The sequence below is a fragment of the Actinoplanes sp. NPDC048967 genome, from assembly GCF_040649415.1.
Taxonomy (GTDB): Bacteria; Actinomycetota; Actinomycetes; order Mycobacteriales; family Micromonosporaceae; genus Actinoplanes.
This window is the reverse complement of sequence record NZ_JBEZFL010000005.1, coordinates 1-57,671: the sequence shown is the minus strand read 5'-3', so window position 1 is coordinate 57,671 and position 57,671 is coordinate 1. Positions and strand designations below refer to the sequence as shown.

Annotated in this window: 48 protein-coding genes, 1 tRNA gene and 1 pseudogene (1 of these 50 running past the window's edge); 23 read left to right on the top strand and 27 right to left on the bottom strand. The window is 69.5% G+C overall.

Annotation, left to right across the window (positions count from 1 at the left end; translation table 11 throughout):
• A protein-coding gene (locus AB0C12_RS21985; protein WP_360550697.1) for a DUF4407 domain-containing protein crosses the window boundary here: on the top strand, window positions 1-1,330 show its 3' portion. 50 nt of this gene lie to the left of the window's left edge; 1,330 of the gene's 1,380 nt are visible here — the last part of the coding sequence; its start codon lies off the left edge, out of view; its stop codon occupies window positions 1,328-1,330.
• Window positions 1,331-1,338: 8 nt separating this feature from the next.
• Here AB0C12_RS21985 and AB0C12_RS21980 read toward each other — a convergent pair whose 3' ends face one another.
• The 7 genes and pseudogenes from AB0C12_RS21980 to AB0C12_RS21950 form a co-directional block, all read right to left on the bottom strand.
• Window positions 1,339-2,403: a hypothetical protein gene (locus AB0C12_RS21980; RefSeq protein WP_360550695.1), complete on the bottom strand. Its 1,065-nt coding sequence runs from the start codon at window positions 2,401-2,403 to the stop codon at window positions 1,339-1,341.
• A complete protein-coding gene (locus AB0C12_RS21975; RefSeq protein WP_360550693.1) occupies window positions 2,396-4,402 on the bottom strand; it encodes a glycoside hydrolase domain-containing protein in 2,007 nt (668 codons plus the stop codon). The genes AB0C12_RS21980 and AB0C12_RS21975 overlap by 8 nt, the downstream gene beginning before the upstream one ends.
• 166 nt (window positions 4,403-4,568) lie before the next feature.
• Window positions 4,569-4,685: pseudogene (locus AB0C12_RS21970) on the bottom strand (HipA N-terminal domain-containing protein); the annotation flags it as partial.
• 50 nt (window positions 4,686-4,735) lie between these two features.
• Window positions 4,736-5,011: a helix-turn-helix domain-containing protein gene (locus AB0C12_RS21965; protein ID WP_360550691.1), complete on the bottom strand. Its 276-nt coding sequence runs from the start codon at window positions 5,009-5,011 to the stop codon at window positions 4,736-4,738.
• Between the two features lie 231 nt (window positions 5,012-5,242).
• Window positions 5,243-6,463 carry a pectate lyase gene (locus tag AB0C12_RS21960; protein WP_360550689.1) on the bottom strand — a complete coding sequence of 407 codons (1,221 nt, stop codon included), beginning with the start codon at window positions 6,461-6,463 and terminating at the stop codon, window positions 5,243-5,245.
• Between the two features lie 169 nt (window positions 6,464-6,632).
• Window positions 6,633-7,544, bottom strand: a complete 912-nt coding sequence (locus tag AB0C12_RS21955; RefSeq protein ID WP_360550687.1) for a hypothetical protein — start codon at window positions 7,542-7,544, stop codon at window positions 6,633-6,635.
• On the bottom strand, window positions 7,541-7,930 hold the full coding sequence (locus AB0C12_RS21950) for a hypothetical protein (protein ID WP_360550685.1): 390 nt from the start codon (window positions 7,928-7,930) through the stop codon (window positions 7,541-7,543). The genes AB0C12_RS21955 and AB0C12_RS21950 overlap by 4 nt, the downstream gene beginning before the upstream one ends.
• Window positions 7,931-7,974: 44 nt before the next feature.
• Between AB0C12_RS21950 and AB0C12_RS21945 the strand changes: the two genes are divergently transcribed.
• The 4 genes from AB0C12_RS21945 to AB0C12_RS21930 all read left to right on the top strand — a co-directional run bounded on the left by AB0C12_RS21945 (window position 7,975) and on the right by AB0C12_RS21930 (window position 15,775).
• Entirely contained in the window at window positions 7,975-11,055 is a 3,081-nt protein-coding gene (locus AB0C12_RS21945; protein WP_360551915.1) for a CHAT domain-containing protein, read from the top strand.
• A gap of 117 nt (window positions 11,056-11,172) precedes the next feature.
• Entirely contained in the window at window positions 11,173-11,772 is a 600-nt protein-coding gene (locus AB0C12_RS21940) for a dihydrofolate reductase family protein (RefSeq protein ID WP_360550683.1), read from the top strand.
• Window positions 11,773-12,020: 248 nt separating this feature from the next.
• A complete protein-coding gene (locus AB0C12_RS21935; protein ID WP_360550681.1) occupies window positions 12,021-14,246 on the top strand; it encodes an alpha/beta hydrolase-fold protein in 2,226 nt (741 codons plus the stop codon).
• Window positions 14,247-15,223: 977 nt separating this feature from the next.
• The gene (locus AB0C12_RS21930; RefSeq protein ID WP_360550679.1) at window positions 15,224-15,775 is read left to right on the top strand and encodes a hypothetical protein; all 552 of its coding nucleotides are present in this window, start codon (window positions 15,224-15,226) and stop codon (window positions 15,773-15,775) included.
• A 103-nt stretch (window positions 15,776-15,878) separates the two neighbouring features.
• On the opposite strand, the gene AB0C12_RS21925 is transcribed toward AB0C12_RS21930, so the two are convergent.
• The 6 genes from AB0C12_RS21925 to AB0C12_RS21900 all read right to left on the bottom strand — a co-directional run bounded on the left by AB0C12_RS21925 (window position 15,879) and on the right by AB0C12_RS21900 (window position 21,183).
• Window positions 15,879-19,253 carry an NACHT domain-containing protein gene (locus AB0C12_RS21925; RefSeq protein ID WP_360550677.1) on the bottom strand — a complete coding sequence of 1,125 codons (3,375 nt, stop codon included), beginning with the start codon at window positions 19,251-19,253 and terminating at the stop codon, window positions 15,879-15,881.
• Window positions 19,254-19,376: 123 nt separating this feature from the next.
• Window positions 19,377-19,448 (bottom strand) — tRNA-Lys (locus AB0C12_RS21920).
• A gap of 211 nt (window positions 19,449-19,659) precedes the next feature.
• Window positions 19,660-19,827 (bottom strand): hypothetical protein, encoded by a 168-nt coding sequence (locus tag AB0C12_RS21915; RefSeq protein ID WP_360550675.1) that lies wholly within the window; start codon window positions 19,825-19,827, stop codon window positions 19,660-19,662.
• A 158-nt stretch (window positions 19,828-19,985) separates the two neighbouring features.
• On the bottom strand, window positions 19,986-20,339 hold the full coding sequence (locus AB0C12_RS21910) for a DUF6086 family protein (protein WP_360550673.1): 354 nt from the start codon (window positions 20,337-20,339) through the stop codon (window positions 19,986-19,988).
• A 21-nt stretch (window positions 20,340-20,360) separates the two neighbouring features.
• The gene (locus AB0C12_RS21905; RefSeq protein WP_360550671.1) at window positions 20,361-20,594 is read right to left on the bottom strand and encodes a hypothetical protein; all 234 of its coding nucleotides are present in this window, start codon (window positions 20,592-20,594) and stop codon (window positions 20,361-20,363) included.
• A gap of 346 nt (window positions 20,595-20,940) precedes the next feature.
• Window positions 20,941-21,183: a hypothetical protein gene (locus AB0C12_RS21900; protein ID WP_360550669.1), complete on the bottom strand. Its 243-nt coding sequence runs from the start codon at window positions 21,181-21,183 to the stop codon at window positions 20,941-20,943.
• 517 nt (window positions 21,184-21,700) lie between these two features.
• Here AB0C12_RS21900 and AB0C12_RS21895 point away from each other — a divergent pair.
• Window positions 21,701-22,354, top strand: a complete 654-nt coding sequence (locus AB0C12_RS21895) for a hypothetical protein (RefSeq protein ID WP_360550667.1) — start codon at window positions 21,701-21,703, stop codon at window positions 22,352-22,354.
• Between the two features lie 100 nt (window positions 22,355-22,454).
• Here the strand turns inward: AB0C12_RS21895 and AB0C12_RS21890 are convergent, their stop codons facing one another.
• On the bottom strand, window positions 22,455-23,138 hold the full coding sequence (locus AB0C12_RS21890; RefSeq protein ID WP_360550665.1) for a glycoside hydrolase family 16 protein: 684 nt from the start codon (window positions 23,136-23,138) through the stop codon (window positions 22,455-22,457).
• Window positions 23,139-23,695: 557 nt separating this feature from the next.
• On the opposite strand from AB0C12_RS21890, the gene AB0C12_RS21885 reads away from it, so the two are divergent.
• Genes AB0C12_RS21885 through AB0C12_RS21870 form a run of 4 tightly spaced genes read left to right on the top strand, consistent with a single transcriptional unit; the run spans window position 23,696 to window position 27,836 of the window.
• The gene (locus AB0C12_RS21885) at window positions 23,696-24,829 is read left to right on the top strand and encodes a polysaccharide biosynthesis protein (RefSeq protein WP_360550663.1); all 1,134 of its coding nucleotides are present in this window, start codon (window positions 23,696-23,698) and stop codon (window positions 24,827-24,829) included.
• Window positions 24,826-26,016, top strand: a complete 1,191-nt coding sequence (locus AB0C12_RS21880; protein WP_360550661.1) for a glycosyltransferase family 2 protein — start codon at window positions 24,826-24,828, stop codon at window positions 26,014-26,016. Before AB0C12_RS21885 ends, AB0C12_RS21880 begins: the two co-directional genes overlap by 4 nt.
• Before the next feature lie 54 nt (window positions 26,017-26,070).
• On the top strand, window positions 26,071-27,315 hold the full coding sequence (locus AB0C12_RS21875; RefSeq protein WP_360550659.1) for an NAD(P)/FAD-dependent oxidoreductase: 1,245 nt from the start codon (window positions 26,071-26,073) through the stop codon (window positions 27,313-27,315).
• A gap of 8 nt (window positions 27,316-27,323) precedes the next feature.
• Complete coding sequence (locus AB0C12_RS21870) at window positions 27,324-27,836, top strand: MarR family transcriptional regulator (protein WP_360550657.1); 513 nt, start codon at window positions 27,324-27,326, stop codon at window positions 27,834-27,836.
• A gap of 209 nt (window positions 27,837-28,045) precedes the next feature.
• Here AB0C12_RS21870 and AB0C12_RS21865 read toward each other — a convergent pair whose 3' ends face one another.
• Together AB0C12_RS21865 and AB0C12_RS21860 are read right to left on the bottom strand one after the other, a co-directional pair.
• Window positions 28,046-28,297, bottom strand: a complete 252-nt coding sequence (locus tag AB0C12_RS21865) for a hypothetical protein (protein ID WP_360550655.1) — start codon at window positions 28,295-28,297, stop codon at window positions 28,046-28,048.
• A 284-nt stretch (window positions 28,298-28,581) separates the two neighbouring features.
• Complete coding sequence (locus AB0C12_RS21860) at window positions 28,582-28,992, bottom strand: hypothetical protein (protein WP_360550653.1); 411 nt, start codon at window positions 28,990-28,992, stop codon at window positions 28,582-28,584.
• A 135-nt stretch (window positions 28,993-29,127) separates the two neighbouring features.
• On the opposite strand from AB0C12_RS21860, the gene AB0C12_RS21855 reads away from it, so the two are divergent.
• Window positions 29,128-30,285, top strand: coding sequence for a histidine kinase (locus AB0C12_RS21855; RefSeq protein ID WP_360550651.1), 1,158 nt, complete (start codon window positions 29,128-29,130; stop codon window positions 30,283-30,285).
• Window positions 30,282-30,923 carry a response regulator transcription factor gene (locus AB0C12_RS21850; protein WP_360550649.1) on the top strand — a complete coding sequence of 214 codons (642 nt, stop codon included), beginning with the start codon at window positions 30,282-30,284 and terminating at the stop codon, window positions 30,921-30,923. The genes AB0C12_RS21855 and AB0C12_RS21850 overlap by 4 nt, the downstream gene beginning before the upstream one ends.
• Window positions 30,924-30,927: 4 nt before the next feature.
• Here the strand turns inward: AB0C12_RS21850 and AB0C12_RS21845 are convergent, their stop codons facing one another.
• On the bottom strand, window positions 30,928-32,442 hold the full coding sequence (locus AB0C12_RS21845; protein ID WP_360550647.1) for an MFS transporter: 1,515 nt from the start codon (window positions 32,440-32,442) through the stop codon (window positions 30,928-30,930).
• Between the two features lie 104 nt (window positions 32,443-32,546).
• On the opposite strand from AB0C12_RS21845, the gene AB0C12_RS21840 reads away from it, so the two are divergent.
• Together AB0C12_RS21840 and AB0C12_RS21835 are read left to right on the top strand one after the other, a co-directional pair.
• Complete coding sequence (locus AB0C12_RS21840; protein WP_360550645.1) at window positions 32,547-33,299, top strand: TetR/AcrR family transcriptional regulator C-terminal domain-containing protein; 753 nt, start codon at window positions 32,547-32,549, stop codon at window positions 33,297-33,299.
• A gap of 97 nt (window positions 33,300-33,396) precedes the next feature.
• Window positions 33,397-33,999 carry a hypothetical protein gene (locus AB0C12_RS21835; RefSeq protein WP_360550643.1) on the top strand — a complete coding sequence of 201 codons (603 nt, stop codon included), beginning with the start codon at window positions 33,397-33,399 and terminating at the stop codon, window positions 33,997-33,999.
• An 11-nt stretch (window positions 34,000-34,010) separates the two neighbouring features.
• Here the strand turns inward: AB0C12_RS21835 and AB0C12_RS21830 are convergent, their stop codons facing one another.
• The 4 genes from AB0C12_RS21830 to AB0C12_RS21815 form a co-directional block, all read right to left on the bottom strand.
• Window positions 34,011-35,576 carry a hypothetical protein gene (locus tag AB0C12_RS21830; RefSeq protein ID WP_360550641.1) on the bottom strand — a complete coding sequence of 522 codons (1,566 nt, stop codon included), beginning with the start codon at window positions 35,574-35,576 and terminating at the stop codon, window positions 34,011-34,013.
• A 1,061-nt stretch (window positions 35,577-36,637) separates the two neighbouring features.
• Window positions 36,638-37,426, bottom strand: a complete 789-nt coding sequence (locus AB0C12_RS21825) for an SAM-dependent methyltransferase (RefSeq protein WP_360550639.1) — start codon at window positions 37,424-37,426, stop codon at window positions 36,638-36,640.
• The gene (locus tag AB0C12_RS21820; RefSeq protein WP_360550637.1) at window positions 37,423-38,316 is read right to left on the bottom strand and encodes a helix-turn-helix transcriptional regulator; all 894 of its coding nucleotides are present in this window, start codon (window positions 38,314-38,316) and stop codon (window positions 37,423-37,425) included. Before AB0C12_RS21820 ends, AB0C12_RS21825 begins: the two co-directional genes overlap by 4 nt.
• A 149-nt stretch (window positions 38,317-38,465) precedes the next feature.
• Window positions 38,466-38,630 (bottom strand): hypothetical protein, encoded by a 165-nt coding sequence (locus AB0C12_RS21815; RefSeq protein WP_360550635.1) that lies wholly within the window; start codon window positions 38,628-38,630, stop codon window positions 38,466-38,468.
• A 212-nt stretch (window positions 38,631-38,842) separates the two neighbouring features.
• On the opposite strand from AB0C12_RS21815, the gene AB0C12_RS21810 reads away from it, so the two are divergent.
• Both AB0C12_RS21810 and AB0C12_RS21805 read left to right on the top strand, forming a co-directional pair.
• Window positions 38,843-39,454: a sigma-70 family RNA polymerase sigma factor gene (locus tag AB0C12_RS21810; protein ID WP_360550633.1), complete on the top strand. Its 612-nt coding sequence runs from the start codon at window positions 38,843-38,845 to the stop codon at window positions 39,452-39,454.
• Window positions 39,451-40,134 (top strand): hypothetical protein, encoded by a 684-nt coding sequence (locus tag AB0C12_RS21805; RefSeq protein WP_360550631.1) that lies wholly within the window; start codon window positions 39,451-39,453, stop codon window positions 40,132-40,134. The genes AB0C12_RS21810 and AB0C12_RS21805 overlap by 4 nt, the downstream gene beginning before the upstream one ends.
• A 109-nt stretch (window positions 40,135-40,243) precedes the next feature.
• Here the strand turns inward: AB0C12_RS21805 and AB0C12_RS21800 are convergent, their stop codons facing one another.
• Window positions 40,244-41,392 (bottom strand): calcium-binding protein, encoded by a 1,149-nt coding sequence (locus AB0C12_RS21800; protein WP_360550629.1) that lies wholly within the window; start codon window positions 41,390-41,392, stop codon window positions 40,244-40,246.
• Window positions 41,393-41,638: 246 nt separating this feature from the next.
• Here AB0C12_RS21800 and AB0C12_RS21795 point away from each other — a divergent pair, with 246 nt between their 5' ends.
• Window positions 41,639-46,450 carry an ExeM/NucH family extracellular endonuclease gene (locus AB0C12_RS21795; protein WP_360550627.1) on the top strand — a complete coding sequence of 1,604 codons (4,812 nt, stop codon included), beginning with the start codon at window positions 41,639-41,641 and terminating at the stop codon, window positions 46,448-46,450.
• Window positions 46,451-46,590: 140 nt separating this feature from the next.
• Here AB0C12_RS21795 and AB0C12_RS21790 read toward each other — a convergent pair whose 3' ends face one another.
• Window positions 46,591-47,004, bottom strand: a complete 414-nt coding sequence (locus tag AB0C12_RS21790) for a hypothetical protein (RefSeq protein WP_360550625.1) — start codon at window positions 47,002-47,004, stop codon at window positions 46,591-46,593.
• 388 nt (window positions 47,005-47,392) lie between these two features.
• On the opposite strand from AB0C12_RS21790, the gene AB0C12_RS21785 reads away from it, so the two are divergent.
• Together AB0C12_RS21785 and AB0C12_RS21780 are read left to right on the top strand one after the other, a co-directional pair.
• Window positions 47,393-48,151 carry a TIM barrel protein gene (locus AB0C12_RS21785; RefSeq protein ID WP_360550623.1) on the top strand — a complete coding sequence of 253 codons (759 nt, stop codon included), beginning with the start codon at window positions 47,393-47,395 and terminating at the stop codon, window positions 48,149-48,151.
• Window positions 48,148-49,248, top strand: coding sequence for a Gfo/Idh/MocA family oxidoreductase (locus tag AB0C12_RS21780; protein WP_360550621.1), 1,101 nt, complete (start codon window positions 48,148-48,150; stop codon window positions 49,246-49,248). The genes AB0C12_RS21785 and AB0C12_RS21780 overlap by 4 nt, the downstream gene beginning before the upstream one ends.
• Here AB0C12_RS21780 and AB0C12_RS21775 read toward each other — a convergent pair.
• On the bottom strand, window positions 49,245-49,835 hold the full coding sequence (locus tag AB0C12_RS21775) for a TetR/AcrR family transcriptional regulator (protein ID WP_360550619.1): 591 nt from the start codon (window positions 49,833-49,835) through the stop codon (window positions 49,245-49,247). The genes AB0C12_RS21780 and AB0C12_RS21775 overlap by 4 nt on opposite strands.
• Before the next feature lie 97 nt (window positions 49,836-49,932).
• Between AB0C12_RS21775 and AB0C12_RS21770 the strand changes: the two genes are divergently transcribed.
• Window positions 49,933-51,120, top strand: a complete 1,188-nt coding sequence (locus tag AB0C12_RS21770) for a phytase (protein ID WP_360550617.1) — start codon at window positions 49,933-49,935, stop codon at window positions 51,118-51,120.
• On the opposite strand, the gene AB0C12_RS21765 is transcribed toward AB0C12_RS21770, so the two are convergent.
• Window positions 51,083-52,204, bottom strand: a complete 1,122-nt coding sequence (locus AB0C12_RS21765; RefSeq protein ID WP_360550615.1) for a glycosyltransferase — start codon at window positions 52,202-52,204, stop codon at window positions 51,083-51,085. The two genes, AB0C12_RS21770 and AB0C12_RS21765, sit on opposite strands and share 38 nt — an antisense overlap.
• Window positions 52,201-53,340 carry a glycosyltransferase family 1 protein gene (locus tag AB0C12_RS21760; protein WP_360550614.1) on the bottom strand — a complete coding sequence of 380 codons (1,140 nt, stop codon included), beginning with the start codon at window positions 53,338-53,340 and terminating at the stop codon, window positions 52,201-52,203. The genes AB0C12_RS21765 and AB0C12_RS21760 overlap by 4 nt, the downstream gene beginning before the upstream one ends.
• Before the next feature lie 200 nt (window positions 53,341-53,540).
• On the opposite strand from AB0C12_RS21760, the gene AB0C12_RS21755 reads away from it, so the two are divergent.
• The 3 genes from AB0C12_RS21755 (at window position 53,541) to AB0C12_RS21745 (ending at window position 56,202) form a co-directional block, all read left to right on the top strand.
• The gene (locus AB0C12_RS21755; protein WP_360550612.1) at window positions 53,541-54,350 is read left to right on the top strand and encodes an alpha/beta hydrolase; all 810 of its coding nucleotides are present in this window, start codon (window positions 53,541-53,543) and stop codon (window positions 54,348-54,350) included.
• Window positions 54,347-55,744, top strand: a complete 1,398-nt coding sequence (locus AB0C12_RS21750) for an FAD-linked oxidase C-terminal domain-containing protein (protein WP_360550610.1) — start codon at window positions 54,347-54,349, stop codon at window positions 55,742-55,744. The genes AB0C12_RS21755 and AB0C12_RS21750 overlap by 4 nt, the downstream gene beginning before the upstream one ends.
• Before the next feature lie 119 nt (window positions 55,745-55,863).
• Complete coding sequence (locus tag AB0C12_RS21745) at window positions 55,864-56,202, top strand: STAS domain-containing protein (protein WP_360550608.1); 339 nt, start codon at window positions 55,864-55,866, stop codon at window positions 56,200-56,202.
• 132 nt (window positions 56,203-56,334) lie between these two features.
• On the opposite strand, the gene AB0C12_RS21740 is transcribed toward AB0C12_RS21745, so the two are convergent.
• Complete coding sequence (locus AB0C12_RS21740) at window positions 56,335-57,174, bottom strand: hypothetical protein (RefSeq protein ID WP_360550607.1); 840 nt, start codon at window positions 57,172-57,174, stop codon at window positions 56,335-56,337.
• Window positions 57,175-57,671: the final 497 nt, after the last annotated feature.

Here is a 57,671-nt window from a genome sequence, read left to right as displayed (position 1 = left end):
GAGCTGCCCGTACGGTGAGCGCGTCAAGTACCTCGGCCTCGGCGGCGCCGTGCTCACCACCTCGATGCTGGGCGCGCTGTCCTGCGGTTTCGCCCTGCACATGGCGATGCGGCTGCCGCTGGTCGTCTGCGTGGTGCTCGCTCTGGCCTGGGGCGTGGCGATCATGAACCTGGACCGCTGGCTCATCTCGGGCACCCAGCGCCGCGCGACCATCGGGCAGAACCTGATGCTCGCCGCGCCGCGGGTGCTGCTCGGCGTCCTGATCGGCCTGGTCGTGTCGACCCCGCTGACGCTGCGCATCTTCCAGGACGAGATCAACGCCGAACTCCAGGTCATGCAGCGTGAGGCCCAGGACACCTTCGCCCGCAAGCTGGCCACCGACGAGCGGTTCGCCCGCATCCCCCAGCTCACCGAGTCGGTGGCGGCCATGCAGGCCGACCTGGACAAGGGCGGCGACGTCAGCGGCAACCCGGCCGTCGCCAAGGCCCGCGCCGACTACGCCGCGGCCGACCAGGCGTACCAGAAAGCAGTGGACCAGGTCATCTGCGAGAACGACGGCAAGTGCGGCACCGGCAAGGCCGGACAGGGCAAGTCGTACCAGCTCAAGAAGGCCAACCGGGACCGGCTCAAGCGGGAACGGGCGGCCCAGGCCGAGGTGGTCGCGCAGGCTGAGGCGGCCGCCCGCGGTACGCGTACCGGAAGCCTCGGTCAGGTCCGCACGGACCTGGAGGCCACCCGGGCCGAGCTCGCGAGGTCCATCGAGGCGCGCGACGCCGCCCAGGCGGAGTTCGCCGCTTCCGAGCGCAACAACGAGGGCCTGCTGGCCCGGATGACCGCGATGAGCCGGCTGACCGACGCGAACGCGACGCTGGGCACGGCCCACCTGGTGCTGATTCTGTTCCTGACCGCCTTCGAGGTGCTGCCGGTCCTGTTCAAGATCCTGCTGAGCATCGGCAGCCCGAGCGTCTACGACCGGCTGCGCGAGCGCAAGGACGAGGCCTTCCACGACGTTGCCGCCGACGACCTGCAGGGCGGCCAGGACCTGGCCCTGTACGAGAACCAGGCCCGCCGCACCGCGGAGACCGCCTCGATCGACGCCTTCGTGCAGGAGATCGTGGACGTGCAACGCGAGGTCGCCCAGACGGTTCTGCAGGAGTGGCGCCACCAGCAGCTCAAGGCCGCCCACCAGAACCCGATGCAGTTCGTGATGCCGGCCGATGACGACGACACCCTGGTGCTCGGCGCGGGCCAGAGCGGGCCGTTCGTCAACCCGGCCCCCGCCCCGGCCCCCCGCTCGCCGAACGGCTATTCGGTGCCGACCATCCCGTAGCGAACACGTCACTGCCAGACCGAATCCGCCCTGGTGAGAGTGCTCTTGCCGGTCGATCGCCGAGCGCCGGCGTCGTCCGCCGAGAGCAGGCTCACGACCGGATGCTTGATCGTGGGCAGCGCTCCGGGCGGGGTCAGCCGGGTTGCCGTCAGCGTCACGTCCAGCACGTCGCCGGGCGCCAGCCGGACCGGAACCCGCCAGCGGGTCTGATACAGCGAGCCGGTCCGCCGCGTGGCGGTCAGGTCCGCGCCGCCCCGGTACGGCTTGCGGTTCAGCTCGACGGCGGTGATCCGGACACTGGTGATCAGCTGCGGGTCGAGGGAGACCGCGAACGCCGACGTGGCCCGGGCTTTGCCCGGTCCCACGCTCCGCAAGGTCACGCGGATGGGGTGGTAGTAGCCGAACTGCGCCCGGTCACCCCAGCTGTGCCGGCTCCACGCGCCATCGAGCTCGATGCCCCACGGGGTCGCCGGCCCGCCGAACGCCGACGGGCGACCCGGCTGCAGGCGCCGTTCGGCCGGGGCGCTCTTCGCGGTCCGGCCGAGCTGGGCGGTCGGCACCGACGGCTGCCGGACGAGATCGTACGGGTAGAGCAACGGGTGCGCGGTGCCGACGATCAGCAGCAGCTCCCCTGTGGACGGCACGGCCGATTCCAGCGTGACGGTGCTGGTGTGCAGGCCGGTCGTGGCACTGGTGACGACAGCACTGGCGGCGGTGACGATCCGGCCGTTGCGGGTGATGACCGGTGCGCTGAGGGGTGCGTAGAGGCGCGGGTCGAACGTCACGCTCAGCTGGGCGCCGGCGGGCAGCTCGACGCCGCGCAGCACCTTCACCGCGAGCTGCCGCGGGCAGACAGCGGGGGCGGCCCCGTCACCGGAGAGCACGGCGACGGGCTGGTCGGCGACCGGCTCCAGCGTCACCTCGCTGCTCGGCGCGGCCGACGCGGGCGATCCCGGCCCGGCCAGGTCGACGACGCCGACCCCCAGCGCGACCCCGGCGACTGTCAGAATCTGGCGGCGCGATACGCAGGGCATCATCAGGTGGCTTCCTTCCTTGTCAGGCATGTCACGCACGGGCGTACCGGACGACGAGATCCGCGAAGGCCCGCGCGACGCCCTCACGCGCCTCGGCCGGCAGGTACACCGGGGTCGGGTGCAGGACGTCGCCGAACTGCTTCAGCCAGAACACGTCGCGGATCCAGACGGTCGCCGAGTCCCCCGGCTCGTAGCACATGCTGTTCGCGGCGGCCTTGGCGAGGTCGGCGTCGGAGTTGAAGCGGCGGGCGAAGAAGCTCGCGTACCGGCTGCTCGCGGTGGCCGAGGACGCGTACGCCTGCTTGAAGAGCGTCGACAGCGGAACGTCGGGATCGGCCCGGCTCTGCTGACCCAGGACCCACGCGTCGACGTCGGCGATGTAGTCGCCGAGCGAGAGGTAGGAGTTGTCCGCCCGGGTGGCGAGGCGGTCGGCGGCGAACGCGTACGCCTGCGAGGCCGGCAGGCCGCTCTGGTACCACTGGCCCAGCACGCTCAGCGCGTCGCCGCCCCAGGTCCCGAAGTCGGCCAGGTTGACCTGACTGCGGTCGCCGGCGATGTCGTGGTTCAGCACGGCGCCGAACGACGCGCCGAAGTGGTCGAGGTCGGAGTCCCAGAGATGCCGGGGATCGCGCAGCGGCCGGTCGTCGGGCCGGCCGGCGTAGCCCCGCACGAAGTCGATGAAGCCGGAATCGAGCTCCCCGAACACGGTGTCCGACCCGGTGAAGCCGAAAGTGTTGGACCGCATCCGCAGCCACTGCGCGACGAGCTCCGGCGCGGATCGCTCGCCGTGCTGCTCGCGCCACTGCCCGGCGCGCGCCTCCAGCCAGATGAGCATGGTGTAGAAGCCGTCGTTCGGGTCCCGCGGCCGGGTGACGCTGTTGACCCCGAGGTCGCGTCCCGAGGCGATGTCGTTGTCGATCTCCAGCTCGCCGGGCGTACCGGCGGCCAGCGTCAGGTTCTTGATCTGGTCGAAGGCCCAGTTCTGCGGCAGCGGAAAGCCGAGGTTGCCGCTGAAGCCGGTGGACATGCCGCTGACGAAGCTACGGCTGGCCAGGCCCGCGGCCTGCAACCGGATGCAGACGTTGCGGCAGCCGTACACGCCGACCGAGTAGTGGTCACCGTCGGCGGCCACGGCGTCCCGTACGCCCTGGAAGTGCGGAATCACCGAGCTGGTGATCTCACCGTCCTGGGCGTCGAAGTCGACCGAGAAGTAGATGACCGTTCCGTACGGGATGCCGAAACCGCGGGCGGCCGCACAGGCCGCGGCGCCGGCGCTGCGGCCCTGGCTGTAGGTGAAGTGCTCGACCCCATCGCCGAACTCCTGGTAGATCGGGAAGAACGACAGCCCGCCCTCGGTGATGAGCGCGATCTCGGAATGCGTCAGCACCTTGTTGGTGCCCCCGGTCAGGTACCGCCCGACGATGGTGTGCCCGCGGTCCTTGACCGTCTTGAGCCGGGCGCTGTTGAACGGCATCATGCAGTCGATCGCATTGCCGAACCGTTCCGGGTCACCGGTCGAGACCAGCAACGACATCCACGTCTGGTAGTCGCCGGCACCGGTCTCGGCCAGCATGCAGAACCGCTGGAAGACCTTGACGATGCGTTCCATCTCGGCGTTGAACGTGCCGCCCCCGTCGCCCCAGCGGTTGCCGTAGTTGTTGAACGCCAGCGCGCACTGGAACAAGCGGACCCACCCGGTCGGCCCGTTGTCCTGGGAGCCGTTCCGCACGCCGGCCTGCGCTTGCAGACCGGCCCGCGTGCCCGGCCCGATGGCCCCGGTGACCTGGCTGTCGGTCATCCCCAGCTGGTACTGGATCGCGTACACCAGGGCGGTCTGCACGTTGCGGGAGAAGTGCCCGTCGCAAGGACCGACGAAGAACTCCCCGCGTCCGATGTAGGACGCGTTGAGCCAGCGCTGACAGGTCTGCACGGCCTCGCTGCCGTCCTCGCCGGTGAGCACGTACGCGTCCATGTTCAGCAACGCCTTGAACACCTTCGGCGTGACGTCGCTGACGATGGTGGTGATCGGCAGGCCCATGTCCCGCACGATCGCCGTCAGCCCGGTCTGCGTGTCCGTCCAGTCCGGCGACCGCGGGCTTGAGGATGTCGGTCGTCGGTGCCGCACCCCACGGCTCGCCCCACCGGTCGGTCTCCGGATCGAGAAGCACCGCCTCAACCCGCTCCGGCATGACGAACTGGGCCGCCCCCGCACCGTCCTCGCCGACATGCAGTAGCAGTGCGAACGGGTTGCCCGCCGAGACCTGGTAGGTCCGCGCCCACCGCTCGATCACGCGTTCGTTGTCAGGCAGTAGGCCCCACAGGCCCCACCTGCTTGCCGGCCATGAGGACCGCCAAGCGCTTCCCGGCCTGCTCAGCCACGCCCGCTCCCGGTGTCCCCGAGGAGGGCATCAAGGTCGATGCCACCGGGCGCGGGCTCGACGGGCAACGCGTCGAGGCCGATTCCGAGCGCGTCGAGCGTGCGCAGAATCAGACCGAACTCAGCGGTCGCCTTGCCCGCCTCCAGGTCGGAAAGCCAGCGGCGGCTCACTCCGGCCGCAGCGGCAAGCTCCGCCTGGGTCTGGCCACGGTCCTGCCTGCCCTGACGGACCGCCAAGCCGAGGTCCCGCGCGCTGGCTATCCGCATCATGCGCCTCCGTGTGTGCACGTTCGTACACACCATAACTGATGTGCACGTTCGTGCACCGCACGCTGTCAGTGCACGAACGTGCACATCCTCTGGGCGCCACTAAGGGTGTACCAGCCGCTGGGCTCGGACCTGTACAACCTTGCCGTGCGGGCCGGGCGAAGCCCCGCCGACCTGCGCCTGATGACCAGAAGGGCGCCCACCGATCGGCGGGCGCCCTGAAGGACATCGGGTCTACCTGATCGTGATGTCGCTCCGGTTGACCTTGCAGTTGCTGTCGTTCCAGCCCTCACCGAGGTACTTGGGCTCGCTGCCCTTGCTGACGCCCTGGTACTTGCCGCAGACCACGACGCTGGAGCTGTTGCTGATCGTGACCCGGGTGATGGTGGCGGTGTCGCCCCAGTTGCTGTTGATGCCGGCGACCATGTCGATGTCGTTCAGCAGCACGTTGTCGATCTTGACGTGCCGCTCGTACGAGTTGGTGCAGTTGCCGCAACCGCGGTAGAGCTTGCCGGAGCCGCTCAGGTAGAAGCCGGAGATGCTGACTGTGCCGTTGCCGTTGTGCTGGAACGTCTTGTCGCTGCCGGACCGCGCGCCGCCACCGATGACGTAGCTGGTGCCGTTGCCGGTGCCCTTGAAGGTCGCGGCGTCCTCGCCGATGTCGTTCCACCACACGTTGCGGATGGTGCAGGTGCCCTCGCAGTGCACCCCGTCACCGGCGGGCGAGCCGATGATGACGTTCTGCAGGGTGCCGCCGTTGGCGATCTTGAACATCGGGTCCTGCGACTCGTTCTGCGAACCGTCGCCGATGCAGCAGTACGTCTTCATGCCGCCGTCGAAGGTGCCCGAGACGTTGACCGTACCGGAAACGCTGACCGAGCCGGCCGAAGCCGGCCACGCACCGGTCGGCGTGCCCGGGTTGCTGGTCGGCCCGGGGGTGGGGCTGCTGGTCGGACCGGCAGTCGGGGTGCTGGTCGGGGTGGAGCCGCCGCCGGTCGCGTAGGTCTCGAACTCGGCGATCCGCGGCGCGCTCGATGCGGCGGTGATGTCGAGGGTGAGCTTCTTCAGCGAGGTCGACGAGAAGGAGATGCTGCTCGGGCTGCCGCTGCCGCTGGCGAGGACGGCGCCGTTGTCGGCGTTGAGCAGCCGCCAGGAGGTGATCGACCCACCACCTGAGGCCTGCTTGATGACGGCCGAGGAGACAGTGGTGGCACTGCCCCACTTGACCGAGACATAACCGGTCGAACTGCCCGGCGCCCAGTACGTGCTGGTGCTGCCGTCCTTGACGTTGCCGTAGCTGGTGCCGCTGGCCTTGCTGGAGCCGTCGGCGCCGGCGCCGAGGCTCAGGTTGTCGGCGGCCAAAGCCTGCGACATCGGCATCGCCAGCAGGATCGCGGCACTGGTGACCGCGGTGGCCCCGCCGGCCATCCAGCGCAAGGCAACTGATCTTTTCATCCCTGTCTCACCTTCGTCATCGAGAGCGTGGCACCACCGCCCACAGGCAGGAAAGCGCTTACCTGGCGACAATAGATATACCTCGATGCAATAACAAGGAGTTGCAGGATTTGCAGTGTGCCGAACTAGTTGGCCCCTACAGCCAGGGGATTTCCGGGTGCATTGCGAGTCAGCCTGGCTCGGCGGACGGGTCTTTCCGGAGCCGGACGCTGATCTCGTCGCCGACATCGGTGGTGAGCGCCCCCGACACAGTTATCCGGAGTTGCTCGGCGAGGGCATGACCGTAGAGGTCGGCAGCGGTCTCCACGAGATCGCACACGGTGGCGGTGGCGGTCCGCGCCCGGAACACGCCCGCGCCCGCCACCACCACGCCGATGAGCAGCGCGGGCCACCAGATCACGCCGAGAGCGGCGTAGAGGACCGCCCACCCGGTCAGGCCCGCCGCGGAGGTACAGGCCAGTTGAGCGGCGGCGATGTCAGTCCGTAGCTGTTCCGGCAGGACGGTCCACAGCCGCGGCCAGACGACGGTCAGATCAAGGCCGTACGCCCGCCGGACCCGTACGGTGGCAGCCCGCCAGCGGTCACCGATCCAGGTGGGACGGTCCGGCACCTCCAGGGCGACGGCGTCGCGGCGGGCCAGCGCCTCGGCGATCCCGGGCCCGGTCACGACCTCCGAAGCGGTGCCCGCCGCCCCGATCGCCTCCGCCACCAGCACCTCGACCCGGCGGGACTCGCGACGCCACCGGGCTCGCCGCCACTCGACGAGCCACCGGGCGGGCCGGCGCCGGCCGGAAGTCAGCCAGGCTCGCCGCAACACCCAGCCGACGCCGGTCGCCGCGAGGCCCGCCGCCGCACTGCCGACGAGCGTTCCGACCAGGATCGCCACGAGCAGGCCCGAGGGGTGCGGAACCTTCGTCCACCGGCTGATCCAGTCGACGACGACGCCGGGGTGCAGCGCGTTGCGGTGACCGAGGTGCACGGCCACAAGAGCGGTCGCCAGCCACAGGACACCGGGCAGCACGAGCAGAACCAGCCACCGCTCGGCAGCCTTCTTGCCCAGTGCCTCGAGGAACCCGGTCACTCGCTGACGATCCGTACCGGGGCCAGCGGGTCGCCGGTCAGCGCACAGGCGGGTGCCCGCCCAGCGCGGTCGGGCTCGCCCCGGCCACAGGGACGCGGGTGCGGGCACCGCCATCCGTGCACCGCCCGGGTTCCGGCCGTGCCGCCGGGCAGTGGCTCGAATCCGCGCGGTCCGGTGCTGATGCCGTCCAGACCGGCGGAGCCGGCCGCGTCCTCCACGGCGTCGAGCAGCGCGACGACGACTGCGTCGTCCGGCCGTCCGGCACGGACCACGGCCACGAGTGCGTCCCACTGGGTGCCGGTGAGGCCACCGTCATCGAGTGCTTCCCGGAGTCGCGGATCGAGATCGAGGTTCGCGCACAGGGCGGCGAGCCGGGTCATCGGCACGGGACCCTCCTTGATGGACCGGCAGTGTACGAGCTTGAGTGACAATGCTCGATGTGGCGGATCCCAAGGTACGCGTCCAGGTCGACAGCGGATGCGGCGTGGCGCTGGCCGGGATCGCCGGCACGATCTTCCTGGCCGTCTCGGGCGGCCCCTGGTGGATTCCGCTCAGTTGCCTCGCCGTCATGCTCCTGCCCGGTGTCCTGGGCTTCGCGGCGGCCGCGGTGCTGATCTATCTCACCTGGGCCACGTGGTGGATGGCGCTGCCCGTGCTGGCGTTGCTGAGCGGGATCAGGAACCGGAGCCTGTGGCACCCGGTGAACGCGCGGGCCCGCGGTCTGCGGGCGCTGGAGGCCTACGTCAGAACCGGGCGGCTCCGCCAGCTGCACCGATCGGTCCGGTTCCTGAGCCGGGCGGTGACCATGTCGGATCCCGGCGGGCCGGACCACCCCGTGTACGTCGGGAACTACGTGACGGCCCTGGTGGCGAGATACGAGCGGCTGGGCCGGATCGAGGTACTGGACCACGCCGAACGGTTGAGCCGCGACGCGCTGGCTTCTGTACCGGACGGTCACCGGCTGCGGAGCCACTGCCTCAGCGGACTCAGCACGGTGCTGCAGGCCCGGTACCGATCGACCCGCGAGCGCGCCGTACTGGAGGAGAGCGTCCAACTCTGCCGGGCAGCGGTCACCGCACCGCACGCCGACGACGAGTCCGCCGGCCTTTTGGCCAACCTGGGAATCGCCCTGCTGCAACTGCACCAGCTGGACGGGGATCGGCAGATCCTGGCCGAGGCCGTGGTCGCCGCCCGGGAGTCGGTGGCCGCTGCGCGGCCCGCTTCCCCGTACGCGGCCGGCCTGCTGAGCAACCTCAATGCCACGCTGATGATCTCGTACGCCGTCAGCGGCGAACTGGCGGTGCTGGAGGAAGCCGTCGAAGTGGGCCGACGCGTGGTCACCGCCACCGGGCCGGTCGGGGCGTGGTCCGACGGCCACCAGGTCAATCTGGCCAACACGCTGATCGTCCTGTTCCAGCGCACCCGGCGCCGCGCTCTGCTCGACGAGGCCATCGAACTCACCCGGGCGGCCCTCGCCCGGTTACCGCTCGGTCATCCGCAGCGAGTCAGTTTCGTCACCGCGCTCGGCCGGGTGCTGTGGATGGCAGCCGAGCACGGAGACCGGCCGGCCCTCGCCGACGAGGCGGTACGGACGCTGCGGGAGGCGGTCGAGGTCGGCGGGGACACGACGGGCCGCAGCGATCGGCTGGCCGACCTCTGCGCCGCCCTGGTGACGTCGTTCACCGTGCACGGGCGGCCGGAGGACCTCACCGCCGCGGTGGACACCGGGCGGGCTGCCCTGGCGCTGATCCCGCCGGCCGATCCCGAACGCGGCTTCACCCTGCTCCGCCTGGGCCTGGCACTGGAGAAGCGGTACGACCGCGGCGGCGACCCCGCCACCCTGGCCGAGTGCTGCCGCACCTACGCCGAAGCCGCGAACGCCACCACCGCACCGGTGCACGTCCGGGGCCGGGGTGCGGTCAAGGCCGCCGACACCAACCTGCGCGCCGGGAACCCCGAGGCCGCTCTGGCGATGGCCGAACTGGGCGTGAGTCTGCTCCCGAGGATCGCGCCCCGGCTCCTGCGCTTCGACGACCGCGTACATCACGCCGTGACCATGGCCGGGCTGGCCTCGACGGCGGCGGCGGCCGCGATCCGGTCCGGCCGGCCGGCCCGGGCCGTGGAGCTGCTGGAGCAGGCCCGGGGCATCACCCTGGGAGGACTTCTCGACCTGCGCGGGGATCTGGCCGAGCTGCGCGCCCGGGTCCCGCTGCTGGCCGCGGAACTGGACGAGCTGACCCGGGCGATGGAGGGCAGCATGGGTGTTCCGCCCGCCGGGGCCGGCCGCGGGGACATCGGTCCCCAACCACCGAGCGGCGACGCGCTGGGCGCCATGCGCGCCGAGCTGAACCGGAGCTGGGACGAGTTGATGACACGCATCCGGGCCCAGGCCGGGCTGCACGACTTCCTCCTGCCACCGTCGATCGAACGGCTCCGCGAACAGGCGAGCCAGGGACCGGTCGTCTGCATCGTCGCTCAGCGCGACCACGGCAGCGCCCTGATCGTCACGAGTGACCCCGGCGAGCCGGTCGTCGTCGTGGAGCTGCCGCTGCTCAGCCTGGCGACGGTCGACGACCGGGTCGCGGCGCTGCACCGCGCCCAGCACTCCGCGACCGGACCGGGCACCGTCGCCGAACGCCGTCAGGCGCAACAGGACGTGCTGCGCGTCCTCGAGTGGCTGTGGGAGGCCGCCGCCGCCCCGATCCTCACCGCCCTGGGCCGGACCGGTCCGCCGCCCGACGGGCAGCCGTGGCCGAGACTCTGGTGGTGCCCGGTCGGTCCGTGCACGCTGCTGCCGTTCCACGCCGCGGGACACCACGCCGGAGGCGGACGCGACGCCGTACCGGATCGGGTGGTCTCCTCCTACACCAGCACGATCCGCGCGCTCGCCCACGCCCGGCGGGCCGGACCCGGCCCTCGCCGGGCGATCTCCGCCCTGGTGGTGTCCGTGCCCGAGGCGCCCGGGGCCGCGTCGTTGCCCGGGGCGGCCGTCGAAGCGGAGCTGATCGCCCGGCTGCTGCCGGCCACGACGATCCTGCGCTCACCCGACCGTGGTGCTGTCTTGGCCGCTCTGCCGCGCCACGACATCACGCACTTCGCCTGCCACGGCATCGCCGATCTGCTGAGTCCGACCGACAGCCGCCTGCTCCTGCGGGACCACCTCGACCACCCGCTGACGGTCACCGCCATCAGCGGACTGCGCCTCGACCGCGGCAAGCTGGCCTACCTGTCGGCGTGCAGCGTCACCCACACCACGGCCGACCACGCCGACGAGGCGGTGCACCTGACGGCAGCGTTCCAGCTCGCCGGATACCTCGCCGTCGTCGGCACCCTGTGGCCGGTCAACGACCGCGCCGCCGTGCTGATCGCCGAGGATTTCTACACCCACCTCGCGGGGCCGGATCGCACGGCCGCGGCGGCGACGGCCCTGCACCGAGCGGTCCGCGTTCACCGTGCCCGCTACCCCGACCTGCCGACCCAGTGGGCTGCCCACGTCCACCACGGCCGCTGACGGGGCGGCAGGTTCTCGCGCAGTCCGTGATCGCGACGGGTGCACGAACGGCCATGGAAAGATCCTCATCGACCACCCCGGGCACACCGCCTGGCAGTCCCGGAAGAGAGGCTCCCGTTGCGCAAGCTGGTGTACTACATCGCCACGACCCTCGACGGTTTCATCGCCGGCCCGGACGGCGCCGACCCCACCGGCCCGAACGGCTTCTGGCCCCTGCCGGCCGACTACATCGGGCACATCGCAGCCCACTATCCCGAGACGCTGCCCGGCCCGGCCCGCGCCGCCCTGTCCATCACCGCCGAAGGCACTCACTTCGACACCGTGCTGGAAGGGCGCCGCAGCTACGAGATCGGGCTCGAGGCCGGGGTCACCAACGCCTTCCCGCACCTGCGCCACCTGGTCTTCTCCCGGACCCTCACCGAGAGCCCGGACCCCACCGTCGAACTGGTCGCCACCGACCCGGTCCAGACGGCACGCGACCTCAAACGCCAGGACGGCAAGGACATCTGGCTGATCGGCGGCGCCGAACTGGCCGGTGCGCTCTATCCCGAGATCGACCAGCTGATCCTCAAGGTGGGCGCCCTGACCATCGGCACGGGCATCCCGCTGTTCTCCGGCACCGCCACGTTCGACCCGCGCGGCTGGCAGCTCACCGACCACACCGTGCTGGGCAGCGGCGCTGCATTCCTCACCTACGACCGCCCTGTCGATGATTGATTCATAAAGCATCGTCGTCTCGGCCACAGTGGCCTCCACGTCACCGCCACCAGCGGCGGTCTCGCAACCGACCTCGGGCTTTGCGCTGCGGCCGGCCCGCTCGGCGCTCCCTACCTTGACCGCCCGAAGAGGCAACGCATAGATTGCTGTCATTGCTTCCGGTAGAAATCCGAAAGTTTCGGACCCTGCCTCGAACTCCTCGTCGCAAGGAGTTCCGGTGCGTCGTCTGAACGCAAAGGAGTGGATAAATGTCAGCATCATTCCACCACCAGCGGGGCGCACGCCGGTTCCTGGCGGCGCTCGTCACCGTCTCGATGGGCACCGCGACCGCTGCCGCCGGCGCGCAGCCGGCAGCGGCGGAAGCTGCGGCACCGTGGCTGACCGTGTCCGATGGTTTCGCGTCTTTCGCGGTCCCGGCGGAGGCCATTCAGAACACCATGGGCGACGTGTCCTCCGTCGTCGTCGAGGGGAACTTCGGCCCGTCCTACAACGTGTCGGAACTCGGTCTGGTGCGCTCCGGCAACAGCACCGCCTGGACGTCGATAATCGGTCCGCTGCCGGCGGGGCTGTACCACTACCGCCTCCGCGGTGACTACACCAAGGTCGTCAAGGACTCCACGAACCCGACCTCGGTGACCTCGGACCCGACCTGGAGTACCTTCCTCGTCCCGGGAGACTCTGCGCGATACCTCGCCGATGTGGCACCGGGGCAGGGCGGACACGTCGAGACGGTCACCTATCCAGGCGCCACGGCGCAGGAGCAACGGTCGGCGACAGTGTGGACGCCGCCGGGATACGACGCCGACCGGCGGCGCCCGTACCCGATCCTGTATCTCCTGCCCGGCGAAGGCGGAGGCCACGCCGACTGGACGGAACTGGGTCGCGCCGGACAGATCCTCGACAACCTCTCGGTGCAGCGCCGGATCGAGCCGATGGTGGTCGTGATGAGCGACGAGGACGACGTCTCGCGCTCCCCGCTCCCGCGGGCGATCGACAGGAAATACAACGTCACTCGCGATCCCCGGCAGCAGGCGATCGCCGGCGCATCGGCCGGCGGCGTGCAGGCGGTGCGGACCGCCTTGACCCGTACGGGCTCCTTCGCCTATGTCGGCTCGTTCGGGGGCGTGTTCGCCGACGAGGGCCTTCGCGTGCACGCCAAGGCGGTCAACGCGAGCATCAAGCTGCTGCGGCTGTACACCGGGAACATGACCGATCCCGCGTACAACCCCACCGTCCGGTTGTTGCGCAAACTCGACAAGGCCCATGTCCGGCACGAGTTCGACGGGGTGAACCCGGACGCCGGCCACAACTGGAAGGCCTGGCAGGAGAACCTGACCGACTTCGCGCCGCGGCTCTTCCGCCCGGTGCACAATCACCGCCCCAGCCGCGGTCACTTGGTGCCACGGCACGAGTTCACGCCGCCGGCGCCCGGCACCACCCCGACGCCGTGGCTGACCCGGGAGGTCAACGGGGACGTGTTCGTCACCGCCGAGACCGGCACCGAATTCGCCGGGGCGAAGCACGTCACGCTCTGGGGCAACTGGGCGCCCGGCGGAAGCTGGGTCAACATGCCGCTCACTCGCACCGGTGACCGGTGGCGCGTAACCGTCGGACCGCTCAAGCCCTGGTTCTACTACTACAAATTCATCGTCGACCTGGCCTCGAAGAAGGACACGTCGAACCCGACAAGCATCACCACGGAACCGACGTGGAGCTCGTTCCTAGTACCCGGAAAGGAATCGCGTCTGCTCGCCGACGTCCCCGCAGGCAAGGGCGGCGCCGTGAACCGGCTCACCTACCAGAGCACGGTGGCCGGAGAGGAACGCTCGGCATACGTGTGGACACCGCCCGGCTACGACCCCGCGCGGCCGACGCCGTACCCGGTCCTCTATCTCCAGCACGGCGGCGGCCAGAACTACACCGACTGGCTGGAGATGGGACGGGCCAAGCAGATCCTCGACAACGAGTTCCTGGACGGCTCCCTCGTGCCGATGGTCGTCGTGATGGGCAACGGCAACGTCTCCAACTTCCCGAAGGAACTGCTGGAGAACATCGTGCCGGCGGCCCGGGCCGGCTACCACATCGCCGACGACCCGGCCCGGCAAGCGCTCGCCGGCCTGTCGATGGGCGGGTTCCAGACGTTCGACGTGCTCAAAACCCACCCGGGCGAATTCGCCTACATCGGCACCTTCTCCGCGGGCATCGGCTTCTCCCCCACACCCGACCCAACCGGCTACGACCCGACGGCAATCAACAACGGGACGAAGCTGCTGCGCATATACACCGGCAACGTGACCGACTTCGTCTACCCGATCACGCTGGCATCGATGGCGGCCCTCGACCGGATCGGTGTCCGATACGAGTTCGCCGGGGTCACCCCGGGCCCGCACGGCTGGGACACCTGGCAGAAAAACCTGATCGACTTCGCCCCGCGCCTGTTCCGATCCGACGCGAGCCAGATCCGCATGCGGTGAGACAGTCGTTGACGCCGATGACAGCGTGGAGGCGCCGGATGAAGGTGCTGGGCTGGCGGAACCAGCCGTCGTAGTCGGACCCCCAGTCTCCATCGAGGCCAGGCTCGCCGAGCCTGGCCTCTGACGCTCTCTGAGCTGGGACGCCTCGCCGAATAATCCTCTGGTCGAGCCGATCAACCGGGTGTCGCACCCCCGCGCGGACTACCACTTCCGCGTGACTGCGCGAAAGGCCCATCACGGGTTAGCTTCTTTCAGGCCAGTAGGCGGCGGGACAAGTTCGCATCGTGGCTTCGACGCAGCCCGTCTGGACCGATCGAGAAAGTAAGGAGATGCAGATGTCAGTTTCCGGGCTCCCGCAGCGTCGGAAGCGACATCGTCGCTTGGCATTCGCGTTCTGCATCTCGGGTGCATTCGGATTGGCCGGCATCGGCGGTATCGCCTTCGCAGCGATGGACGAGCCGTCATGGGTGAGAACCGCACAAATGACGGTGAAGGTCGAGACCGGCGTACCTGGGCAGACCGATCTTCCGTCCGTGACGACTCAGCCGGCTGACCGCTCCGCCCAGGACGTACAAGCGACGCCCACTGCGAGGGCGTCCGGCAGTCCCAAGTCTGAAACTGTACGAGTAACGCCCGCCGTCAAGGCTCCCCCGAAACCATCAACGGGATATCTCGCGAGTCCTACGGTCGGGCATATCGACCGATCAGAGACCGGCAGGAAGCCCAGGGCTACAGGCGCTGGAGCATCACCAACTCGGCAAGAACCCTCGTCTGGCAGCACACCGACCGGGGAAACCGTCTCCGGGACGCCGAGTCCTACCGCAGCGGTCGACGGCTCACCGCCCACTGGCAGCTCTGACCAATAGCTTGAAAAGCAAGACCGGCGGCGACCGATCATCAGGTCACCGCCAGCCCATTCACGCTGTGCGGCATCCGACCAAGACAGCACGCACAGCCCTGATTGTAGGAGAACGAGTATGTCGCTGAACAAGAAGCGTCTGTCCGTCATCGGTGCCGGCATCGCGGTCGTCGGCATCACCCTCGGAGGCGTGGCCTACGCGACCTTCAACCAGACCGCCACCGCGAGTCCGACCGGCGTCGGCTCGGAGACGTTCGCACCGCTGTCGGTCAACGGTCAGTGGCTCGGCCGCAACGTCAACGGCGCTTACTCGAGCAGCACCAAGTTGCTGCTGCCCGGCGAATCCGGCGACGTCAAGATCACCCTGTCGAACCCGGGAAGCAACACAGTCCAGGGCAAGGTTGTCTCCATCAAGCCCGGCGCCACGGTCAACGACGGTTGCACGGACTCCTTCCAGGTCGCCACGTACACCCCCGGTAGCAATCTGGTGCTGAACAAGGGCACGACCGTTTCGGTGATCCTGAAGAAGGCGGTAACGCTGAAGGAGTCCGCGACGGAAGCGTGCCAGGGCCAGTCCTTCCCGACGAACTTCGACGTCAAGTTCGAGGCGACTCGCGACACGGTGGCCACCCCCGCTGCGCTGGACCCGGACGCTGTTGCCGCCCCGTAGGCCCGGCTACAGCAGGCGCCCGTCACCTCGGTGACGGGCGCCTGCTGTAGCCGGTGTGCGAGGTCGACGGATGGGTCGAAGCCGCCCGATCCGGTCAGCCGGCTCACGGCTCACCGCTGTCCCACTCGGTGCGGTCGAGTTCCTCCGAGAGGGCCGGATCGTCCCGTACGTCGACCTCGACCTCGATCTCTTCGAGAAGGTCATCCACGCTGTCGAGCTCTTCAGGGGTGCCGGTGCTCTCCACGTCGAGCCACGGCACCGACCGTGTGCGGCGGCGGGCCATGGAGATCTCGAGATCCAGGAAGTCGACCCGGAATTCGAGGTCCGCGGTGGAGAGTCGTTCGAGGATTGGCGACCAGTTCAGCCGATGTTGCCCGGTGATCGTGACCGAGGTCAGGCGGTCGAGGTCGCCCAGCGTCGCGATGTCGGAGAGGCTGCCCAACCCGTGCAGTTCGAGGACCTCCAGCCGAGGCAGGCCCGCGACGAAGGCAAGGTCGTAGACCTCGCGAAGGTCCTCGACGACAAGATGACGCAGGTGGGGCGCCTGCCCGACGAGGTGCCACAGTAGATCCGGATCGGTGAGGCCCGCGACGCGAAGTTCGGTCAGACCACCCAACCCGAAGTCTTTCCACTCCTTGAGCGCGATGTTTCCGACCAGGTGCAGTCGCGTCAACAGAGTCGAGTCCACGCCGCTGAAGTCGCAGACGAAGTCGCCGTCGAGTGAGACCTCGGTCAGGTGCGGAAGGTGCGGCCAGAGATCCGCATCGAGGTCGCAGCGGCTGTTGGAGCGCAATTGGAGCACGGCGAGGGCGTTCTCCGCCCGCGGGACGCCGTCCGCAGCCGGGCGCAGGCTGGTCAGGCCGCTCGCGGAGAGGGTGCGTAACTCCGGCATCGTCCACAGAAACTGGCCGGTGGCGACCCGGGCGTCGTGCAGGATGTTGAGGTTGCGGGCGGCCAGGCGGCGTACCGGGGCCTGACGGCAGTTGTCGGCGAACGACTTCTCGGGGACCTCGACCACGCAGTGCCACTCGAAATGCTCGTGCAAGCCGTGCAGGTGGGGCAGAACAGTCGAGCTCGGTAAAACGACGGTCATCGGCCCGGGCGGTGCCAGGTCCTTGAGCACGACCTCGGCGAACGATTTCGGATCGAACCAGGACCAGACCGAGACCAGGGCTTCGATGGCGGAGAGGCGTCGCTCGGCGGGGATCGCGCCGAGCACAGCGAGGGCCTCCACCGTGCCGATCTCGCCCAGCGTCCGGATGGCCATACGGAGCGCGCCGGCGGAGATCTCGGCCTCGGTCAGGGCGGAACGGAGGTACGGCAGGATGCTGTTGCCGGCGGAGGCGCAGGCCCGCGCCTCCGGCTCGTTCTCCGGCGGGACGACCTCTCGGATCACCTCGAGGATCCGGGAACGAGCTCCCTCGGGCAGCATGACCGCGGTGTCGAGGAACCCCGCACAGGTGGCAGTGAGCATGCTCTTGTCGGCCTGACGGTCACCCTGACCGGTTTCGACCCTCTGCAGGACGGTGGCGACCAGGGTTTCGACCTGGCGGTCGATGCCGATCCCCGCCGCGAGGACCACCGCCTCGTTCCAGTTGGCCTGCAATGCGTTGCCGGCCAGCATCTCGATCTTGTCGTGACGCACCAGCGACCGGGCGGCCAGATATTCCAGGAACGTGCGATGCACGAAGTCGACGGTTCCCTCGCTGGGCGCCCGCAGGACGCCGGAGCGGGCCAGGAGATGCCGGAGAATGTCCGCGGCCGTTGCGGGTGCGAACCGGTGCGCGAGCGGGCTGCGGGCGATCACTCGTTCGACCCGTGCGAACGTCGACTCCGAGAGGCCGTTGGTCAGCAGGAAGTCCGCGACGTCCTCCAGGATCAGGCGCTTCTCGGTCGGGCTCAGCCGTACCTCGTCGACCTCGACCCGCTTGTGCGCGTCCCGGTCGCCCAGCAGCAGGTTGAGCAGGGTGTCGTAGATTTCGATCCGGTTCGCCGGCAGCACTCCACGCTTCAGGTGAAAGAGCGCACAGAGCACGGCGCACAGCAGCGGGGAGGAGGCCAGTAACCGGTACTCCCGGGCGCTGGAGACGACCCCGGCGACCTTCGCCGCCTGACCTTCGACGGCGGCACGCTCCGCACCGGTGAGCTGCAGGGCGATGGCTGTGTGCCAGTGCAGCACGAAACTGCGGATCTGCTCACGATCCATGGGCAGGACGTCGGCGACCCGTACCTCGTCACCGCGAAGCTGGGAGAGATCCCGCAGCGACGTCCACGCGGCGGGCCTGGACGTGATGACGGTCAGCACTTGTGAGCGGAGACGCTGGAAGTCGTCGATCCAATCGATGAACTCGCGCTGTCGTCTGCTCGGGAGTTCGTCCAGACCGTCGACCAGAAGCAGGATGCTTCCCTGGGCGGCGTCCCGGCTCCAGCCCTCCGGTTCCGGCTGAAGATTGCTCCGCGTGGTGACCGCGGCGAAGTCGTCGACGTCCGGGAAAGGCTTGGAAACGTAGTTGCGCAGCTTGATCACGAATGGCACGCGCGCGTTGAGATGTTCGAGACTGCCGCCGAGAGTCTGGCGCGCCGCACTGGTGGCCAGCCATTGCAGGAGCGTCGTCTTCCCGGCGCCGGCGGCGCCACGGAGGATCACTATCCCCCCGTGCTCGGGGAGGATCTTCGCGAGATCGACCGGCTTGGCGCCCTCGCTCCGCGACGCGGACATCGCCAGCCGCAGCGAAAGATAGGCGGTCGTCAGCGAGTATCGCCGCACGTCGCGGATCAGGTCCACGCCGTACAGCTCGAGCCGGTCGTAGTCGTTCGCGACCGCCCGCCGGTAGTCGACCGAGAATTCGTCGACCTCGCGCTGGTGGTCCGACCTGCGATCGGCGCCACCGAGGGCGGCGATCCGGGCCGGCAGATCCTGCAGCGACCGCTCCACCGCATCCAGCAGTTCGCGCATTTCACTCGATCGAACAAGCAGGCTGGTCAGCGCCGACACCGTCAGATTCGGATGTCGCCGGGCCAGTTCGACGACCTCGAAGCAGCTCTCGCGCAGCAGCGCGTGCGCGAGCCGTTCAGGATCGCCGCCCAGCTCGGCCGCCTGCGCCCGGAACAAACTGTGCGTCAGTGTGTGCTGTTCCAGAGCCCGCACCTGCACGTCACTGCGGACGACGGTGGTGAGGTCCGCGGTTCCGGCGCGGGCGAGAGCCTGGGAGACGACGCCGGCCGCCGCCGCGACGTCGCCCTCGCCGATGTTGCGGAACTCGACTTGGATGAACTGGTCCAGGCGCCGTACGACCCGGTCGGAGATGTGTTCCAGGTTGCGGGCGATCTCGCGCCGGTCGCCCTCGTCCTGGACCGAGGCGACCAGCTCCTGGAAGTCCTTGAGCGAGTCGGCGAGATCGCTGGCCGACGGCTCCTGCAGCCGCAGCAGAATCCGAACCATGGGGAGTCCGAGAGCGAGGAGCGGCGTGATACTCACCCTGGTCATTGTGACAGCGCCAACCGCCGAGTATGAACCAAGTGACCGGGCAGCTTGAAGGCGCGGTCGGTCTCTCCGGTCCGCGCTGATGCACACTGTCGTTGACATAACCGCAGCTCAGCGTGGGCCGCCCGGGACTCGAACCCGGAACCTATGGATTAAAAGTCCACAGCTCTGCCATTGAGCTAGCAGCCCGCGACGATCAGGGTACCTGCCCAGGCTCGGTGACAAGTGCCCTGTCCCTGGCGCGTCGGTGTTTGCGCTGCTCATGGGGCTACAACCCTGACAGAAGCACTGCTGAGCAGGATTGGCGGTTCGGACGGGATGTGGTCTTCCTTCGGCGACATCCCGAACGCCGGTGTTCACCGGATACGCTGGCCGATTACCGCTCAGGTCGACCCGCACGTCACCGGCCCACGTACCCCGATACGCCCGTACGGCCACCCTGACCTACTCGTGCGGCGCCGCCGTCGAACTGGGCACCATCGGTCCTGGTGACGAGCAGGCCCACATCGGCCTGCGGCTGGGCCGCCGCGCGGCCGCGGCTGCCCGAAGCGGCTCTCGGAACAGTCACGCGTTAGTCGTGTTCGTTGGAACAGTAGTCACTGTCGACCAACGAAGCGCGACCTCCATAGACGACGGCGCCGACGACGGTGAGGGCACGATATAAGTAACGCGCTTGGATGCACTGCGGCACATCGCCCAGCCTAGGCGCGGTCGAACGTGAAGAGACTACAACTCCGGCATGGCCGAGGATAGTTCCGTCATTGCGGCAACCGTGCTGGCATCCAGCTGTTCGCGCATTCCGTTATTCATTCTGTCGAGTAACACCAGCGAGGTGAGGACGAAGCCGCGGATGAGGCCTTGCGCGACTCGGTGGCCGATCGAATACTCGCTGTTCAGCGCCTCAACGAAAGTTCGGAATTGACTACTCCCTATTTCATAATAATCGCTCGCCATAGGGGATAGGCCATGCGGGACGGAGATTGCATCCGATAGGGCGTCAGCGAGCCCTACGTAAGTCTTTCCAACCTGTGACGCAGGGCTCCAGACCACTCTGTCGTCGGCGTCGAAGATGTAACTCATTCCGGAATCTCCAGACGTACGTCAACCCTGGGTTCTGTCGGAACCAAGAACCTCGACCTTGGTCACGCCGTTGTCGTCGGTCCAGTTGGGATACAGTCGCCGGCTCTGGCCGACGAGTTGACCGCCCATCAGGCCCGTCGAGGCGACGACCGGTGCGCCGGCGTCGACCGGCGGATCGGCGGCGAGCGCCGGCGACGCCCCCATGGTCAACGAGACGGCCAGCGCGGCCGCCGTGGTGAGACGAAACTTGCCCACGGCGCCCGAACCCCCGTGATCAGAATGCCGCCCGGACAATACGTGCTTCGATCACCAACTGTCGATCCCGACTGTTTGGCTTGCACACCGCTAACCTGACCCGACGGTCTCACCGTCGGTGATCCATGGACGCCTGAAGGAGCACCGCAGTCCGGTCGTGGCGGGACGGCCACCGTTGCTCGGGTGGCGAGCGGGAGGCCGTCAGCCGGGACGGTGGATGGGGCGGCAGCTTCTGCCCGCCACGACGATCGAAAGTCCACAGCTCCGCCATTGAGCCAGCAGACCGCGTCGATCCGGTTACCTGCCCAGTCTCGGTGACAAGTGCGGACCTCGCCCGCAGCAGAGGTTAGGGTGGATCATCAGCGATTTCGGGGTGAGGCTGAAGATGATTGATGTGCAGGAGTTCGCGCGGCGGCTGAGCACTCTCGGAGCTGCTGCGTTCACCAGCGACGATGTCGTGGATCTGGCCACCGCAGCCGACGTGCGCGTCACCGCTGACCTCGAGATCGACGCCGCCCTGGCGCAGCGCTTGCTCGACGAGATCTCGCCCGTGCCGCCAATCACCGGAGCCCAGATCGCGGCGTCGCAATGGCCGCCACCCAGGTCGTCGCGCCCGGCGGCGCCTTCGGTGTCGTTCTCCAGCCCCGGCGCCGTCGACGGCCCAGCTGACCAGCCGTCGCGATCCCGCAGTTCTGGGCCCGCGCGTAGCGGTCGGCGACCGGGATCTCGACGAAACGGCAGGTAAAACTGCTGGTCCATTCCAGCGGTTCTGACTGCTTGGACAGCGACGGGTGCCCGACACCCGGACTCGCAGCTGGCTGGACTGCATCCGGACCGTATCCGGCGCCACTACCAAGTTCCTCGCACCAGCGGTCGGCTATGAGACGAGCTGTGAGACCAGCAGACTCGGCGCACGATCTATTCCAGTCCGCACGCGGATCGGGACTAATGAATGCCTACGCGGTTTGGCACAACGGATCGCTATGACCGCCACGCCCCACGCTGCGTAACGCCAGGACTATTGATCAACATAGTGAACGTTGTCCATCTGTGCCACGATCGATCCAGAGGTCCGCATTTACCGGTGTACCTTGAGGAGGACTCTGGTGCTGGACTGGGATGCCGTAGGGTCGGCTGCTCAGGTCGCAAGTCTTACCTACCAGGTCGCCGAGGACCGGCAATGGTTCCGGCCGACCCGAGTGCGCATGGCCCAGATTTCAGGCGGCAGCATGTTCCGTGGCGGCAGCGCCAGCGGCTTCGACCTCTTGCTCGGAATGACTGCCAGGTATGACAGGCGACATCCGCCGAGCGTATACATCATCGCCACAGGTGCGGCGTATGGCGTCAGTGGGGACGGCGCGTGGGTGGCATGGGTTCGGCTCGGGGGCTCGTACCGCTTCCTGATCCCGCCCGGCCGATACGACATCGCCGCGCTGTATATCGCCGAGCGGACGCAGCGGCACAAGAGTCCGCCGCTGCTCGCCGTCGGCGAGTACGACAACTGCGAAATCGTCCACGGCGACCGGCGCAAACTGCCCATGCAAGGCGTTGAACCCACCGAGTACCACTACCGCGGTCTACGGAACCGGCCCGGCACCGAATCGCTGTTCCGGATCCCGTCGGATCGGCTGCCCATGGCGGCGCTAGGTGAGGCATACCACGCGGCTCGGAGTCTGCATCGCTCGATTGACCCACCGGCGCCAACCCCCAGGCGGCACTCACTCTGGCCACACGACCCAGACGCCATAGATTTCGTGTGAGAAGGGATGCCGGCCATGGCGATCGTCGGTAAGCCGCAGCGCCACACGCGATGACTCAGCCGGGCTTGACCCGACTCTTCCGGTGAGTGGCGGCCGCTGATCACCGCCGGTGGGCGACGTAGTCCACGATTGTGTACCGGACCCCGGACACGGGCTTCCCGGCGAGCCACTGCGGATACCACGTGTTGAGGTAAACGTTCATCGGCTCACGGGGTACGCCGCCGTCCCACGCCTCTACCAGCTCGTGATCGACGTAGAACTCCACTCCGGCCGGGGTCGAGGCGATCCCGTACAGGTGAAAATCCGCGGTCGGGTCGAACGGCAGCGCCTGCTCACTGGTGTGCGTGAGCGCACCGCCCGAATACGAAGTGAATCGGATACGCCCGGCCGGCTGGTTGTACAGCTCGATGTCGATCTCTTGAGCGAGGTCGGGGGCCGCGTAGAAGAACAGCCCGGTCACCGATGTCGGCGCGTCGGCCAGCTTGAGCCGAGCCTCGAGTACCCCCGCCGGAGCCGCTGCCACTGTCTTCACCTCAGCGCCGTCGAGCACTCCGGGCGACATCTTCAGTCGCAACATGCCGTCTTCGACGTCGACGTTCCCGGGCTTCATCACGCTTCGACCGAGCGTGTGCTCCTTTCCCGCAGTCCATCTGCCGGTGTCCAATGTGGTGAAGTCATCTCGGAATTGCATCGACGGCATTTCCGCGGGCCATAGATGGCGGACGGACGCCGCGGTCAGGACCATCACCGCAAGCAATACCGAGAGCTTCTGCACGCGCCGCATGAGACGCAGAGTACAGGCGTTGAGTTCGCCGGCGCCCACGTTTGCCGCCCGGCGGTGTGCGCGTTGGATTCTGCCGCGCCAACTTCCGTGACCATTTCATTCGTTTCGGTACTGCGCCCGGCGAGAGCCGCCGCGGGCAGTCGGGCGCGAATCGCCGAGGCATCGCGGAGGAGGCGTTGTCACCGTCGCTGATTCAGGGTCCGCCGAAAGTACTGCTGGTGACGACGCTGGTCCTCGGGCCGGAGAGCGGTCGGGTGAGGCGAGATCACCGTCACCGTCTCAGAGTTCGCCGAAAGTGCGGCGAGTGACGACACCAGGCCGCGGCCGGGAGAGCAGTCGGCGGAAACGGCGCCGTTACCGTCACTGATTCAGGGTCCGCCGAAAGTACGGCAGCGACAACGCCGCGCCGTCATCGACAGAGAAATTGAGAGAGCGGGGTCACCGTCACTGTTTCAGGGTCCGCCGAAAGTACGGCAGTGACAGCGCCCGGCAGCCGTCGTTTAACTGGCAACCGTGGAGACGCCACACTGAGAAAGCTTATTCCAAGGGGATTTCCTGTGTCTGACAATATTTCCGGAATCACTGCGCAGTCCGGCGCCTCGGACATCGCTCCTCTTTTGTTGGAACGCGGCCGGCAGATCAGCTATGGGGCAGGGGCGCGTGCGCTCGTTCACGGAAAGATCGTGCTTGTCACCGGCGCCGGCGGTTCGATCGGCAGCGAGGTGGTCCGCCAGGTCCGCACCCTTCAGCCGGCGGCGGTGTATCTCCTGGACCACGACGAAGGTGCGCTGCACTCCCTGCAGTTGGAATTGCACGGTCATGGCCTGCTCACCGATCCCTTCGTGCTGTTGGCCGACATCCGCGACGCCGACACCATCAGCCGGCTGTTCGCCGACATCCGGCCCGACATCGTGTTCCACGCCGCCGCGCACAAGCACCTCCCCCTGCTCGAGCGGTTCCCCGCTGAGGGAGTGAAGGCCAACGTCGGCGGTACCCGGAACGTCGTGGCAGCTGCCGCCGCGACGGGGGCGGAGCTGGTCGTCAACATCTCCACCGACAAGGCGGCGCATCCGACCAGCGTTCTCGGCGCGACCAAACGCGTGGCCGAGGACATCGCCGCCTGCTATGCCACCCCCCGCACGAGGGTCGCCTCGGTACGCTTCGGAAACGTTCTCGGCAGCCGGGGAAGCCTGCTCCACTCTCTGAAGTGGCAGGTCTCGAACGCTCGTGACATCACCGTCACCGGCCCGGCTGCCACCCGCTTCTTCATGACGATTCCCGAGGCGGCCTCGTTGGTGATCGAGGCGGCGGTGCTGGCCGGCGGCGGCGAGACCTATGTTCTCGATATGGGACGGCCCATCCGGATCCTGGACCTGGTCCGCCGCTACCTCGAGCTGGCGGAAGCGGAGAACCGGGTTGTCTTCACCGGCCTCCGCAACGGTGAGAAGCTCCATGAACAACTCGTCGACAGCAGCCAGGAGGCCGTCACCTCGACGACGCATCCGCGAATCACCCGGATCGACCGGCGAACGTCCGACAGAGTCACCTTCCTGGCCGCCGTCGACGAACTGTGCGAAGCGGTGAGCTCACTTTCCTCCGCGGAACTGCGCGGCATGTTGTGGATGCTCGCCGACCCGCAACCGGTCTCGACCGACAGCAAGCGGGGCTCGCTCTTGGAATCCGTGGCATGACGGCGACGACCAGCTGGGCGTTGTCACTCTTGCTCATCCCCTTGGCATGGCTGCTCATCGACGCGACCGGAGGACTCCGGGCCCGGCACGCGGCGGCGCCCGCCGTGGGCACCGACGAGTTCCACGACTTCGCCGTCCTCGTGCCCATCTACGGCAACATCAAGTACCTGGAGAACATCGACTATCTGAGTCGTTACGGCCGGCGCGTCATCTTGTGCACCACGACCGGCGAGACCCCCGAGTTCGACGTCGCCATCACCGAGATCGCCTGCCGGCAAGGCTTCCGGGTCTTCCGCACTCCCGCCGACAAGGCGTCCACCACGGCAAACAGGCGCGCAACCGGCGGAACCATCCGGGACACCGTCATCCGGGCGGTCCTGCCCACCGTCGACGCGGCCTACGTCGTCTGCATCGACGCCGACACGACCACCAGCCAGCCTCTCGAACTACTCGTCGGGGCATTGCACCGTCGCGGTCTCGACGTCGCCTCGATCCGGCTGGTCCCCTCGAACCGGGACGACTCGCTGTTGACCCGGTTTCAGGCGCACGAATACCGACTGTCCATGAAACTGCGCGTCGTCGCCCCCTGGCTGGTGTCCGGCGCCTGCCATGCAGCCCGGACCACCGCGCTTCGCGACGTCATGAACAATCACTCGCTGTTCTTCCAGGGCAACGATGTGGAAACAGGGATCCTGGCCGACGCCATGGGCTTCCAGATCGGCCATGTCCCGTTCGAGGTACCCACCAAGGTCCCGAACACGCTCAAGGACTGGTGGCGACAACACGTCGCCTGGGCCGGCGGGGAGTTCCGGCTGTTCGTCGTCAACGCCGGCGTCGGACTTCGGCACCCGTTCTTCTGGTGCTACGGCTTGATCATCACCCTCGCGATGCTGCCGTTGCGTCTGCTGGCCCTGGGACAAGGACACTTCGGCACGGTGGGGGCGCTCGTCGCTCTCTACATCGGCCTGGGCTTCTACCTGCACTGGTCCCACCGCGACTACGCCCTGCTCCTGATGCCCCTCTACGCCGCCTTCATCAGCGTTGTCCTCGTCCCTCTCGGAGCCGTGTCCTACATCCAGATGGCCCGGCGCGGCCGCAACGCCGGGATCATCCGCGTGCCCCGCCGGGCGCGTAATGGGACCAGCTTGCTCGATCGCGCCGACGTCCAGGTGGGCGTTCGGGCTTGAGGGTTGGGGAAAGCCGGCCTTGCTCATATCATCTTAGTCATTAAGATAATTCGCATGGGCACATCGACTGACTTCTCGGTAGCGATCGCCGGCGCCGGCCTCTCCGGGCTCTGTCTCGCCCAGCACCTGATGCGCGCCGGCATCGATGTGCATGTCTATGAGCGCGACCCCGGCCCCTTCGTCCGGCAGCAGGGCTACCGGATCATCCTCGACCGGTACGGCCTGCAGGCCCTGCGCGAAAGCCTCCCCCGCCCCCTGTACCGCCTGGCCTTGACCACCGGCGACGAGCCCGGCGGCCACCTGCGCTTCACAGACAGCCGCCTGCGGGACGCGTTCACCGTCCATTTCAAGGACGAGCCGCACGCGACCCGCCAGGTCGACCGGCTGACCCTGCGGTCGATCCTCATGTCGGGGCTGGACGGACGCATCCACTACGGCAAGGCCGCCGCCGCGGTGGACAGCGGTCCGGCCGGGCTGCGGCTGCGGTTCACCGATGGCGGGGCCGTCGCGGCAACCGTTGTCGTGGCCGCGGACGGCGTCGGCTCTGCTCTGCGTACGCAGCTCATGCCGGACGCCGACCCGGCGAGCACCCCGATGGCCGGCGTCTACGGCCGGTCGCCCCTGCGGCAGAACGGCGAGAGCGTCATCCCGGACGCGCTGCGTACCAGTGGGGTCCTGGCCATTGCCGACCGGCCGGGCCGCGCCTTCTTCTTCACCTCCATGCGGTTCGGCGAAAGTCCGCGGGAAGCCTTCGCGCGGATGGCCCCGGGCAGCTATGCGCCCACCGGCGACGACTACGTCATGTGGGGGCTGTTGCTCCGGCAGGAGGAGGTGCCCGCCGGCCTCCGGGGAAATCTGCTGGCGCTGCGGGATCTGGCCGTCCGGATGACCACGGACTTCCATCCGCTCATCCGGCGCCTGGTTGACCTGGCCGAGCTGGATGCCACCGTGCTCAACTTCTTCGCCACCGGCCGGCGCCCGCAACGGTGGGCGGTGCCCCGGGCCACGATGATGGGCGACGCCGTGCACGTCATGCCGCCGTTCGGTGCTCACGGCGGCAACACCGCGCTGCGTGACGCCGCCCTGCTCGGGCAGCGGCTCGTTGAGGCCCGGGCGAACGGTACGCCGGTGGAGGAGGCGATAGCCGACTACCAGGACGAGATGGTGCCTTACGCCTTCCGCGCCGTGGACACCGCCGCTGGGCTGATGCGGCGTCTCACCGGGGGTGCGGTCGCTCCGCACTGGGTGCTGACCCGTGTGCTACCTCGGCTGCACAAGGTCACCGTGCCGGAGGCATGATGGCGGGCATGTCCCCCGAGCCCGACCGGGCGTCCGCGATCGCCGGGCTCATGCGCGCCGGGCGGGAGACCTCGCGGTTGTCCATGGTGTTCCGGTACGCCGTCGCGGACCGCCTCGGCCTCACCGTGAGCGATCTGGAGTGCCTGGACTTCCTGGCCGACGCCGGATCCGCCACCGCGGGGCAGATCGCCGAGCGGACCAGCCTCACCACCGGGGCCGTGACCAGCATGCTCCGCCGGCTCCAGCAAGCCCGCTACGTCACGGCCGAACGCGACCCGGCGGACCGGCGGCGGGTGATCGTCACCCTGCGGCCGGAGCGGATCGCCGAGCTGGAGAGACCGTACGAGCGGTTCGCCGAGCGGGCGGAGCGGCTCATCGAGGGCTACACCGTCGAGGAACTCCTGCTGCTGGTCCGGCACTTCGAACGGATGCAGGCGATGTACCTCGCCGAGCTGTCCGCGTTCCCGGCAGGCGGCAACGCTACGACGGCACCTCCTGCAGCCCGCCCGAGGAATGGGTGACCAGGACCGCCTTCTCGCCGGGCGTCCAGCGCAGGACCGAGCCCCGGTCGAGGGGCGTGCGCACCGGCAACCGTCGAACGAGGCGGCGATGACGGACCGGGAATGGCCATCGCCCTGCTCGGGGATTCCGGTCGCTCCGGGCCGGAACAGCATCGGGCGGGAGTCCAGGCCGCTGCCGACGATCGTCTCGCCGGCGGCGGACAACCGGTTCACGTATCCCCGGTGCGTCCAGGTGTGCCGGACCGCCCCGGTCGACGGGTCGAGCTCGCGGCAGTCGCCGAACCGGGCGGAGATGACCCGGTCGCCGTGGAGCAGGGCCGGGCCGGGCCGTACGAGCCGGTCTCCCAGTCGGCGGCACCCGTCGCCGGATCGATCGAGACGGTCACCGCCTGCTGCGCGTACGCGATCAGCCGCCCGGCCGGGGTGATCCCGGCCAGTGACGCACCCTCCTTCGGCGACATCCACAGGGTCCTCGCCTTCGGCTTTTTCGCGCTCGGCGTCCAGCCGAGCACGCGGCCCGGCCGCCGCCACCACCAGGTCTTGCGCCGCGGAGACAGCCACCGCGCTGACCGGCGCCCGCGGCCCGGTCAGCGTGTGCCGGACCGTTCCGGTCGTCGCGTCCACGACCAGCACATTTCCGGTACGGCCCGGTCGGTACCCACCGCGACCAGCGTCCCGTTGGGCGACACGGAGAGGCAGCTCGCTTCATCGGGAAGGCCGATCCGGTGCACGGTGCCATCCACGATCAGGGCCAACGCGTAGCCTTCGGCCGAGGATCAGCGGTACGCGAGCGAGCGGCGCGACGGTTGACGTGCACCACGACGCCGAGCATGAGCAGGCCACAGCCGGCCTGTTCGACGCGCAGCCATACCGGGAACGCGCCCGGCCAGGCGACCACCACGATGATCGCGGCCAGCACCACCATCGAGATGACGCGGAGCCGGCGGAACGAGCCGCGGTGGCCGGCGGCCGCGCGGCGGGCGAAGAGCAGGAGCACCGCCGCGCTCGCCGCGACCAAAGGCGTACGGACCCAGACGGCGGTGGTGACGAGGGTGGGATGGTGGCGCAGCAGCACCACGGCGACGACGGTCGACAGGCTGATCACCAGGAAAGCGGTGAGCAGCCGCACAGCGACGTTCAGATGGTCGTTCCTCATGCCGCCCAGCCTGCGAGCCGGAGCCGGGCCGGGGCATCGGCGCGCGGATCGAAGTTCCGTCACCACCCCGGGGTGGAGACACCTCTACACCCGTGAACCGATGCTGCCGCGCCGATACCGTTCTACGTTCGAAGGGTGCACACCGAGGAACCCGCGCTGACCCGTCTCCGGGTGGTGCGGTGGATGCAGTTGCTGACGCCGCTGATGCTGGCGTGGTTCGTGTGGGCGGCCGCGGTCACCGGGCCCGGCTTCGGCCCGTCCGGCCAGGAACTGGTCGTCGTGCTGGCCACCGCCACGTTCGTGGCCGGGGTGTTCGGCCGCAATGCGACCGTCCGCCGGCCGGTCCGGCCGGCGCACGTGGTGTTCGTCGCGGCGATGCTGGTCAGCTCGGTGACGCTGGTGGCGGTGCAGCCGGGCGGCCCCGGCTCGGTGGGGGTGCTGGTCGCGGTGCTGTGCGCGGCGACCGGGCTGATGCCCGTACGGGTGGCTGTCCCGGTCCTGATCGCAGCGTTCGTTGTGCTCGAGATGGCGGCCTCGATCACCGGGCAGGATTTCGGTTTCCTGGCCGTGCTGGCCGGGTTCGCCGTGCTGTTCGGCCTGATGTACCTGGCGTTCCGGCTGGCCGAGGCGCAGCGCCAGACCAAGCGGCTGCTCGCCGAGCGGGAAGCGGGCCAGGCGGCGCTGGCCGAGGCGGCCGTGCTGGCCGAACGCCAGCGGCTGGCCCGCGAGATGCACGACGTGCTCGCCCATTCACTGTCCGGGCTGTCGCTGCAGCTGGAGGGCGCTCGCATGCTGGTCGCTCAGGATCCGGCCGATCCACAACTGGTGGTCGCCATCGACCGCGCCCAGCACCTCGCCCGCAACGGTCTGGAGGAGGCCCGGCGGGCCATCGGTCTGCTGCGCGACGACGACCTGCCGGGTCCCGACCGGCTGGCCGGGCTGGCTGAGCAGTTCACCCGGGACCAGGCCGTGCCGTGCGAGTTCGCGGTGTCCGGGGAGCCGCACCCGCTGGAGTCGCAGGCGCGGCTGGCCATCTACCGGGTGGCGCAGGAGGCACTGACCAACGTGACCAGGCACGCGTCGCCGACCCGCGTCTCGCTGCGGTTGGCCTACGAGGCCACCGATACCCGCCTGATCGTCGAGGACTTCGCCGCCGGACCGCCCGTGATTCCCGACGAGACGGACGGATACGGGCTGAGCGGGATGCGGGAACGGGCCGAGCTGCTGGGCGGGACCCTCAGTGCGGGCGCGACCGGTCACGGATTCCGGGTCGAGCTGGCGGTGCCGGCATGATCCGGGTGCTCATCGCCGACGACCAGCGGGTGGTCCGCGAAGGGCTGAGCATGGTGCTCGGACTGATGAAGGGCGTCGAGGTGGTGGGCACGGCCACCGACGGCGCCGAGGCGGTCGCGCTGGCCCGGACCGTACGGCCGGACGTCGTGCTCATGGACCTGAGAATGCCCCGATGCGACGGGGTCGAGGCCACCCGCCGGCTGCGTACCGAGGCACCCGAGGTCAAAGTGGTGGTGCTGACCACGTATTCGGACGACCGGTCGGTGCTGGACGCGGTACGGGCCGGCGCCCGCGGCTACCTGACCAAGGACGCCGGCGGTGAACAGATCCACGAGGCGCTACGGCAGGTGGTCGACGACCATGCCGTCATCGATCCGGCCGTACAGCGGCACCTCGTGGACGCCATCGCCGGTGAGCCGGCGCCGCGGCCGGGTTTCCCGGACGGCCTCACGCCGCGCGAGGCCGAAGTGCTGTCCCTGATGGCCGGCGGCCTGTCCAACGCCGAGATCGCTGCCCGTCTGACGGTCAGTGAGGCGACGGTGAAGAGCCACGTCAACCACCTGTTCGCGAAGATCGGCGCCCGCGACCGGGCCCAGGCCGTCGCGTACGCCTTCCGGCACGACCTCAGCGTTCCGTAGTTACTCAGCCGGCCAGTTGCGACTCCGGCTCGGCGGCGGCTTCTTCGGCGGCGGCCACCCGCGGCTTCGGGCGCAGGACGGCCACGGCGACGACTGCCGCCAGGATGCCGCCGGCCACACCGATCAGGGAGGTCGAGGCGATGGCCGAGACGAAGGATTCCTGCGCGACCCGGGCCAGTGCGGCGTCACCGGTGGTGGCCGCGATGCGCAGAGCGTCACCGATCGAGTCCCGCGCCTGGTCGGCCACGTCGGCCGGCATCGCGGCGCGGTAGGTGGCGGTGAGCACGCTCCCGAGCACGGCCACGCTCAGCGCCGTGCCGACCTGCTGGACCGTGTCGTTCACGGCGGAACCGACGCCCACCCGATCCGGCGGGAGGGCACTCATCAGCGTTCCGTAGGCGGCGGGTCCGGCGGTGCCGCTGCCCATGCCGAGGACGACCAGAGCGAGGGCCAGTTTCGGGTAGCCGTCGCCCGGCGCCAGCGACGCGAGGACCCCGAAGCCCGCCGACACCAGCAGCAGGCCGGCCGCCAGCGCCGTACGGGTGCCGAAGCGCTTGTCGATCACGACGCCGACACCGTTGAAGGCCATCGCGGTGACCAGCATCGGGATGAACGCCGTGCCGGCCTTGAGGGGCTCGTAGCTGAGGACGAACTGCAGGTACTGGGTGAGGGCGAGCAGCACGCCGCCGGCGGAGAACGACAACAGCACGATCGAGAGGCTGGCGCCCGCGAAGTTCCGGTCGCGGAACAGCTTGAGCGGCAGCATCGGCTCGGCGACCCGCCGCTCCCACCAGGTGAACGCGCCCAGCCCGGCCACCGCGACCGCGAAACCGCCGAGAGTGGACGGTGCGTCCCAGCCGTGCTGCGCCGAGCTGATCACGCCCCAGACCAGGGCCGTCATGCCGATCATCGAGAGCAGCGCGCCGAGCAGGTCGGGACGGCTCGCCCGGCCCCGCGACTCGGGGATGACCGCCAGGGCGGCGACGATGCCGAGGACGGCGATCGGCACGTTGAGCAGGAAGATCGAGCCCCACCAGAAGTGTTCGAGCAACAGGCCGCCGAGGCTGGGGCCGCCGAGGGCGCCGAGCATCAGCACCGAGCTCCAGATGGCGATCGCCTTCTTGCGCTCGTCCTCGGCGAAGACGGTCGTGAGGATCGACAGGGTGCCGGGCATCAGGAAAGCGGCGCCGACACCCATCAGACCGCGGACGGCGATGAGCTGCCCGGGGTTCTGGCACACCGTGGCCAGCACCGAGGCGCTGCCGAAGACGATCAGCCCGGTCACGAGCCCCCGGCGGCGGCCGTGGCGGTCCGACAGACTGCCCGCGGTGAGCAGCAGGCCGGCGAAGACCAGGATGTAGGCGTCGATGATCCACTGAATCTGGGCGGTGCTCGCACCGAGGTCGCGGATGAGCGACGGGATCGCGATGTTGAGCACCATGTTGTCGACGACGACCACGAGCAGGCTCAGGCAGAGCACGCCGAGGATCAGCCAACGACGAGGATTGCGGTCCGTCATGACGCGACCTCTCTCGTACAGTGTGCGATTGACTCGCACACCGTACCAGCGCACTCGAACACTGTGCGAGGACCATTAGAATGGGCAGGTCGAAGGGATCCTGCATGCCGTCGCAGTCCGACTCGTTCACCGGTTCCGTCTGGCTGCGGCCGCCCCGGGCGCAGACCGGCCAGCCGAGCCTGAGCCGCGAGCAGATCGTCCGCGCGGCGATCGAGCTGCTCGACGCGGAGGGGCCGGCCGGCCTCAGCATGCGCCGGCTCGGCACCAAGCTCGGTTCGGGCGCCACCTCGCTGTACTGGCACGTGGCCAACAAGGACGAGCTGCTCGAACTGGCGGTAGATGAAGTCCTGGGCGAGGTCTACGTGCCGGTGCCCGGCGACACGAGCTGGCGGATGGGCGCGTCGATCTGCGCGAACGGCATGCGGTCGGCGCTGCTGCGGCACCCGTGGGTGATCGGCCTGCTCGGGCTGCACCCGACCCTCGGCCCGAACGCGATGCGGCTGGGTGAACAGCTCGTGGCCCTGTTCACCAGGGCGGGCTTCAGCGGCATGGCGCTGTCGCATGCCACCGCCGTACTGCACGCCCACGCCATCGGCGCGGCGACGTCAGAGGCGGCGGTCAGGTCGGCTCTCCGGCGTACGGGGAAGACGTGGCAGGAGGTGGCGGAGGACGTGGAGCCCTACCTCGACCGGCTCGGTCCCGAGAACCCGAACTACGAGAAGTGGCGCAAGGAGACGGGCCCGATGCGCCAGGACCCGGATCAGGAGCTCGAGGAGATGTACGCCTTCGGCCTCGATCGGGTGCTCGACGGCCTGGAGCTGTGGCTGGCGAAGCACCCGGACAGGACCGCAACCTGACCACATCGATGCTCTTGACTTCCTTCGAGCCGCCAGACAACCTTTAACAAGGTTTACTGAAGCGGGGAGGCTGTCCGTGAAGCAGTTGTCGGTGGCAATGAGGTCATCTCTGGCGGTATTCGCCGCCTGCCTGCTCCTGACCCCCACAGCCGCGAACGCTCACCCACCAGCCCCGAACACCCACGAGTGCGCGACCCCCTCGATCGATCGCCTCCAGCAATGGCTGGCCAGCGGCGAGGGCACCACGGTCCCAGCGACCGGCAGCCTGCTCGTGCCCACCCGCACAGGACACCGGACCGGCTACAAAGCCCAGGTCACCTTCCTGAACGCGGAATGGCACGTGGTCGTCGTCTGGCTCGCCAACCAGTTCGAGGCCCAGGTCGACCTGTCGAGATCCAGGGGATTCTGGCTGACCTACAGCGCAACCGATGACCTGTACGTGCAACTACGTCCCGCGTCGCACTGGAACGGCGGCGCTCAATGGGCCACCGCCATCCCGTCGACCCACGGCCGGACGGTGACGAGGTTCTTCAGCTTCCGGCCCGAGGCGTGGACGGCAGTGCCTGAGCTCGGCGCTCCCGCCCACTCGTTCACCGATGCGATCCGTGACGCCCGCGGCCTCGTCTTCGTCGGCAAGACCCCGAACGAGCTGACCTTCCGAGGAATGCGCTTCCACCGTTACACCCCGCCGTGCCTGTGATCCGGCCCGGATCACTCGCGACGTAGAACGTCGCGCATCCACTTGAACGCGGGCGGCCTGCGCCTGATCCCGAAGCCCGCGTACACCTTGTTCAGGACGCTCTCGCTGTAGCCGGCCATCACCACGACGCTCAGCAGGACAACCGTCGACGCACTGGCGGTGGAGATCCACGCGGCATGCTCCGGCAATCTCCGCACCAAGGCCGCCACCGCCACCGCGAAGCCCGCCGTGACGAGACAGATAGCGGCGCATACTCGGAGCAGCCGACGAACCAGCGCGTGGGGAGCCGGACCGTCCCCTTCGAACATCTGCACGGTGAGGCGGGTGTTCGTATTGGTGAACGCCCCAGCGCCGAACAGCGCGAACACCGCCGTCGCGATCCACCAGGCCGTGCCGCTTTCGAGCAGCAGCGACGGAATGATCTCCGAGACACCCAGCACGACGGGGATGGCGGTGTCTCGAAAAGTGGGTGTCCAGCGCAGGATCGTGCTGAACCACAGATATTCGTACGAGACAATGATCAGCCCGGCGAGGCTCAGCGCGGATTGCGCGATGGCCGGCGCGAGTTGACCGCTCTCGGCCACCTTCAGATATTTCACCGTCTCGACCGTGATGACGCTCAGGGCCACGCCTTGGATGATGCTGATGTTCATCAAGTAGCCCTGCGGAAAAATCTCGATCGAACGCCGCACCAGGACGCCGGTGTTCAACGGCTCCAGCTCGGTCATCTCTTGCTTCTTCGCAATGGTGGTCGCCGGCCCGCTCGCCTCAGTCGCTTCCTGAGGCATGGGCGAACCGGAATCTCCGGCAACCACAGTCGGGCGACGCTCGCTGGCGGCATGAGCGACTCCCACACTGAAGGCCGCACCCAGGAGCAAGGCGCCGACCGGCAGGGCGTCCGGCAGGACGGCATCCGCAGGAGTCAGCGAGATCAGCGTGGCCGAGCAGATCAGCGAGAAGAACGCCAGACCGGCGCCGGCTCCGGACAGCCGGGAGTCGACCCGGTCGTCCTGGTCGCCCCGACGCCCTGATGGGAGAAAGCGGAAGGAGACGCACGCGATCACGGTCGTCGCCAGCGCACCGATGGCCGCCCAGTCCGCGGCGACGAAGCCGACATCGGGACCGTACTTCTGACCCAGGTGATCGCGGACTCCACCCCACATCAGGAGGACGAGAAGTGGCGGCAGCACGTACACCGTCAATCGGCGCAGGAGCATGAGGGCGACCAGGCCCTTGTCCCGCCAGAGATCGCTGAGCAGGACCAGGACGGAGTAGAAAAGCATGATGCCGGCGACGCTGAATCCCATGCCGGAAATCGCCTGGAGGACCGCCACGCGCGGAGTGCCGGCCCGTTCCCCCGTCATCACCGCGTAATTGAGGCTGGACGCGATAAGTGCGGCGAAGGCGCTCGTCAACGGCGCCAAGCTGCGCTGAAAAGCGGTGGGTGCGCCGGTGTCGGGCCGCAGCGTCGCGACCGCTACCAGCGCCGCGAAGGAAAAGCCCGCCAGCACCCCGGCGAGCTGCGAATAGTAACCGGCGATCTCGGGCAGGTCCGCGGGTTCCGCTGCCACCAGCATGCGATGTCACCCACCCTTCCGCGCCCCAGCCGGCCGACAACCGGCGTCACCGAGGCACATGATTGACCCGGGACGCTTCCCTCCACATCGGCCGGTCGGGCACGCGGCACGTTCCTGATCCGGTTGTCTGCGCTGTCCGGTGGTGACCGTGATCGTCCGATCAGTGGAATCGGTGCAGGCTTCGCGCCTGTCCCGTTGTCCGGCTTTCCCGCATCATTTTTATTGGATGATCGGCGGATGCCGCCGGGCCTGTCTCATCGACCAACGTTCGTTCTCCTACGGGAAGAAGTCGGGGGGAGTTCGCGTGGACAACTGCAGCCACCTGGATTGGAATCCGGTGGACGTCGGACAGCCGCATTCGCAGCTCGCCGCCGTCATCGCGGGTTTTCTTTTCGCCGGCATAGTGTTCCTGCTCGGCCAGCGAAAACCACGGGAGAACGACTCCTATCCGTACGTTCTCATGCTGCCGTCGTTCTTCGTCCTGCTCCTGGACAGCTTCTTCTTCTCGGTGATCTCCGGCGAGCACAGCTGCAACCGGGCGTGGACCGAAACGATGATCGCTGCCGGCCTGCTGGGCACCGGGTCGCTGGGGGTCTTCGGCGGGCTGAGCTGGGTCATCGACAACGCTCGCCGGGGCGAGCGCGAACCGCTTCGGATCGTGCTGATCACGTCCCATGTGATCGCGGTGATTGTCTTGCTGCACCTACAGGTGACGACGAGTTACTACTTGCGCGACATCTACTCGCCCGGCGACCCGCCGACGTGGCTGACGGTCACAACCTGGCTGACCACCGGCGTCATCGCGATGCTGCTCATCGGCGGCACTGTGTTGCGGCGGAGGTTGACCTCCAAGAGACAGCCGGTGCACGTGGCGGCGTACTGCGCCCTCGGATACGGAGTCGTTTGCTCAATCGCGTTCGCTGTGCTCGGCGGCCGCCCCAGGGAGCAGTGGGAGCCGACTCCTGACTGGATCGCCGTCACGGCGATCCTGCTGGCCTTGAGCACCGCGGGAGTTACCGTGACGGCATTGATCGTGGCTCTACCGGGCACCCGGCCCGACGTCAGGCAGGCTTCCGACCGACCCCCACCAGATTGTGCAGCGGCTGTGTCTCCCCCGGCTCGATCCGCCACCGGGTCACATCCACCAGACCCGGCTTCACCAGCTCCAGCCCCGCGAAGTAACTGGCGATCTCCTCCGGGCTCCGCATCGCATAAGGCGGATTCGCCGTAGCGTTCCAGATCTTCATGACCTCGTTCAGCTCCGGGTTGGTGTTGGTCCCGTCGACCACCACCAGATAGCTCCCCGGCGCCAGGGCGTCCATGACCCTTCGGACGATGGCCGCCGCTTCCTCGGCCGACGGCAGGTGGGCCAGGATCCCCGACAGCATCAGCGCGACCGGCTTCGTGAAGTCCAGCGTGCGACCCGCCTCCCGCAGGATCGTCGCCGTGTCGCGCAGGTCCGCGTCGATGTAGTCCGTCGCGCCTTCCGGGCCGCTGGTCAGCAGCGCCCGGGCGTGCACCAGCACCAGCGGGTCGTAGTCGACGTAGACGATCCGGGATTCCGGGGCCACCTCCTGGGCCACCTCGTGCGTGTTGTTGGTGGTCGGCAAACCCGTGCCGATGTCCAGGAACTGCCGGACGCCGGCCTCACCGGCCAGGTAGCGGACGGCCCGGTTCAGCACCGCGCGGTCGGCCCGGGCGATGTCGACGATGATCGGGTATTCCTTGGCGATCTGGTCGCCGAGGTCACGGTCCACCGCGTAGTTGTCCTTGCCGCCCAGCCAGTAGTTCCAGACCCGGGCCGTCTGCGGGACGGTGGTGTCGATCTGCGGCGCTTGTCCGTCGGTCATCGAGGATGCCCTTCGTTTCGTGGAGTACGGGTCCGTCGTGGAGGGCGCAGGTCGTCGATGATCCGCTCCAGGATCCCGGCGGTGTCCCGCAGTGGCGCGGCCTCGACGAACAGGCGGTTCGCCGCGTGGAAGTAGAAGTCGATGTCCGCGCGGCTGTGCAGGTACAGCGCGCTGGTGAGCTGTTCGAGGTAGACCATGTCCGGCAGGTCGGGCTCGGGGAACCGGAGGATCGTGAACGAGCCGCCGGCCGTCGCGTATCCGCCCGCGGCGAGGGGCAGCACCTGCAGCCGTACGTTCGGCGACTTGGTCACGACGGCGATCAGCGCCTCCAGTTGGTCGCGCATCACCGCCCGGCCGCCGACCGGGCGCCGCAGCGCCGCCTCGTGCACCAGCGCCCACACTTTCGGCGGGTCCGGACGGTTGAGCACCTGCTGCTGCGCCAGCCGCTGCCGTACCCGGCGGGGGACGACTGCCCGGGCGTACGCCTCGGTCTGCAGCAGGCCCGGCACGGACTGCACCTCGTAGGTCCGGATCAGCGAAGCCCGCGCTTGCAGGCTCAGGTATCGCTCGAACCAGTTCGGTGTCACGTCGCTGTAGGAATGCGAGCGGCCGGGCGCGCCGGCCTCGCGGACGCGCGCCAGCAGGGCCGCCCGTTCCCGAGCGTCGTGGATGCCGTAGCGCGACAGCAGAGCGAGGACGTCGTGCTCTTCGAGGACGGTCCGGCCCAGCTCCATGCCGGTGATCGCCGGCTCCGCGAGATGCAGCGGTGCGCCGGCTTCGGCCCCGGTCAGACCACTGTCCTCACGCAACTGCCGCAGGTAGGCCCCGACCAGAACGCGCACGGCTGAGGGGGTGTCGCCCGCCCCGTCCCGCTGGGGTGATGTCTCCACCGCGCACCTCCGGCCGCTTACCGAAGCCAGCATGCCACCGGAATTCACCCGAAACCAGTACACGGGAGACGGCCGGGAGTTTGTCGGTCGACACCAGCGAGCCGACTTCTCGAGGTCGCACCCATCCGGACCAACCCGCCCGGGTCACCTCAACGGCCGGGAGGCGCGACACGAGTGTCTGGCGTGAGCATCGTCAGAACGTGGGCGGGATGGGTGGAGATGACATCGATAGTGGCACCACATGTGGTGTCGTTGGCGGCGGTGGGCGCCGTGCTGGCGCCCTTGGTGTTGGTCGGCGCGATCCGCTTGGTCATGGAGTGGCAGCGCCGCACAACGCTGGTGGCGCTGGTGCGCCACGCGCCGGGAGGATCAGTCGTGATCCAGGGGCGAGGTTTGGGCGGCCCGCCCATGTGGGTCTGGGTCGGTAACGGTCCCGTCCGGCAACCCGTGACCACAGCGTCGACGCAGGTAGTGCTGCTACTGGCGCCCAGCCACGTGGCAGCATTCCTGCCCACGAGCAGGCACGATGGTTGAGGATGTCGAAGCGGAGCTCGAGCGCCGGTATCGACGCTGGTCAAAGCCCTTGGTCGGGTACGTGATGGCGTACACCGGCGGAGACCTCGATGCTGCTGAGGGCCTCGTCGACGAGGCCTTCCAACTGCTGTACCGACAGTGGGACAGGCGCTCCGCATACAACGACGCGGGTCTGTTCAGCTGGCTCCGCCTGGTCGTACGCAATCGCGCGGTCGACGAGTACCGCAGGCGTGCCCGGATCCAGTTCGTGGTGGTCGATCCGCTGGAGGACAGCGACTGGTTCGACCAACCGGGGGCTGAACAAGAGTCCGATGACCCGGTGTACAGGTTGCTGGCACAGGAGCGTGGCGAGCTCGCCCGCGATCTGGTCAACCGGTGCATGGCGGTGATCCATGGGCTTCGCGCGGAATGGCGCATCGCGATCCTGCTCCGAGGCGAAGGGCTCAGCAGCGCCCAGATCGGCGTACGGATGGGCGGTATCGACGCATCCACCGTGCGGGGCTACTGGAGGCAGGCACTCAGAGAGCTGAAGGCAGCGGTCGGCGACGTCATCAAGATCCTCGACAGCCACATCGAAGAGCAGGATCAGGGGGAGACGGCATGACCAGCACGGATGACCACCACGGCGAGAATCCGGTCGAGGTTCAGCTGCCGGACCTGCTTGAACAGATTCATAACCAGGCCGCGCAGACCGCCGGGCACGACGTCGACGCCGGCGCGGCGCGGCTGACCGCATGGATGAACAGCCGACGCGAGCGGGAAACCGCTGTAGTGGCACGTACCGCTCGACGACTGCCCAAGTCCCGCACCCGACATGGACGGCCAAGCCATTCGGCCAGGCGGCAGGTGCGCGTGCCGGCCAAGGCGGGAATTGATCTCCCCGCGGCGACTGCTTCGGTCCGGTCTCGTCCGCGAGCAACGACGGAGCGTTCACACCCCACCCCGCGTGACTCCGTAGAGCTGCACCTGCTCGGTGTTCACCTGCAAGGGCGGTTCGGGCCGATGGTGGTCCGGGTGCTGCAGACGCTCGCCCAGGCGGCGGTCGCTGTGGTCGGGTTGCTGCACGACACCCAGTGGGCCATCGCAGCGATCGCCGGACTTGCCGGCGCCTACCTGTTGGTCATCGCCCTGGTGGCGATGGCCGCGGTCCACTCTTCCGAGGACCGCCGGCGCGACGCGCGACAAGTCCTACGCATGCTGCTCGGACAGGAAGAGGACAACCGCCGGAAAGAGGCCGGCGATACCTTCATCACAGTCAACGGCGGCAAGACGCGGATCGGGTGAGTCGCGCGACCCGCCTTCCTCAATTGATCAACCGGCGAAGCACGACGCGGAACGGCCCGATCAGGCGGCAAGTGCGCCGCCCGATCGGGCCGTCCGTCGGTGCGTGCTGCTACTTGACCGCCGCCCGGGCCGCGGCCGCCCGGGTCTGGGCCTGCTGCGCGATCTCGAGCTGGGCGGCCGGAGCCACCGTACGCGCCTGAGCAGAATCCGCCGTGCCCTCGCAGTTCCGCACGGTGGCCGCCGCCAGGGCCAGGCAGTAGTCGCCCAGCGCGGTCGCGTTGGCGCCGCCGTCGAGCCGGTCCAGGGCCGCGTCGCTGCCGTACGGCCGGCCCGACACGATGTCCTCGCCGATCAGGATGTCGTCGCCGTTGTTGCCGGCGATCGTGTCGTTGCCCGCCTTGCCGTACAGGATGTCGTCCCCGTCGCCGCCGGCGATGTTGTCGTTGCCCGCCTCGGCGAAGATGATGTCCTTGCCCGCGTCGCCGGCGATCGTGTCGTTGCCGGCGTCACCGTAGAGGATGTCGTCGCCGGTCGAGGCGACGATCCGGTCGTTGCCCGCGTCGCCGACGAGCACGTCGTTGCCGGCCGCGCCGGTGATCGTGTCGTTGTCCGAGCCGCCCGCGATCTCGTCGTTGCCGGCCGCGCCGGACAGGATGTCCTTGCCCGAGCCGCCCAGGATCAGGTCGTTCCCGGCCTCGCCGTAGGCCTTGTCGGCGCCGGGGCCGGCGTCGATGCGGTCGTTGCCCGGGCCGCCGACCAGCTGGTCGTTGCCCGAGCCGCCGAAGAGCGTGTCGATACCGCTCTTGCCGTACAGCTTGTCGTTTCCGGTGCCGCCCTGCAGCTGGTCGGCGGCCGAGCCACCGGTGAGCTTGTCGGTGCCGGATCCACCGTCGGCGAGCATGTAGACGGAGGTCTTGTTGACGACCCAGTCGTTCTTGTCACCGAGGGCGACGCTGAGCCGCGACGTCTTCTTCTTGGTCTTGCACTTGACCTTGGTCTTGTCGCCCTTGACCGCCTTGCAGCCCTTGCCGGCCTTGATGGCGACCTTGTCGTCGAGCGTGACGGTGCGGCCCGAGATGGTGATGGTCAGTCCGTTGCTCTTGCCCAGCAGGGCGTTGAACTGAACGGCCGAGGAGCCGACGACCTTGGCCGCGCCCGCGGACGCCGCCTGGGCCGGCACAGCGAAGAACGTGGTTGCGGCGACCGCCGCCGCGGTGACGCCGGCAGCAGTCAAAGCCTTGCGGTGGAACAGGAACATGCAGAATCCCCCGTGTCGAAAAGTGTGCTGTGGTGATCGGCGGCGACTATACGTGAGCCATGCTCGTGCTCGGGTGCCGACTCGTATGCCTGTTCGTTACCTGAACGAGCGTTGATCGTCATTGGACCTGCTTACGCTCCGGCGATCAGCACCTTGGAAGGACACCTTTAAATGCGTCGATATCTGCCCGTAGCCGGGGTCGCGCCGCGATCCCGGTCAGGGCGTCACGCTCTCGGTGCGGCGTTCGTGGCCACCACCCTCGGCCTCGGTCTCACCGGTCCGGCTCACGCCGCGGCAGCGCCGACCCGCGCCGCGGAAACAGCGCCGGTACACGCCGCAAAAGCGGCAGCGGAACCATTCATCAGCGAAATTCACTACGACAATTCCGGCACCGACAGCGGTGAGGCCGTCGAGATCGAGGCGCCCGCCGGCTCCGATCTGTCCGGCTGGCAGATCGTGCTCTACAACGGCAACGGTGGTGTCGTCTACGACACCGACACGCTCGCCGGGACCGTACCGGCCGCCGGCGTGGTCGTGCAGCGGTATCCGGTGGACGGCATCCAGAACGGCCCGGACGGCGTGGCCCTGGTGAACCCGGCCGGCACGGTCGCCGAGTTCCTGACCTACGAAGGGGCCTTCGCCGCGACCGGCGGGCCGGCGGCCGGCACCACCGGTACTGACATCGGGGTGACCGAGGGACAGAGCACCACCGCGGCCGACTCGCTGCAGAAGATCGACGGTGTCTGGAAGGCACCGGCGGCGAACACCTTCGGCGTGCGCAACACCGCCGCGCCGGACCCCGATCCCGATCCGGACCCCGCCCCGGGCTGCACCGTCGCGGTCGACCACACCATCGCCGAGGTGCAGGGCACCGGCGCCGCCACGACGCTGGCCGGCACCCGGGTCACCGTCGAGGGCGTCGTGACCGCCGACCACCGCACCGGTGGCTACAGCGGCATCTACGTGCAGACCGCGGGCAGCGGCGGCGATCGCCCGGTTGCCGCGGGCACGGCCTCCGACGCCGTCTTCGTCTACCTGCCCACCGGCACGGCTCCCACGGTCGCCCTCGGTGACCTGGTCCGGGTCAGTGGCACGGCGACCGAGTTCAACGCGTTCACCCAGCTCAGCATCGCGGCCAAGACCGACGTGCAGGTCTGTGCGCACGACGCGCCGCTGCCGGCGCCCGTACCGCTGAGCCTGCCGCTGGCCGACGACGCCCGCGAGTCCGCCGAGGGCATGCTGGTCGCGCCGGTCGGGGCGTTCACCGTCTCCGACGTCTACAACACCAACCGGTACGGCGAGATCGTGCTCGCCGCCGGCCACGCCCCGGCCCGCGTGCCGACCGACGTGGCCCGCCCCGGCACCGAGGCCGCGGCCCAGGTCAAGGCCGCGAACAAGCTCGGCCGGATCCTGCTCGACGACGGGCGCACGACGAACCTGTCCGCGGCCGGCCTGGCCCCGCCGTACCTGTCCAGGACCGACCCGGTCCGCGTCGGTGACACCGTCGAGTCGTTCGGTCCGGCGGTGCTGGGCTTCGGGTTCAGCGAGTGGCGGCTGCAGCCGACCACCCCGGTCGACGCGGCCACCCCGCCCGCGGCGCGCACGACGTTCAAGGACACCAACCCGCGCACCACGGCGCCCGCCGCGGTCGGCGGTGACATCAGGCTGGCCAGCTTCAACGTGCTCAACTACTTCGTCCACTTCGGTGGCGAGGCGCGCGGCGCCACCGACGCGGCCGCGCTGGCCAAGCAGCAGGCGAAGATCGTCTCGGCGATCACCGCGCTGGACGCCGACGTGGTCGCGCTGATGGAGATCGAGAACTCGGTCCGGTTCGAGGCCGACGATCCCCAGCTGGCGCTCAAGACGCTGGTCGGTGCGCTGAACGCGGTCGACGGCGCGGGCACCTGGGACTACGTACGGTCGCCGGCGGAGCTGCCGGCCGCGGCGCAGCAGGACCTCATCACCACGGCGATCATCTTCAAGCCGGCCAAGGTCACCCCGAAGGGCGCGGCCCGGTCGATCAACGACGAGTCGGTGTGGTCGAACGCCCGCGAACCGATCGCGCAGACGTTCGCCTCCGGCGCGATCACCTTCACCGTCGTGGCCAACCACTTCAAGTCCAAGAGCGCCTCGACCCCGCCGAGCGGCGACAACGTCGACACCGGGGACGGCCAGGGCCCGTACAACGGCGACCGGGTCCGGCAGGCGAACTCGCTGGCCGGCTTCGTCGACCAGCTGAAGGCCGGCAGCGGCAGCGACCGGGTGCTGCTGCTCGGCGACTTCAACGCCTACACGCGGGAAGACCCGATGCAGGCCCTGTACGACAAGGGCTTCACCGACGTGCACACGACCGGAGCACCGGACAAGTACTCGTACGTCTTCGGCGGCGAGACCGGCTCGCTGGACCACGGGCTGGCCACCGCCTCGCTCGCCGAGCGGGTCACCGGCGTCGACATCTGGAACATCAACTCCGTCGAGTCGTACGCCTACGAGTACGACGTCTACGCACCGTTCTACGACGCCGGTCCGTACCGGGCCAGTGACCACGACCCGGTGGTGATCGGCCTGGAGACCGGGCTCACCGCGCCGGTCGACCTGCAGCTGCTCAGCATCAACGACTTCCACGGCCGGCTCGAGTCGCCGTCCACCGTCAACGGTCAGGCCGTCGGTGGTGCCGCTCAGCTGGTCGGGCTGGTCAACCAGCTGCGCGCGGCCAACCCGAACACCGCGTGGGTCTCCGCCGGTGACAACATCGGCGCGTCGACGTTCGTCTCGGCGATCGACAACGACAACCCCACCCTGGACGTGCTGAACGCCGGCGGGCTGAACGTCGCCGCGGTCGGCAACCACGAGTTCGACAAGGGCCTCGCCGATCTGGTGGGCCGGGTTGAGGACCGGGCGAAGTTCCCGTACCTGGCGGCCAACGTCTACAAGGACGGCAAGCGGGTGCTGCCGGGCTACTCGGTGCAGAGCCTGGGCGGCGTCGAGGTCGGCTACATCGGCGTGGTCACCGAACAGACCGGTTCGCTGGTCGCACCGGGCGGCATCGCCGGGGTCGAGTTCCGTGACCCGGTGGCCGAGGCCAACAAGCTCGCCACTGAGCTGTCCGACGGCAACGCGGCCAACGGCGAGGCCGACGTCCTGGTGCTGCTGGCTCACGAGGGTGCCGCGTCGGAGCACATCGGCTCGGCCGCCGAGCTGGCCGCCGACCCCGTCTTCGGCAAGTACACCCAGGTCAGCCCCGAGATCGACGCCATCCTCAGCGGCCACACCCACCAGCCGTACGCGTTCCAGGTGCCGGTTCCCGGCACGTCGCGCACGCGGCCGGTCATCCAGGCCGAGGACTACGGCCTCAAGCTCGGCCAGGCCGTGCTCACCTACGACCCGGCCACCCGGGCGGTGACCGCGTCCACGGCTGAGCTGCTGCCCGTCACGGGCGTCACGCCGGATCCGGCGATCGCCGACCTCGTGGCCCGGGCGAAGGCCAACGCCGCCGAGCTCGGCAAGCAGACCCTGGGCAAGATCACGGGGGACATCCTGCGCGGTTACACCGCCGCCGGCAACGAGGACCGTGGCATCGAGTCGGTGATGGGCAACTTCATCGCCGACGTCCAGCTGGACCAGACCCGCGACGCCGGCCGGGGCGGGGCCCAGATCGCCCTGATGAACCCCGGTGGCCTGCGGTCCGACCTCAAGTACGGCACCGACGGCACGATCACCTACGCCGACGCGTTCGCCGTCCAGCCGTTCGCCAACGACGTCATCACCCAGACGCTGACCGGCGCCGACATCAAGCTGGCGCTGGAGCAGCAGTGGCAGCCGGCCGGGGCGTCCCGTCCGGTGCTGCACCTGGGCGTGTCGAAGGGGCTCACCTACTCCTACGACGCCGCCCAGCCGCAGGGCCGGCGGATCATCGCCTCGTCGCTGAAGCTCAACGGGGTCACGCTGAACCCGGCGGGCACGTACCGGGTGACGACGAACTCGTTCCTGGCCACCGGCGGCGACAACTTCGCCGCCCTGGCCGGGGGCAGCAACAAGGTGACAACCGGCGACAACGACCTGACCATGCTGGTCAACTACTTCGCCGCGCACACGCCGGTCACCGCCGACCCGGCGCCGCGGGCGACCGCGGGCGTGTCGGACTCCACCGCGCCGACGGGCACCTTCGCCCTGAACGCGGCGGCGCTCTGGCCCGGCCAGGCGGTCACGCTGACCCAGACCGCGCTGGCCGACGACGTGAGTGCGGCGGCGGGCATCCGGCGGGTCATCACCTGGGGCGACGGCACCGCACCGCAGACCCTGGCGGCCGGCGCGACGTCCGCGACCCACACCTACGCGGCCGCGGGCAGCTTCGCGGTGTCGGTCGCGCTGACCGACGAGGCTGGCAACACCGCGGCGGCCGGCTTCACCGGTCCGTCCACGGTGGTCGTCGCGGCGCAGCCGGGCCGGTACGCCCTGGACCGCAGGTCGATCTGGGCGAGCCAGTCGGTCAAGCTCAGCCTCAGCGGTGTGAGCCAGGCGAGCAAGGTCTCCGTGGCCTGGGGCGACGGCGCGACCTCGGTGATGTCGCCGAACGTCGGCAGCGCGGCGCACGTCTACCCGAAGGCCGGCACGTTCACGGTCAAGGTGACGCTGGTCAATCAGGCCGGGGCCGGCACGCCGGTCACGGTCGGCTCGGTCAAGGTCACCAAGGACACCTACAAGCCGGTCGTCACCTTCAACCAGCCGAAGAACGCGGGCAAGGCGTCCTCCTGGTCGAAGATCACGGGTACGGCGACCGACAAGGGCGTCGGGGTGGCCCGGGTCCGGGTGAAGCTGATCGAGCAGCGCAACGGCAAGTGGTACTACTACACCGGCCGTACCTGGGCGAAGACCTCCTCGAAGAGCAAGGCCTCGGCCAAGGCGACGGTCTTCACCGTGACGCCGACCGCCCGGGGAGCCTGGAGTCTCGGCCTCAAGGGTGTCAAGAAGGGCACCCTGACGGTCACCTACTGGGGCTCCGACAAGGTCGGTAACACCTCGGCCGGCCGGAGCTACACACGGAAGATCAGCAGGTAGCGCCGTACCGGAATAGGAAGGCCCCGACCGCCCGGCCGGGGCCTTCCGCCGTTTCCGGGGGTGGATCCCGGAAATGGGCGTCGCCGGCCCGCGGAGTCCGCGGGCCGGCGACGTTGTGTCGGGTCAGTTGGTGCTGGGCGTCAGCGACGCGGGCGGTTGTTGTTCCAGTGGCCGCCACCGTGGTGGTTGTTGCCGTTGTCCCAGTCGTGGCCGCCACCGTTGTGGTGACCGCCACCGTGCCAGTCACGCTCGACGTCGAGGCGCCAGATCACCCGGAAGCCACGACGCACGCGCTCGCACTCGTAGTCGTCCCAGCGGTCGAAGCGCTCGCCGATCCGGCCGACCCGCTCGCACTGGAGGCGCGTGCGGTAGTAGCCGGCGACCCAGTCACGGTCACGGCCGCGGTCGGTCTTCGCCTGCTGCTGGGTGCTCTGCGTGGCGGACGTGGTTCCCTGGGCGGTCGACGAGGACGCCGCGGCGGGGCCGGCGGCCATCGTCGCACCGGCGACCAGCGCCATTCCGGTCATGGCCAGCATTCGTGTTGCCTTACTCATGGAACCACCTTTTCTCGGCAGGTTTATTGCTAGATCCACAGAATCATGATCCAGTGCCGGAATTGTGGACCTACGTCCACATTAACCCGATTAGGTGATATTCCGTGTCGCGTGCATACCGGGCAGAAAACCCGAAAATCGTTCCCCGCGTCGACTAATCCACCGAACGGCCGATGAGCGCTCAACCGGCGGCCACAAGAGCTCATACTTTCGGCCTATTAGGACCGGTTCTTACCCATTGGCGGCTCGGTCATTCCCCGCTTATTGGCGCGAAATAGCGAACCGCGATAAAACCGGTGGATCATGCCGATTACTTGATCAAGTGAGCACTCTCTGGTGTCAATTTTGACCAGCTGGTAGAAAAGATGAAGACCGCTTGGAGGTAGCGATGAGCAAGCTTTCCGTCCAGCTGTACTCAGTCCGAGACGCCTTCGCCCACGACCCCGCCGGCACCCTCGCCCGGCTCGCCGGCCTCGGCTTCACCCAGGTCGAGCCGTACGGCGTGCGGGAGAACCTCGCCGTGCTGCGCACCGCCCTGCCGGCCCACGGGCTGACCGCGCCGACCGCCCACGCACAGCTCCTCGACCAGCGCATCGACCGGTCCGCGGTGTTCGCCGCGGCCGCCGAACTGGGCATCGGCATCGTCATCGACCCCATGGTCGAGCCGGCCCGCTGGCAGGACCCCGCCGACATCGCCGCCACCGCGGCCGCGCTCAACGACGCCGCGAAGGTGGCTGCCGAGCACGGCATCACGGTCGGCTACCACAACCACTTCTGGGAACTCCAGTCCCGGATCGCCGATCGGACCGCCTTCGAGGTGCTCGCCGAGCAGCTAGACCCGGCCGTGGTCCTCGAGGTGGACACGTACTGGGCGACGGCCGGCGGCGCGGAGGCGCCGGCCCTGCTCCGCCGCCTCGGCGACCGGGTGCGCGCGCTCCACGTGAAGGACGGCGACCTCGCCACCGACGGCTCCGGCCAGGTTCCCGCCGGTCAGGGCCGGGTCCCCGTCCTCGAGGTCCTGGCCGCCGCGCCGCAGGCCCTGCGCGTCATCGAGTTCGACCGCTACGACGGGGACATCTTCACCGCGCTGGGGGCCAGCCTGACGTTCCTGCGCGACCACGAGCAGCGGGACGGGGAGGGGCAGTGAGCGACGGAGCGGTCCGGGTCGGCGTCATCGGGGCCGGCACGATCAGCGAGACCTACCTGCGGAATCTGACCAGCTTCCCGGATCTCGACGTCCGCATGGTCGCCGACCTGGACACCGCCCGGGCCGCCACGCAGGCGGCCAAGCACGGGGTCCCCGCGGCGGGTACGGCCCAGGAGCTGCTCGCCGACCCGGCGATCGAGCTCGTCGTCAACCTCACCATCCCGGCCGCGCACGTCGATGTGGGTCTGGCCGCCCTGGAGGCCGGAAAGCACGTGTGGGCGGAGAAGCCGCTCGCGCTGGACCGCCCGTCCGCCCGCAAGCTCCTGGACCGGGCCCGCGAGCTGGACCTGCGGGTGGCCAGCGCACCGGACACAGTGCTCGGTGCCGGCCTGCAGACGGCGCGCCGGGCCGTCGACGCCGGCCGGATCGGTGAGCCTCGGACGGCGCTGGCCCTGTTCCAGTCACCCGGGCCGGAGAGCTGGCACCCCGCGCCGGAGTTCCTGTTCCAGGCCGGGGGCGGTCCCCTGCTGGACATGGGCCCGTACTACCTGACCGCTCTGGTGCAGCTGCTCGGACCGATCGGCCGGGTCACCGCGACCGGCGGACGGGCCCGCGAGAGCCGGGTGATCGGTTCCGGCCCTCGAGCCGGTACGGAATTCCCGGTCACCGTCCCGACCACCGTCACCGCTCTGCTGGAGTTCAGCCGGGGCGGCTCCGCGCAGGTGGTGCTGACCTTCGACTCGGCCCTGCCCCGGACCACCTTGGAAGTCGCCGGCACGCTGGGCACCGCCGTCCTGCCCGATCCGAACAGATTCGACGGCCAGACCCAACTGCTCCTGCTGGCCGGCGGCGACCCGCAGGAGCTGGCTCCGCAGGGGCATCAGGCCTCGCGCGGCACCGGCGTGCTCGAGCTGGCCCGCTCGATCCGGGCCGGCGTGCCCGAACGCGCCTCGGGAGCACTCGCCTACCACGTGCTCGACGCGATGCAGTCGATCGAGGAATCCATCGCCGACCGGCGGCCGGTGGTCGTGCAGAGCACAGCCGACACGCCACCCGCTCTGCCGGCCGACTGGGATCCCTACGCCCGGACGCTCTAGTCCAGCGGGACGGTGATCAGGTCCTGCACGTAGGAGCGCAGCGCGCCGACCAGGTCGACCGAACTGCGGTTGGACAGCCACTGCACCTGGAGGCCGTCCATCAGGGCGACCATGTTCAGGCCCGCGTGCTCGGGGTCGACGCCGGCGCGCAGCTCGCCCCGCCCGGCCAGCACCCGGAACGAGGCGGTCGCGTAGTCGCGGGCCATCCGGTAGTGCCGTTCGAAGTAGTCGTGCGCGGGATGGTCCGCCGCGACTGCTTCGGCGGCCAGCCGGGCGTACACGTCGACGATGCCGGGGTGCCGGACGTTGTACTCGGCCAGCGCGACCAGGTGGGCCAGGGCCTCCCGGCCGGGCGGTACGGCCAGCCGCTCCCGTTCGGTGTCCTGCGCGTCCCGGCGCTCCAGCACGGCGGCGAGCAGCGACTCCTTGGTCGGGAAGTAGTACAGCAGGCCGGCGTGGGTGATGCCGACGCGACGGGCGATCTCACGCAGGGACGAGCCGTGGTAGCCGGTCTCCGCGTACACGGCGACGGCCGTCGTGATGATGTCCTCCCGACGGATCCGGCCCTTCAGATAACCCCCGGTCACCCGGCCATCATGCCGTACGGGCAGCGCACAGACCGTTCATCACCAGGGTGACCGGGCGCCACCGTACGGTCATCGGGACCCGGCAGGCTCGCTGCCCATGCGCCGTACCCTCGCTCTGATCCTGGCCGCCACCACCGTGGCCGGGGCCGCCCTCGCCGGTCCCGCCCGGGCTGCTGTCAAGCAGCCGGGCGACAAGCAGATCACCGCCCGCGCCGAGACGCCCGCCCTGTTCGACGACGAGGCCGGCGGTGACGCCGACGCCGACGACCCGGCCATCTGGGTGCACCCGGGCGACCGGGCCCGCAGCCTGGTGATCGGCACCGCCAAGAACGGTGGCCTGCGGGTCTACGACCTGGCCGGCCGCGAGGTGCAGGCGATCGCCACCCCGGCCGGCGGCCGCTTCAACAACGTGGACGTCGTCACCGGCTTTCGCCTCGGCGGGCGCCGCACCGACCTCGCCGTGGTCACCGACCGGGGCCGCGACCAGTTGCGCTTCTACCGCATCGACCCGGCCACCAGCCGGCTCGCGGACGTCACGGTCGCCGAGCCGCCACTGCTGTTCTCCGCCGACCAGGCCGAGGTCGAGGGGCAGGCCACCGGCTACGGCCTGGCCATGCGCGGTGACCTGGCCGTGGTCAGCCGCCGGCACACCACCCGGCTCGGCTTCTTCCGGCTGCGGGCCGCCGGCGACCAGGTCACCTACGTCCGGCGCGAGACGCTGGACCTGCCCAGCAGCTTCCGGCTGCCCAACGGGACGACCTGGCGGCCGTGCGGCGACCCGGGCGAGGACCCGCAGGTGGAAGGCATGGTGATCGACGAGCGGGCGGACGTGCTCTACGCCAGCCAGGAGGATGTCGGCCTGTGGCGCATCGACCTGCGGACCAAGCGCCGGTCGATGGTGGAACGCGTCGCCGAGTACGGCGTCCCGTACAGCGCCGACTGCACACTCGACACCGGGCACGACCCCGGCTACGGCGGCCGCATCCACGCCGACGTCGAGGGCGCGACGCTCTACCAGGACTATCTGCTGGTCTCCGGCCAGGGCGACAGCCGGTTCTTCGTCTACGACCGCCGGACGAACCGCCCGCTGAGCACCTTCACCGTGGTCGACGGGCCGGCCACGGACGGCGTCCAGCACTCCGACGGCGCCGCCGCCACGTCGGCCCGGCTGCCCGGCTACCCGCGAGGCCTGCTGGTTCTGCACGACGGCGAGAACACCCCGGACGGCGGACGGGTCAGCACCGACTTCAAGTTCGTCGACTGGCGCTCGCTCGGCCTGCGGTGATGATCGACAGGAACCCCGCCACCGAGGCCGACCAGGGGAACCGTTCGGCCTGCGCGCGGGCGGCGACCCGGCGGTCCGGGCGGTCGAGCAGGGCGCGGACCGCGGCTCCGTAGGAGGCGTCGGTCGTGGCGGCCACCCCGGCCGTCCCGATCACTTCCGGCAACGCGCTCGCGGCGCTGACCACCACTGGCGTACCGCTGGCCAGGGCCTCGAGCGCGGCCAGGCCGAACGTCTCGATCGGTCCGGGCGCCAGCGCCACGTCGGCCGTCGCGAGCAGGGCGGCCAGCTCGGCCCGGTCTCGCAGATGACCGACGAAGCGGACCCGCAACCAACGCCGGGCCGCCTCCGCGTGCAGCGCGGGCCGCAACGGCCCCCCGCCGGCCACCACGAGCACCGCGGGCACTCCCATGGCCCGAAGCTCAGCCAGTGCCGCCAGCGAGCGCCGCGGTTGCTTCTCCACCGACAACCGGCCACAGTGCACGAGCAGGGCGTCGCCGGGCGCGGCCCACCGACGCCGCAGCGCCGGATCGTGCCGGGCCGGTGAGAACAGATCAAGATCAACGCCGAGCGGTACGCGAGCCACGTCACGCACCCCGAGCCGCTCGAACTCGGCCGCCGCCCAACCGGTGGTGCACACGATCCGGTCGAAGCCGGCGGCACTGCGCGCGTTGAGCCGGTCGGCCAGCCACCGCGCGTTGCCGCCGCCGAAGAGCCGCAGCAGGCCGTCCAGGCTCTCGTGCGACACCATCGTCGACGGGATGCCGTGCCGCCGTGCCCAGCCGCCGGTCCAGCGAAGCGTCGTCCGATCGGAGACCTCCAGGTGGTCCGGCCGCAACCGGGCCAAGGTGTCCGCGATCCGGCGCCGGTCGAGCAGCACGCGGTAGCCGCCCAGCCGCGGCACCTCCGGCCCGGGCAACGTGATGACCCGGCCCTGCTCGGTCTCGACGTCGGCGAACCGGGCGCCGGGCACGACGAGGACCGGCGAGTGCCCGGCGGCGAGATAACCGGCGCCCAGTTCCCGCAGTGCGGTCCGCAACCCACCCGACCGGGCCGTGACGAAGTTGGCCAGCCGCACGATTTTCACGCCGGCACCAGCACCCGCTCGGCGGCCGGCCGCAGCGCGGCCTCGTAGTGCCCGATCAGCTCGTCGCCGACCGTGGTCCACGTCCGGCCTTCGACCGCGACCCGGCCCGCGGCACCGAACAGGGCGCGCCGGGTCGGATCAGTGACCAGCCCGGCGATCGCCGCGGTGAAGCCCTCGGCCCGGAACGGCGGCACGAGATGCCCGGTCAGGCCGTCCGCGACCAGGTCGAGCGGCCCACCGGCAGCCGGCGCGACCACCGGCAGCCCGCTGGCCATCGCCTCCTGGATCGCCTGACCGAACGTCTCGTACGGGCCGGTGTGCGCGAACACGTCGAGGCTCGCGTAGATCCGGGCCAACTGGGCACCGTGCCTGGCCCCCAGGAACACCGCATCGGGCAGGGCCTGGCGCAACGTACCGGCGGCGGGACCGTCACCGACGACGACCAGGCGTACGCCCGGCAGCCGGCTGGTCTGCGCAAGCAGATCGACCTGCTTCTCCACCGCCAGCCGCCCGACGAAACCGACCAGCACTTCGCCGCCCGGGGCCAAGGCCCGGCGCACGCCGGCGCTGCGGTGCCGGGGGTGGAACCGCACGTCGTCGACCCCGCGCCGCCACAGCTGCACCCGGTGCACACCGTGGCCGTTCAGCGCGGCGACCGACTCCGTCGACGGCGCCAGCGTCCGGAACGCCGCGTTGTGGACGGTCCGGATCCACCGCCACGCGGCGTGCTCGGTCATCGACACCCTGTACGCCCGGGCGTAGGCGGCGACATCGGTCTGATAGACCGCGACGGCCGGCACCCGCAGCGCCCGGGCGGCGGCCGCACCCCAGGCCCCGAGCACGAACGGGCTCGCCAGGTGCACCACGTCGGTGTCGTGCGCCCGGAGCGCCGCGGTCAACGCCGGGGTCGGCAGCCCGAGCCGGATCTGCGGATAGCCGGGCATCGGCAGCGACGGGATGCGCACCACCGGATAGGGCAGCTCACCGACTGGGCCGCGGACGCCGGGCGGCGGCTGGGGTGCGATCACCAGCGGGGCGTGCCCGCGCCGTACGAGATGCTCGGCGGCCCGGACGACCGAGTGCGCGACACCGTTGACATCCGGCAGGAAGGACTCCGTGACCAGCGCGATTCGCATGGGCCGAGGATGGGTGGCGGTCCCGCTCCGTCAGGCCAAGACGCTGTGACGGGAACGGGAACGATGGGCGACAAGAGCGCTGTTCGCCCGTTCTTCGTCTGGCCATCACCAACCCGAGCGAGGCGTCGCACGGCATCGCCACCCAGGACCCCGCGGCAGTTCCTCCAGCGCGTGCCGTGAGCCCGCCGTAGTGTCGAGGCATGTCGACGATCGCCACCAGCGACGGGGTCAACCTGCACTACACCGACGAGGGCGGTGGGCAGCCGGTCGTGCTCATCGCCGGCTTCACCGCGTCGGCCGAGACCTGGGAGCTGCAGCGCCGGGCCCTGCTCGGCGCCGGCCACCGGGTGCTCGGCCTGGACCGCCGCTCGCACGGCGGTTCGGACAATCCCGCGTACGGCCAGCGGATGGCGCGGCACGGCAAGGACATCCGCGACTTCCTCGACGCCACCGGTCTGGACCAGGTCGTCCTGGTCGGCGGCTCGATGGGCGCGAGCGCGATCTGGGCCTACTACGACCTGTTCGGCGCCGACCGGCTGCGCGGCATCGTCACCATCGACCAGACCCCCAAGATGGTCAACGACGAGGTGTGGCCGTACGGCTTCTACGGCCTGACCCGGCACAACCTGGGCACGTTCTTCGAGGACGGCGTGCCGGACACCGGCCGCGGCCGGCCGGCCGCCGATTCGGTGCAGCGGCTGGGCCGGCTGATCGAGGCGCTGGGCCGGGTGCCGCGGATGAGCGACGCTCGCGCCCCGGAGATCTGGCCTCTGCTGCAGGATCATGCGGAGCAGGACTGGCGTGACGTGGTGGCCCGGGTCGCGGTGCCGAGCCTGTTCCTCGCCGGCCGCGACAGCCAACTGTGGCCGTGCGAGCACGCCACCGCCGCGGCCGCGACGAACTCACGCGCGGCCGCCCTGATCCTCGAGGACAGCGGCCACGCGGCCAACATCGACCAACCCGACCTGGTCAACGAGGCGCTGCTCAAGTTCCTGGCCGGCCTGGCATGACCGGCTCGCTGGCCACCGACCTGCCGGACCTGGACCTGATCGTCGACCCCGACGTCCTCGACTCCCTCAGCCACGACGACGCCGAGTGGGCCCCGGCGGGCCGGCCGGTCGGCGCCGTCCGCGCCCGCAGCACGGAAGAGGTGAGCGCCGTCGTGGCGGCCTGCGCAGCCCGCGGCATCCCGGTGATCGCGCGCGGAGCCGGCACAGGTCTGTCCGGCGGCGCAAACGCGGTCGACGGCAGCCTGATCCTCGACCTGACCAGGATGAACAAGATCCTGGAGATCGACTCGGACAACATGATCGCGGTGGTCCAGCCCGGCGTCGTCAACGACGACCTGAAGGCGGCCGTCGCGGCGCACGGCCTCTGGTATCCACCGGACCCGGCCAGCGCACCCTGGTCGACGATCGGCGGCAACGTGGCCACGAACGCCGGCGGCCTGTGCTGCCTGAAATACGGCGTGACCCGCGACTACGTGCTCGGCCTGCAGGCCGTCGTGGGCGGCCCGGCCGGCGCATACGGTACGGCGGTGCGCCTCGGCCACCGCACGACCAAGGGTGTGGCCGGCTACGACCTGGTCAGCCTGTTCGTCGGGGCCGAGGGGACGCTGGGGATCGTCACCGAGGTCACGTTGCGGCTGCGGCCGGCTCGCGCCGCTGCGCCCCGTACCGTGGTGGGGGCTTTCGACAGCATCGTCGCCGCCGGCGACGCGGTGGCCGCGACCACGCGGATGGGTCTGCTGCCCACAGCGCTGGAGCTGCTGGACCGGGCGTGCCTGCAAGCGGTGGAGGAGTGGAAGCACCTGGGGCTGTCCGCGACGGCTGAGGCGTTGTTGCTGGCACAGATCGACACGCCAGGGGAATCGGGCCAGTCCGAAGCGGACGCGCTGGCCCAGGTTTTTCGGGACGCGGGCGCGCAGTGGGCCGAGCAGTCGACTGACGAATTCGAGGCGGAGGCACTGTTCGCCGCGCGGCGGCTGGCTTATCCGGCGATGGAACGGCTGGGCCCGGTGCTGACCGAGGACGTCTGCGTGCCCCGGTCGGCGGTGCCGACGATGCTCGCGTCGATCGAGGAAAGCGCGGCACGGCACGGGGTGGCTATCGCCACCATCGCGCACGCGGGGGACGGAAATCTGCACCCGCTGATCCGGACGCCGGTCGGGGATGAGGTTGCCCGGGAGGCCGCGCAGGCGGCATTCGAGGAGATCCTGGCGGCGGCGATCGGGCTGGGCGGCACGGTGACCGGCGAGCACGGGGTTGGTCTGCTGAAACGGCGCGGGATGCGGCAGGAGCTCGAGGGGCCGGCGCTGGCGATGATGCAGGCGGTGAAGCAGACCCTGGACCCCCAGAACCTCTTCAACCCCGGCAAGGTAGTCGGCGACCCGGACCTGCCCTAGCCCCCTTCCTTCGGCTTGGCGTCGCCGCTGGTGGATTGGCACAAAGAGCCGGTCGACGGGCCGCGGGAACCGTCATACGCTGACCGCCCGGCGAACGCTGGGTGACGGAAGGCAGACCGATGTCGAACACCGCGGTCGACGTCCGGACGGACGCGGACGGAAGCGTGGTGGTCCAGCCCCACGGCCCGATGGGGACGGACTGCGCGGCGCAGTTCCGCCGGATCCTGGTGCACACGGTCCGCAAGCTTCGCCCGCTGCGCCTGATCGTCGACCTGGGCGACGTACCGGCCGTGGATCCGATCAACCTGGGAACCTTGGCGGCGCTCTGCGACCTGGCAGACGACCACCAGGTCGTCGTCTTCATGGAGAACCTGTCCGCCGAGGTCGCGACCCAGTTGACCGCCGCAGGCGTGCCACCGCAACGTTTCCGGGCCGTCGGACAGCCCGCAGTCGGCTGACCGTCACCCACCTGCACCGATAACCGGGTCAGCTTGCCAGGCAGAGATCCCGCTGCCTGCGCCGACGAATTTCCGCCCAGCAGTCGGGTCGGCATGCAGCGCCGGATCGCCCTGCCCGCGACGGCGGTCGGGTCAGCTGCGGGCGACGGTCACCGAGGAGACGCCGCTGGTGGCATCGATGTCGAAGCGGTCAGCCGCGGCGTCCCAGCCCGGCGCCGTGTACACCGCACCCCCGGGCACCCCGGACTTGGTCTGCCCGTCCACCGTGACCTCGCCGGCCCCGTTCTTCGCGGCAACCCGCACAGGGGCCGCCCCGGTGAGGTTGACGACCAGCTGGCTGGCCCCACCGCCGAGAACCACCCGCTGAGTGCCGCTGGCCGCGGGCAGCCACACTTCGGCCCGGCTGGTGCCGGCGGCGAAGTCGACATCACCTCCGGGTCCGCCCCTGAGGTCAACGGCCTGGTCGCTGGCCCCACCGGCCAGCCGCACACTCCAGCGCACGTCGTCGCTGAGCACCACGGTGACCAGCGCCGGGCCGGTGAGCCCGGTGTCCCGCAACCCGGCGACAACGGCCGGCCCGTCAACCTCGACCTTGGGGACCACCTTGGACTCGGCGGGGGTGGAGACCTCCAAAAGATCAGGACCAAGATCTCCGACCGTCACCCGTACGACGTCAGCAGCGTTCACGAGCGAGAAGGTCGCCGGCTTGTTCTTGGTGGCGGAGACGGCACCGCCGCGGACTACATGGTCGGGTTCGCTGGGTGCGGCCTGTCCGATGCCGGGCAACCCGAGACCCGTACCGGACCCGGGCCACGTGGCCACCGGACCGGGAACCCCGTCGGACTCGTCGGGCACGACATAGCGAGGCTGATGGGCCGGGTTGTAGTCCCGTCCGCCACCGTCAGCAGCGGAACAGCCGGCCAGCAGACCCACGGCCACGGCGAACGCTCCCACCCGGACAATCACGTTCACCTATTACCCACCGCCTCCGTCGACTACACGACCACGCCGCCAGACTCCATCACGCCACCTCCTGCTACGCAACGGGTCAGACAACGCCACCGCCAGCCGGACGGGCCCTCCCACCGACGAGGCCGACGGCACTCACGTCCCGAACGCAGTGACAGCAGCCCTCTCTGTCTCCGCCGACACAAGCGTGAAAGCCGCCACGCTCTTCGAGAGCTGCGGCGGCGCTACCTATACGCCTGCGACCGCTACAGGCCCGCCGCCCAGCAGGGTCACCTAACTGCTTCTCCCTGAGACCCGGACTACCGCAGCGCCTCGAGCCGCACCAACCCGGGCCCAGCCTGACCGGGGCCGGCCGCAAGGATGCCGGAAACGCAAACGGAGCCCACCCCGACCGAGGGTGAGCTCCACACATGACAGACAGAAAAGGCCCACACCATCACTGGTGTGGGCCTTCCCTAACGTTAAGTCCGGCGGCGTCCTACTCTCCCACACCCTCCCGA

Coding starts and splice junctions, on each gene's coding strand:
- AB0C12_RS21860 (WP_360550653.1), bottom strand. CDS start 28,992: ATGAGGAACGACCATCTGAACGTCGCTGTGCGGCTGCTCACCGCTTTC.
- AB0C12_RS21850 (WP_360550649.1), top strand. CDS start 30,282: ATGATCCGGGTGCTCATCGCCGACGACCAGCGGGTGGTCCGCGAAGGG.
- AB0C12_RS21845 (WP_360550647.1), bottom strand. CDS start 32,442: ATGACGGACCGCAATCCTCGTCGTTGGCTGATCCTCGGCGTGCTCTGC.
- AB0C12_RS21815 (WP_360550635.1), bottom strand. CDS start 38,630: ATGACCAAGCGGATCGCGCCGACCAACACCAAGGGCGCCAGCACGGCG.
- AB0C12_RS21800 (WP_360550629.1), bottom strand. CDS start 41,392: ATGTTCCTGTTCCACCGCAAGGCTTTGACTGCTGCCGGCGTCACCGCG.
- AB0C12_RS21825 (WP_360550639.1), bottom strand. CDS start 37,426: ATGACCGACGGACAAGCGCCGCAGATCGACACCACCGTCCCGCAGACG.
- AB0C12_RS21835 (WP_360550643.1), top strand. CDS start 33,397: ATGAGGTCATCTCTGGCGGTATTCGCCGCCTGCCTGCTCCTGACCCCC.
- AB0C12_RS21750 (WP_360550610.1), top strand. CDS start 54,347: ATGACCGGCTCGCTGGCCACCGACCTGCCGGACCTGGACCTGATCGTC.
- AB0C12_RS21870 (WP_360550657.1), top strand. CDS start 27,324: ATGTCCCCCGAGCCCGACCGGGCGTCCGCGATCGCCGGGCTCATGCGC.
- AB0C12_RS21910 (WP_360550673.1), bottom strand. CDS start 20,339: ATGAGTTACATCTTCGACGCCGACGACAGAGTGGTCTGGAGCCCTGCG.
- AB0C12_RS21790 (WP_360550625.1), bottom strand. CDS start 47,004: ATGAGTAAGGCAACACGAATGCTGGCCATGACCGGAATGGCGCTGGTC.
- AB0C12_RS21890 (WP_360550665.1), bottom strand. CDS start 23,138: ATGCGGCGCGTGCAGAAGCTCTCGGTATTGCTTGCGGTGATGGTCCTG.
- AB0C12_RS21880 (WP_360550661.1), top strand. CDS start 24,826: ATGACGGCGACGACCAGCTGGGCGTTGTCACTCTTGCTCATCCCCTTG.
- AB0C12_RS21760 (WP_360550614.1), bottom strand. CDS start 53,340: ATGCGAATCGCGCTGGTCACGGAGTCCTTCCTGCCGGATGTCAACGGT.
- AB0C12_RS21965 (WP_360550691.1), bottom strand. CDS start 5,011: ATGATGCGGATAGCCAGCGCGCGGGACCTCGGCTTGGCGGTCCGTCAG.
- AB0C12_RS21745 (WP_360550608.1), top strand. CDS start 55,864: ATGTCGAACACCGCGGTCGACGTCCGGACGGACGCGGACGGAAGCGTG.
- AB0C12_RS21875 (WP_360550659.1), top strand. CDS start 26,071: ATGGGCACATCGACTGACTTCTCGGTAGCGATCGCCGGCGCCGGCCTC.
- AB0C12_RS21960 (WP_360550689.1), bottom strand. CDS start 6,463: ATGAAAAGATCAGTTGCCTTGCGCTGGATGGCCGGCGGGGCCACCGCG.
- AB0C12_RS21935 (WP_360550681.1), top strand. CDS start 12,021: ATGTCAGCATCATTCCACCACCAGCGGGGCGCACGCCGGTTCCTGGCG.
- AB0C12_RS21810 (WP_360550633.1), top strand. CDS start 38,843: ATGGTTGAGGATGTCGAAGCGGAGCTCGAGCGCCGGTATCGACGCTGG.
- AB0C12_RS21865 (WP_360550655.1), bottom strand. CDS start 28,297: ATGTCGCCGAAGGAGGGTGCGTCACTGGCCGGGATCACCCCGGCCGGG.
- AB0C12_RS21785 (WP_360550623.1), top strand. CDS start 47,393: ATGAGCAAGCTTTCCGTCCAGCTGTACTCAGTCCGAGACGCCTTCGCC.
- AB0C12_RS21975 (WP_360550693.1), bottom strand. CDS start 4,402: ATGGGCCTGCCGATCACCACCATCGTCAGCGACGTCACGCCGAAGGTG.
- AB0C12_RS21770 (WP_360550617.1), top strand. CDS start 49,933: ATGCGCCGTACCCTCGCTCTGATCCTGGCCGCCACCACCGTGGCCGGG.
- AB0C12_RS21805 (WP_360550631.1), top strand. CDS start 39,451: ATGACCAGCACGGATGACCACCACGGCGAGAATCCGGTCGAGGTTCAG.
- AB0C12_RS21755 (WP_360550612.1), top strand. CDS start 53,541: ATGTCGACGATCGCCACCAGCGACGGGGTCAACCTGCACTACACCGAC.
- AB0C12_RS21830 (WP_360550641.1), bottom strand. CDS start 35,576: ATGCTGGTGGCAGCGGAACCCGCGGACCTGCCCGAGATCGCCGGTTAC.
- AB0C12_RS21840 (WP_360550645.1), top strand. CDS start 32,547: ATGCCGTCGCAGTCCGACTCGTTCACCGGTTCCGTCTGGCTGCGGCCG.
- AB0C12_RS21945 (WP_360551915.1), top strand. CDS start 7,975: ATGCTCGATGTGGCGGATCCCAAGGTACGCGTCCAGGTCGACAGCGGA.
- AB0C12_RS21930 (WP_360550679.1), top strand. CDS start 15,224: ATGTCGCTGAACAAGAAGCGTCTGTCCGTCATCGGTGCCGGCATCGCG.